The sequence below is a fragment of the Helicobacter sp. CaF467b genome (assembly GCF_022664765.1).
Lineage (GTDB): Bacteria > Campylobacterota > Campylobacteria > Campylobacterales > Helicobacteraceae > Helicobacter_D > Helicobacter_D colisuis.
Map to the genome: position 1 here is coordinate 1,402,367 of NZ_JALAIY010000001.1, position 57,671 is coordinate 1,460,037.

The following is a 57,671-nucleotide window of genomic DNA, read 5'->3' on the forward strand; positions in this document are numbered from 1 at the left end:
TTGAGATTCTTGAGATTCTTGAGATTCTTGAGATTCTTGAGATTCTTGAGATTCTTGAGATTCTTGAGATTCTTGAGATTCTTGAGATTCTTGAGATTCTTGAGATTCTTGAGATTCTAATCCAATATCCACCTGTGGTATTTCATTGTTTTCTAAAGGTTGCGTTTCTAGCTCCCCTTCTACTTCCCAATTTACCTGATTATTCACTGCGTTATCTGCAATTTCCTTACTCTCATCATCACTTTTTTGTAAATTTTCCAATAAAGCATCAAAATCTGCTTCTTGTGGTAATTCTGCAGTCTCAAAAGTCTCTGTATTTTCTATCTTATCGCTTTTCTCTAGTTCTTCTAAATCTTCATTTTGAGCTCTATCAAGCTCCAAATCCTCAAAGCTTTTTCCTAAGTCATCTTGTGGTAGCTCTATCCCATCTTGTTCTTGCTGATTCTCTACTATTTCCAGCTCTTGCCCAATATCTTTATTTAAAACTTCTTCCTTTTGATTTAAGTCAATTATTTCTTCAAAATCTTCATTTTTGCTATCTGCATCAGCAAACAATTGCTTAACTTCTTCAATATCTCTTTCATCTAATACATTTGCATTCAGCTCATCTGATGAATTAGTCTCCAAATCAGCCTCCAAGTCCAAATCTCCCAAATCTAACAATTCTTCATCTTGCTTTACCTCTTTAATTTCTTCTTTTGTGTTTTCTTCTATTTTTGCTTCATCAAGCGTCTCTATTCCACAAACTTCCGACAAAGTCTTCACAAGCTCTGTAGGCAAAAAAGGTTTTTGAATATACGCATCAAACCCTTCTACTCTTTGTGTTGATTTAGCATAAAGCAAGATCGCTTTAGTCTCCGAATTGGCTTGTTTATATTGCTCAAATTCATCTTGTTGGTAGCACTCATCATCTAATAAAAGCACATCTACTTGCATAGTCACATCAATCTCTTGTGTCTCAACCATCTCTAAACCAATTTTTGAAATACTAAGCGAGGCGAGCTTAGTAATCATTGGATTTTTATTTACTAGGTATATTTTCATTTGAAAAAGCGCTCCATTCTTTTTAATTTTTTGCAATGAAAGAATTTGCTAAAATTTCAAAATTTTAACAACTTTTATCTTAAGATTCACAAGGAAATTTTAATGTTTAACAAACTTTTCTGTATTTTTTACTTTTGCTTTATGCTTTCACTCCCTGCTTTTGCACAATCGCTTTATTTTATGCCACAGGAGCAAAATCAAGCAATCAAACAACTAATTAACACAATAAAAAGCGCTCAAAATACCCTTGATATTGCCATTTATAGCTTCACAAATCGCGAAATTAGCAAAGCTATCCGAGATACTGCCAAAAAGGGTGTGCAAGTGCGAATTATTTATGATAAAAAGTCCAATCAAAAAAATAATCACTCCACCATTGGCTACCTTGCTAAACTTAAAAATATACAAACTTGCTTTTTGGAGGGCAAACGCTCACAAAATGGAAAATATAATGGACTAATGCATAGCAAAATGGCTATTATAGATGATAAACATTTAATTCTAGGATCGGCAAATTGGTCTAAGAGTGCCTTTGAAGCTAATTATGAAACATTAGCAATTCTAAAAAACAAAGAATTTATTCAAAAAGCACAAAAGGAATTTGAAGCAATGTTTAAAGAGTGCGAAAAATATTAACTCTCTAAAATCACCCTACTAAGCAAATAATATTTTGGCACCCTTTAGCACTAAAGGTGGATTAAAACTTAAATCCCAAAAAGTGTTTTAGTGTTTTGATTAATTATCCCCACCAAACTCTCTTTGGAGAGATTTAAAATCTCACTCATTTTTTCTAATACAAGAGGAATATAAGAAGGTTCATTTCTCTTGCCCCTATGTGGATGAGGCGTAAGATAAGGCGCATCTGTTTCCAAAAGTAACGATTCTACTGGGATTTTAGGCAAAATTTCCACTAACTTTCTAGCATTTTTAAAAGTCAAAACCCCTCCAATTCCATAATAAAAGCCTTTTTGAGCAAGGCTAAGGAGCTGAAAATCTGCATTAAAGCAATGCAAAACTCCGCCTACTAATTCATTACAATAGGTTCGCAAAATCTCTAAACTATCTGCTGAAGCATCTCTAATATGAACAATTAAAGGCTTTTTATAAGCAATAGCCAATTGAATTTGTGCAATAAAAACCTTCTTTTGAATTTGTTTTAACTCCTCAATACTCCCTAGCTTTGATTGCGCTAGTGCTTCTTCTAAGCAATAATAATCAAGCCCACACTCACCCACTGCAATACATTTCTCATCTTCCAAAAACTGCTTCAAAAAATTCTCATCATACAAATAGGCATATTTTGGATGCAACCCACTTGCAAAATAAACTTCTTCATATTTATGGGCTAACTCACACGCTCTACTCAAATCCTCTGGATGCGCTGCTGGAATAATAAAGCGAGTGATTCCAGCATTTCTAGCACGATCTAAAATAGCTTCAAAATCCTCTTTAAATCTTTTATCATCCAAATGACAATGTGTATCGCAAAGTTGCATAAAATATTCCTTATTTTTTGTTACAATTCTGAAAATTTTAATAGAACTTGGCTTAAATTAAGGAATATAAATGTTTACAGGCTTAGTTAGAGAGTTTGGGGAAGTGCTTGGATTCCAGCAGAATATTCTCACACTCAAAGCAAAACACCGCCCAAAAATCGGAGATAGCATAGCAGTTAATGGCGCTTGTTTAACGGCTATAGAAATTTTTAACAATGGCTTTAGTGTAGAATTAAGTGAAGAGACACAATCACATATTGCTTTAGAATCCTATCAAGGCTTAGTGCATATTGAACCTGCTTTAAGATTACAAGATAGACTTGATGGGCATTTGGTGCAAGGGCATATAGATGGGATAGGAAAAATTATTAAAATCATTCCACATGCCATTGGTATTGATTTTTTTATCACCACCAATCGTGATATTTTAGCGCTTTGTGTCCCTAAAGGCAGTATTGCAATTAATGGAATTAGTCTTACTATTAATGAAGTTTTAGATGATTCACTACGCCTTACGCTCATTCCACATACAATCCAAAACACCCTCTTTGGGCAATATAGTGTCGGAACAAAAGTGAATATTGAAACAGATATGTTTGCAAGAATGGTGCAGCATTTCTTATCCAACAAAAAAGATTCTAATCTTACTTGGGAAAAAGTTGATAGAATCCTGGGGAGCTATTAAAATGCCTTTACCACTTTCTCAAAAAGCCGTTGCTCTAGCTTATGAACAAAACAAACACCGCGCTCCAAAAGTTTTAGCTAAAGGTGAAGGACTAATCGCCCAAAAAATTATTGAAAAGGCTAAGGAATACGATATTCCACTTTTTCAAAGCAAGGCTTTAGTAGATTCGCTTATTCATTTAGAAATTGATGAGGAAATTCCACCTGAACTTTACAAAGCTGTCGTGGAAGTATTTATTTGGCTTTACAAAACTGAACAAAAAACCCAAATGAGTCATTCATAAACCTACTAAAGCCATTAAAAAAAAATTAATAATTCTTCTTAAAACTCCACCAACTCCCTATCGCGTGCTGTGTAAATCGCACATTTTGTATAGCCCACTTCTCTTGCTAAAGTTTCCAGAGCTTCTCTTGCAAACCCAACTTGCTCTATGGCATGCGCATCACTGCTAAAAACAATAGGAATATCAAGCCCATAACACATCTCCAAAATTTCCCTAGAAGGGTATTGCTCCTTGACTTCTTTACGCAGTCCTGCAGCATTAATTTCCACTGCCATATTGGCTTTTTTAATAGCCTTAAGGGTTGATTCTATAGTTTTGCGCAAGTCTTTTGTAGGGCGATAATTAAAAATCTTTAATAAATCCATATGTGCAACAATATCAAATTTACCACTCATAGCCATCTGCTTAGTAGTCTCAAAATATTGCTCCCAACAAGCATTAATATCGCGCTTTGCATATTCGCGAATAAACTCAGGATTATCAAATCCCCAATTCCCTAAAAAATGCACCGCTCCAATACGATAATCTAAAGGCAGACTCAAGATTCTCTCATCTAAAAGATGAGGCAAAAAGTCAATCTCCAAAGCCATTTTAATAGAAATTTGCGGAGCATATTTTGCTCTTAATTCTTCTATTTGTTGCAGATAAAAAGGTAATTCTGCAAAATCCATACGATATTGCTTATCAAATTCCATAGGATTATGACAAGAAAAACCAAAAATATCTATTTTTTCTTTTATGGCTTTTTGAATATACTCTTCCATAGTGCCACTAGCATGCTTACAAAGATTAGTATGATTATGCAAATCCACTCGCATTTATTCCATCCTTTTTTCCATTTCTTTGGTAATATGAAGACTTAAAATATGCTTATCAAACACCGCAACAAAAAACATTGCATCAAAAATTTTAATATCAAGCACAAATCCTTCAACTTTCACTTCTCGCTTTTTAGTGTCTTCTTGCAAACATTGTGCTTTAAAGAGCACTTCATTTCCAAGCTCAATGGGAGCTAAAAACTTCATCTCCACTCCAATAATGATAGCATTGGGATTATTCACTGCCAATAAGGCGCTATAAGCAGCGCTAGAATAAAGATTGCCTGTATGCACCAGCCCACTTTTATCTAAAATCATTTTGCTAGTTGTCTCTAACATAACACTTGCTTGTCTATTTTTTAGCTCTTTAATTACACCATTGTTTGAATCAATATTCTGGCAAACTTTTTGAACAACCGATTCTTGATTGGCTTTATTCAAAAAATCTTCATCCTCATTTATAAATTCATCTTCCACTTATAACACCTTATCCAAAACTTAAACCAAAATTATAACACAACAAAAAACATAAAAAATAAAAATGGTATAATTTCAGCCATATTTCATTATTTCAATAAGGAATTCCTTGAAAATTCTCTTTCTCTCGCACACCGATTCAAATCTCTATCGCTTTAGGCTTCCTGTAATGATTGCCTTGGTGAAAGCAGGGCATGAAGTCTTAGCCCTTACTCCCAAAGGAGAATATTTCTCACAATTTGCCAAGCACCAAATTACTGCTATTGATTATTCTATAGAGCGCAGCAGTCTTAATCCCTTTAAAGCTCTAAAGACTATTCAAAATATTGCAGAAATTCTCAAAAAAGAAAAACCAGATATTCTCCACACTTTTATGCTAAAGCCAAATATTTATGGATCTTTTGCTGCAAAAATCGCCAAGATTCCTTATGTGATTAATTCACTCACGGGATTGGGGAGTTTTTATATCCAAAAAACCCCAAAAACTTTTTTGCTTAAAATCTTAATTGAAAGGCTAAATTTCTTTGCTTTTAAAATTGCTAAAAAGGTGCTTTTTCAAAATCAAGATGATTTGGAACTTTATGTCAAAAAAGGCTTAGTGCCACGCAAAAAAACCATTCTCATAAAAGGCTCTGGAATTGACACGGAATTTTTCTCTCCACTACCCAAAAATCAAGTGTTGCTCCAAAGCCTAAAAATCCCTCAAGATTCACTTGTAGTCTTGATGATAGCAAGGGCAATTTTACACAAAGGCATAAAAGAATATTATGCAGCAGCAAACTTAGCAAAAGAAGCAAACTTAAAGTTACACTTTTTATATGTGGGCGGAATTGACACAGGAAATATCTCGCCTATAGATCAAGAATTTTTAGAAAATCAAAAACAAGTGCATTATTTGGGTGAAAGACAAGATATTAAAGAGCTTATTGGAATTTGCGATATTTTCGTGCTTCCAAGCTATAGAGAAGGGATTCCGCGCACACTTTTAGAAGCAGGCAGTATGGCAAAGCCTATCATCACCACTAATGCCGTTGGTTGCAAGGAAGTTGTTAGTAATGGATACAATGGATTTTTAGTTCCTATTGGAGATAGTCAAATTCTCTTTGAAAAACTTATCCAACTCTCACAAAACAAATCCTTAAGGGAAGAATTTGGAAAAAATAGCCGCAAAAAAATTTGCGAGGAATTTGGCGTGGAATCTATTGTAAAATCCTATCTTCAGCTGTATAAAGAGGTAAAAAATGTATCCACATTTCATTAAGCCAATCTTGGATTTTTTATTAGCTTTATTTTTGATTCTTCTTTTTTCTCCGATAATTTTAATAGTTGCCCTATTAATTAGATTAAAACTTGGTTCGCCTATTTTTTTCATACAAGAGCGACCAGGGCTAAATGGAAAAATCTTTAAAATCTATAAGTTTCGCACAATGAGCAATCAAAGAGATTCCAAGGGACAATTGCTTAGTGATGAATTAAGATTAAAAGGATTTGGTAAATTTATTCGCAAAAGCAGCCTTGATGAACTCCCACAACTTTTTAATGTTTTAAAGGGAGAAATGAGTTTTGTAGGACCACGCCCACTCCTTGTTGAATACTTAAAGCTTTATAACAAAGAACAAGCTAGACGCCACGAAGTCAAACCCGGTATCACAGGTTGGGCTCAAGTCAATGGTCGCAATGCTATCTCCTGGGAAGAAAAATTTAGACTTGATGTGTATTATGTTAAAAACATTAGCTTTGGATTGGATTTAAAGATTCTTTATCTTACCTTTTTTAAGGTATTAAAACGAAAAGATATTAATTCAAGCACCAATATAACAATGGAAAAATTCAAGGGGAATGAGTAATTGGCGACCCTTGGAAGATTTGAACTTCCGTTACTGCCGTGAAAGGGCATTATCCTTGGCCACTAGATGAAAGGGTCGGCGGAATTTTAACATATTTTAGTTATAGAAAAATAAATCTAGACTCTAAAAGCTATCATTTAGGGATAAAAAAGTATAATAATTCAAATTTCCAAAGATTATTTGGATTCTTAAAGGAGGCTTTATGTTTCCATTACAAAGTAAATTAAGACTTATTGGTAGCGTTTTAGGAATCGCTACTGATGAGGATTGTATTATTTGTGCAGATAACTTCTATAATATCGTTACTTTTTTTATTCAAGATAAAGTCATTAACCAAACCCTGCAACTCTCAAAAGATAGGGAACCTTTACATCCTTTTAGTAAATCCGTTGCTATTTCCCACAAAAACGGAAGAGTTGTAACTGGTTTTACTTCAACCTCCAAAGGCATTGTTTTAAAGACTAAGCCAAAAATTACACCTATTACAGCACTTACTTGGCAAAAGCTTGAAATTTCTAAAATTACCTTTTCCTATGATGATAACTATCTTGCCACCGGTGGCGAAGATGGTAGAGTGCTTATTTACACGGGAGAAAATTATCATTTACTTCTCAGTTTGCCACCCTTCCCCGATTATATTTCATCTATTGCATTTAGTGAATGTGGAACACTTATTTTTAGTACTTGTTTTGGCAAAACCGCTATGGTTTTTAACATCTTAAAAAACACAAAAATTATAGATTTTAAAACCGATTTTGTTGTGGAAGATGCCTTTTTTTATGATGACAATACTAAATTATTTTGCGTCACTAGGGGTGGAATTTTTACTTATGATATCTATAAGCAAGAATATCTTTGCCAAAATATTTTACAAGATTCTTGGCTTACAACCTGCCAAAAACTACCTGGGGAAGAATTTGCTGTTGTCGGCGGAAAATATAATCCATTAAGATTGGCTCGTATTAGCGATAACGCAATCATTGACACTATCCCATCGGAATACACTGGTGCAACCTCGCTTTTTTTAGATAAAAATCTGTTATATATAGGTTACTCTAATGGCACAATTGAGATTGCTCAAATTGATCTTGCAAAAGAAGAAATGTTAGAATATCTTGCCAATGATGATTTGCGTTCCTGCCTTAAACTCATCAAAGAAAAAAATATTTTTCTCCAAACTTTGCCCCAATACAAAGAAAAGCTTGATTCACTCTGGCAAGATAAATTACTTGAAGCTATCGATCTACTTGCTAAAGATAGATTACAAGAAGCACAAAGTCTAATAGAGCCCTTTATGCATGATAACAGCAAAAAAGAAGAATTTGATTATTATTTACGCCAAAAGGCTAGTGTTGCACAATTTATGGATTTAATTGAAGAAAAAAACTATACTGAAGCTTATCATCTCGCCAAACAATATCCACACTTGAAAGACACAATGGCTTATGCTCAGCTTGAAAAGTTATGGGAAAAAAGCTTTGAACTAGCCAAAAAACTATTAGCACAAGATGCACAACTCAATATTCAGAAAGTCAAAGAATTACTCAAGCCTTTTGCTAATGTTCAGGCTAAAAAAGAAGTTATTTCCACTCTTTTAAAAAATGTTGATAAATTCCTTCAAGCCGATAAGGAGTTTAAAGCTAAAAATTTTATAGAATATTTCAAAATTTGTGAAAAATTCCCATTTTTACAAGCGACCAGAAGCTACAAAAGCGCCTTACTTGTAGGCAATCAAATCATGCAACGAATTAGTGCTTTAGAAAATCAAAATGAACTTCATAAAGCACTTGAAGTTTGCAAACTACTTAATGCAATGTTTCCATTTAAGAATATTGCTAATGAAAAATCCAAACTCATCCAGCTCAAACAAGAATTTTCTCAATATTGCACTTCCAAACAACTTTCAAAAGCCTTTGAAATGGCAGAGGAACATTTTGAGTTACACTCTATGTTGGAATACAAAATACTCTATGATGATTTTAAAGCCAAAAGCAAAATTGCCTTTGGTTTTGCATCCAATGGAGATGGTAAAGGCGTAATAGACACCTTAAAAGAATACCTCAATATTAAATGTTGGCAAGATAAAATTGCTTCTATTTTAAAAATTGCCTATCTCAACGAATTTATTCAAAACGCCTATCAAGGCTCCCAAAATATCAATTGGAAAGAAAGTTTTGAATACTATATTAAGCGCTATGGAAAAGATGAAGAGCTTAAAAAAATAGCTACTGAAATGGGCTTAGAAAATATCCTAAAGAGCATTCCACAAGAAGGCAATCCACAAGGCTATCTCAGTGTAAGCCTAGCAGAATCTCTCCTTTGCATCAACGAACAATCCTTAAACTAAAAACAATAAAGGCTAAAAATGCAAATACAACGCTATCCTACTAAACAAATTCAAATTGGAGAAGTTAAAATAGGTGGTGACGCACCCATCTCTGTGCAAAGTATGACTTTCTCAAAAACAGCAGACTTACAAGCCACCAAAAATCAAATCGATCAATTGCAACTTGCTGGTTGTGATATTGTGCGCGTAGCTGTAAGCGATGAAGAAGACGCAAAAGCACTCAAAATGCTTAAAAGCATGATTTCTTTGCCCCTAGTTGCCGATATCCACTTTCGCTATAAACTTGCACTCATTGCTGCTCAATCTGTGGATTGCATCCGCATAAACCCTGGAAATATCGGTTCAAAAGAAAAAATTAAAGCAGTCGTTGAAGCTTGTAAAGATAGGAATATTCCTATTAGAATTGGTGTGAATGCTGGTAGCTTAGAGAAACAATTTGAAGATAAATATGGAGCTACCCCAAAAGGAATGGTGGAATCAGCACTCTATAATATTAAACTTTTGGAGGATTTTGGCTTTAGCAATCTCAAGATTTCACTTAAGGCAAGCGATGTTGAACGCACAATGGCAGCCTATCGAATGTTGCGTCCTTTAGTTTCTTATCCCTTTCATCTTGGCGTAACAGAAGCAGGAGATCTAGAGTCATCAATGATAAAAAGCTCAATGGCATTAGGAGGACTTTTAATGGAGGGCATTGGGGATACAATGCGCGTATCTATCACTGGTGAGCTAGAAAAAGAAATAGAAGTCGCGCGCTCTATTTTACGCTATAGCGGAAGACAAAAAGAGGGAATCACTTATATTTCTTGTCCTACTTGTGGCAGATTACAAGCTGATTTAGTGCCTATCTTAAAAGAACTTAAAATAAGAATGCCAAAAATCAAAACTCCTATGCAACTCTCAGTTATGGGTTGCGCTGTCAATGCGCTAGGAGAAGCCAAACACGCAGATGTCGCCATTGCTTTTGGCAATGGAGATGGATTAATCATCAAAAAAGGTCAAATTGTAGGAAAATATAAAGAATCAGAGCTTATTGATGTTTTCATTAAAGAAGTCTTACAAACCGAGCAAGAGATAATACAAAATCAAGGCTTGTAATCCTTTATCTTATTTGCCCATTGCCTCTAATTTTGTATTTGTAGCTTGTAAGACATTCTACACCCATAGGACCTCTAGCGTGGAGTTTAGAAGTAGAAATCCCTACCTCCGCCCCGTAGCCAAACTCACCTCCATCACTAAATCTTGTTGAAGCATTCACATACACACAAGCACTATCCACTTGATTTAAAAAATCCTCTGCTACACTATAATCCTCACACAAAATTGCCTCGCTATGCCCACTGCTAAATTCTCTAATATGCTCCAGCGCACCTTGTAAGCCCTGCACTATTCTTAAGTTTAAAATATTTTCATTGTATTCAATATGGTAAGATTCTAGGGGAATCTCTTCGCACTCTATTCCATTTTCAGCTAAGATTTCACAAGATTCTTTGCAACCCTTAAGGATTGTCTCCTCTTGCTTCAAAGCCTTAGCTACTTTTGGCAAAAACTTTTTAGCAAAACCAGAATCCACAAGTAAAGTCTCACACGCATTGCACACACTAGGGCGCGAAGTTTTAGCATTAACTATCACAGCAATAGATTGCTCTACCCTACAACTTAAATGAGCAAAAATATGACAAACTCCTTTATCTTGCTTAATCACAGGAATCTTAGAATGCTCACTTACAAATTTTATCAATCCTTCCCCACCACGCGGAATCACCAAATCTATATATTCCCTAGCACCTAATAACTCTTTTAATTCCTCCCTCTCACAAGAAAGAAAAATAATCACTTCTTTAGGAATCTTAAATTTCTCCAAAACCCGATGAAAAATCTCAACAATAGCTTTGTTTGAATTTTGTGCTTCCTTCCCCCCCCTTAGCACACACACATTTCCACTTTTAAAACAAAGCGCTGCTGTATCGCTTGTTACATTTGGTCGCGATTCATAAATAATCCCAATCACGCCAATTGGAACGCTCACTTTTTCTATCTCCAAACCCTTTGAATTGCTAAAACCACCTAGAATCTTATTAAGTGGGTCAGGGAAATCTGCAATTTCTTTGAGAGATTTTGCCATTGCTAAAATCCGATCTTGGTTTAGCGTCAATCGCTCCAACATAGATGCAGAAAGCCCAAACTCTTTTGCCTTAGACAAATCCTTTTGGTTAGCCTCCAAAATCATTTTGCATTGTGATTCTAGCTCCTTAGCACACTCCCTTAAAAATTCCTGCCTTATGGAGTGAGGAATCTGCCCCATATAAATTTTTGCTTCTCTTGCTTTTCTTAAAGTCTCAAAAAACTCCATAAAACCCCCTTAGCTTTCCCTAAACATACGCCTTGCTAGTCGCTTTGCCTTAATCTCTTCTTCTTCACGCTTTAAGGAGGTATAGGTGGTGTTTGTATAATCCTCTAAAATCTTTTGACTATTAATGTTTTTGCCATTAGAAACTAGTTTTTTATATTCTCCATCTTCTTGTAATTCGTGAGCATTTGTGTTATCTTCGCTTTGTAAGCGAATGATTCCAAAGAGTTTCTCTGCCAAAGCTTCTTCAAAAACAGGCGTCATCAGCTCTACTCTCCGCTCCAAATTCCTTGGCATTAAGTCTGCACTTGCAAAATAAATTTGCGGTTTTGCGTGTTTGAAATAATAGATTCTAGCGTGTTCTAAATATTTGCCCACAATAGAGATAACACGGATATTTTCACTCACTCCTTTTACCTTTGGCTTCAAACAACAAATCCCTCTCACAATCAAATCAATCTTTACACCTGCATTAGAAGCCTTATAAAGCGCCACAATCACATCGGTATCCACAATAGAGTTTGCTTTTAAGATAATTCTCCCCTCACTTCCTTTTTTGGCTTCATTTTCAATGAGTTCTATAATTTTGGGCTTAATTTGTAAAGGTGCTGCAAGTAGCGTATTAAGTCTTGACTTATGAGAAAAACCAGAAAGATTATGAAAAAATTTCGTCGCATCTTGCGTAAATTCTTTTTTAGAAGTCATATAACTAATATCTGTGTAAATTTTTGCACTACTTGTGTTGTAATTTCCTGTGCTTAAATGCACATATTCACGCAATTCTTTACCTATGCTTTTTATCACTAAAGCAATCTTAGCATGCACTTTTAGCCCAGGGACTCCATAAATCACATGTGCACCTGCCCCTTCTAATGCCTTAGCCCAATGCAAATTATTTTCCTCATCAAAACGCGCCTTTAGCTCCACTAATGCTGTTACTTGTTTGCCATTTTCAGCCGCTTCAATTAGCGCTTTAACTATGGGTGAATTTTTGCCCACACGGTAAAGTGTCATGCGAATCGAAAATACATCAGGATCTTTTGCGGCACTTTGGATAAAATTCACCACAGGATCAAAACTCTCATAAGGCTGAAAAGATAACACATCTTGAGTATCTAAAATCGAAAAAATATTGGCATTAGGATCAAGTGGAGGCAGAATCTTTGGTGTATAATTTGGAAAGGTGAGTTGTGCAAAATTCTTGTTTCCTACAATTTCCCACAGAATATTAGAATTCATCGGTAACTCACATTCATAAATATCTTCACTAGAAACAGGAATATAATTAGTAATAAAACGCTTTAATTCTTCATCTTTGGTTTTAGCAATTTCTAATCGAATAATTTCTCCTTTACGCCTTGATTTCAATCCCTCTGTCATTAGCGCCATGAAGTCATCACCCTCTTCTTCCTCAATTTCCATATCAGCATTTCTTGTAACTCTAAAAGCTGTCCAACTAAGCACCGAAAATCCAGGAAATAACTCACTAGTAAATTCAGCCACAACACTATCTGTTAGCACATAAGTGTCTCCTAGCTTAATAAATCCAGGAAGCATTCTTGAAATGCGCGTCATTCCAAATTTAATTTCATTGGGATTATCAAGGCTTTGGAGTTTGAGTGCTAACACATAACTAAGATTATTCAAATGTGGAAAAGGGTGTGTTGCATCAACCGCGATAGGAACAACAATAGGATAAAGATGATTCATAAAATAATCTTGCAATTGTTTTTGTTGCTCTTTGTTTGTTTCTTTATAAGTTTTAATGCAAAGCCCAAGCTTATTTAAGGATTCTTTGATTTCAAAATAACATGTTTCTAAAAGTTTTTTTTCTTTTTTGAGATAGCCTCGAATCTCCTCTAATTGCTCTTTTGGCGTAAGCCTATCTGCCCCACTTTCTGTGATTCTAGCAGCATAAAGTCGCTTTAATCCAGCCACTCTCACCATATAAAATTCATCTAAATTTGTCCCATAAATTGCGATAAATTTTAAACGCTCCAAAAGCGGATTATTTGGGTTTTGCGCTTCACTCAAAACACGTGTATTAAACCGCAACCAAGATAATTCACGATTAATAAAATTGCTTGATTCTTTTAATTGAATAGACATTATAAGCCCCTTTATTCTTTATTATAATTATACCCTAGCCACTTAAAAAATTTTATCAATTTCCCAATAAATAATACCCTTGATTAGAATTTTCCCATAAATCTACCCAATTAAATATCAAAATTTTGGAATCTTTTTGCAAAATCAACCAATATCTTGCAAATCACAAAATAAATTGGCAAAAAACAATTGTAGAATCGCAACAAAAAATAATGGAGTGTTATTATAAATTTTAACTACGATAATTTAAAAGAGACTTTCTGGGGCGTTTAAATATATTTTCTTACTCTTTATTTAAAAAGAGTGCTTCCAAGTCTCACGCAATTGCTTCCACATTGAATTGCTAATTCAAAATCTCCACTCATTCCCATACTTAAAGTATTAGCGCCAAAACTTTGAAGTTTTTCAAATAAAGCCTGTGTTATCTCAAAGCTTTTTTGGATTAACCGATGGTCTTCTGAATGCGCTCCAATACTCATTAGCCCACAAAGTTTAATATTAGGACATTCTTCTAAAATTTGATGATAAATTTCTATTGCTTCTTCGGGCATAACACCACTTTTGGCAGATTCTTTAGCGCTATTGATTTGCAAGAGTGTCTTTAAATGGATATCTTCTTGCTCTAATTTCTTTTGAAGTTGTTTGGCTAAATCCAAAGAATGCAAACTATGGAACATAAAAGGTTTTAACTTTAAAAGTGCATTAATTTTATTGCTTTGGAGATTGCCAATAAAATGCCACTCTAGCGGTAGTAATTCTAAAGTGCTAGATTTTTGAGTTAAATCTTGCACTTTATTTTCCCCAAAAGCCCTTTGTCCACATTCATACAAAGCTTGTATTTCCTGAGTAGTAGAATATTTGCTCACCGCAACAAGCCTCACAATCCTATGTCTATCAACTGCAATTCTAGCTTTTTCTATTTTTTCAATAGCGTTAATTAAATTTTCTTTAAAATCTTGCATCACTTTCCTTTAAAAAGGCATGGTTCCATTTATAATACGAACAACATCATTGTATAATCCAAGCCCCATAAGCCCAAATAAAATAACCCAACCTGCTAGCGTTAAACGATAGATAGCATTAAGACTTGGAATCTTTTTGGTTATCATCTCATAAAGAGTAAAAACAATATGCCCCCCATCTAATGCGGGAATAGGCAAAAGATTTAAGATTCCCAAATTCACAGATATTAAAGCTGTGAAAGTTAAAAGGGTAACAATTCCTAACTCCGTTGCCTTTTTAGTAATAGAGACAATTGAAACAACCCCTCCTACTTCACTAAAAGGCACAACTCCAAAAATAATTTTCTCTAAACCTTGCAAAATAAGGGTGCTAGCTTGGAGAGTTTGAGAGAAGGCATAAGAAATACTCTCAAGTGGAGAATATGAAATTTTGCGTATTTCATTAGCTGCAATGATGCCAATTAGGGGGCGTGAAATTTCCTCACCAAAAATATTTTTACTCTGCCCAAGCTTAGGAATTAAAGTTGTATTTTGTGTTTGTAAATCACGCACAAAAGTAATCTCCAATGCACCCACAGAAGATTCTACCACCCTATTTAGCTTATCCCAAGTCTTAATACTTTCTCCATTAATGGCAATAATCTCATCACCTGCTTGCAAACCAGCCTTGCTTGCAGGCATATCTTCTTGCACTTTTCCGATAATAGGAGCTAACTCATTTTGCCCTATTAACGCAATAGTTATATAAAGCAAAAAAGCCAAAAAAAGATTAAAAAACGATCCTGCTGCCAAAATAATTAATCTCTTATACGCAGCAATTCCATAAAGACTATCTTTGTCATAATTGCGATTCTTGGGATCAATGTCGCTTTGCCCTTTGAGCTGAACAAAGCCACCAAGCGGAATAGGTCGCAAAGAGTATTCAGTTTCCCCAATTTGCTTTTTCCATAGTTTTTGACTTCCAAAACCAATGCTAAAAGCCTCAACCTTTACTCCAAAAAGCTTTGCAGCTAAAAAATGTCCTAATTCATGAAAAAACACCAAAAAAGCTAGGACAAGAATCGAACCAATAAAACCCATATTTTACCTTGTTTTTGTATAAGATCTAGCGTAGTCATAACCCGAATAAAGCGTGATAATCACAGCAAGCCATAAAGTAGCGTTTGCAAAAGAATAATCCATCAGCAAAAAAGCAATCGCAGTAATCTGTAGCCCTGTTTTATATTTTCCAAGATTAGATGCAGCCACTTTCAAACCCTTTGCAGCAGCAACAACTCTAAGCCCTGTGATAAAAAATTCTCTCCCTAAAATCAAAAAAACAGCCCAAACATTAACCCTATCAATCACCAAAAGCCCAATAAAAGCTGCAAGCATTAAAAGCTTATCAGCTAGGGGATCAAAAATCTCCCCAAAAAGACTTGTAACTTCAAAGTTTCTAGCAATAAAACCATCAAAAAAATCTGTAATACTTGCGACACAAAAAAGCAAACAAGCAAGATAATTCACCCAAGTAGGATGAATTGAGGGCGGTAGCAACTCCCAACCATAGAGCAAAACAGCTAAAAGCAAAACAGCAAAACAAATTCTAAGGGCTGTTAAAAGATTTGGAAGACTTTTAAGATTCATTATTTAAAACTTGTTCCCCCATCAATTACAATTGTTTGTCCTGTGAGCCAAGCGCTAGAAGAATCATCACATAAAAACAAACAAGCCCCTGCAATATCTTCAGGTTTTCCCATACGCCCAAGCGGACTTTGCGATTCTACAGCTGCCTTAATTTCTGCATAATCTGGAAAGGCTTTGAGGGCATCTGTATCAATAGGACCACCACTTACTGCATTTACACGAATATTATATTCACCAAGCTCCATTGCTGCATATTTCACCATAGTCTCCACGGCATTTTTAGAATTTCCATGCCCTGCATAATTTGGCATATACACAAGATTTCCTGTGGAACTAAGAGAAATAATACTTCCACCACCCACTTTTTGCATTCGCTTTGCAGCTTCTTGCGCACCTACAACAAAAGCAAGAACCGTTGCAGTATAAATATTATTTAGTCCCTTTGGTTTAAGACGCATAAAAGGAGCAAAACCACCCACCACACTTTTACCATAAATAATTGCATTGCTGATAAAAAAATCCACTCTCTCAAAATCTTCATCAATCCTTACAAACAAATCCTTATAAGTCTCTGGCTCTAAAACATTCAATGGATAAGCCTTGATTTTAACTTGATATTTAGATTCCACATCAGCAATAATTCTCTGTGCTTCTTCTTCATTTTTATTATAAGTAAAGGCAATATTGACACCATTTTGCGCAAAACGATATAAAATCGCTTTGCCAATGCCACGCGTTGCTCCACTAATCACTAAAGTCTTATTTTTCATATTTTCACTCATTTTACCACCTCATATTGCATTAAAATTTGCTCTAAATACTTAAGATTTTCTGCACTTGGAGAGACAAGAGGCAAACGATATTCTAAGGTTTTTAACAATCCGCTTAAATACATTGCAGCTTTAATAGGAATAGGATTGCTCTCCACAAAAAGCGCTTTATTAATCCTATAAAGCTCATTGCTTAAAACATAGGCTTTTTGATAATCTAAATCACTTAAGATGCTATGTGTTAGGGTAGCAATTTTATCAGGTAAGAGATTAGAAGTTACCGAAATAACTCCTTTAGCTCCACAACAAAGAATAGGATAATTAATCACATCATCACCACTAACCACAATCAAATCTTTTTGATTTACATTTAAATCTATCACTTTTTCAAGATTCCCACCGGCTTCTTTGACACCATAAATATTTTTAACATCCTTAAAAAGTTGTAATATTGTAGTGTTTTCAAGACTTACACCCGTGCGACTTGGAACATTATAAAGCATTAATGGGATAGAAATTGCTCCAGCTACACTCCTATAGTGCTGATAAAGCCCTTCTTGAGTTGGTTTATTGTAATAAGGTGTAACACATAAGATTCCATCAGCACCACTAGCTTGTGCAAATTTTGCCAATTCAATAGCCTCTTGTGTAGAATTACTCCCTGCTCCTGCTAATACCTTAATATTTTTGCCATTTAATCGATTTTTTTTGGCAACACTAAGTGCAACCTCAATACACTCTCTGTGTTCTTGATGGCTTAATGTCGCTGATTCTCCTGTTGTTCCAACAGGCACAATCACATCAATACCATAATTAATTTGCCTTTGAATGAGATTCTCATAAGTCTCTAAATCAAGCTTTCCATTTTTAAAAGGTGTAACAAGCGCGGTCATCGCACCTATGATTGTTTCTTCTACTTGCATATTTCTCTCACTTTTGTAAAGTCATAATGGTGGCATTATTGAGAATAAAATATTCATTTACCACCCTAATAATATCTTCCAAACTCAAAGCTTCAAAGTTTTTCTCAAAATCAAGCAAAGTCTGCAAATCCCCCCTAGCTATGTAAGAACCAAAGAGATTAGCAACACCACTACTTGATTCTAACTCATAAAGAAAATTTGCACGCATATTGATTTTAACTTTATCTAGCTCACTTTGCTTAAGTTTGCCCTGCTTAATAAGTTCTATTTGAGCCAAGACTTCCTTTTGGATTTTATCCAAACTTACTTCAGAGTTTGCTAAAGCCATTATAATAAAAACTCCTTCATCTACCAAATCCATATTATAAGTATAAATTTCAGCTGCAAGTCTCTTTTTATCTACAATAACACTCGACAAAACACTGCTTTTACCACCACTTAAAATCTCACTTAAAGCACTAAGGGCGATTTGATCTTTGTGATTAAAAGGCGGAATCTTATAAGCAATAGAAAGAATTTCAACCTCAGTTTGCTTATGCACACTAGCTTGACGCAAACCATCTTGTTTTGGTTCTATGGTATGGACTTTGGGTATTTCAAATCCTGTGTTTGGAATTTTTTCAAAATGTTTTTTTACTGCTTTTAGAGCCTCATTTATCTCAATATCCCCTGCAATCACAATGCTTGCATTTTTGGGCTGATAATAAGTCTTGTGAAATGCCCTAATGTCTTCAATACTCCAATTTCTAATATCATCCATAAAGCCAATTGGAGTCCAATGATAAGGGTGATAAACATAAGCAGTATTAAAAAGCCTAAAATACAAATAACCCATAGGATTATTATCTGTGCGCCACAATCTCTCTTCAGCTACCACATTACGCTCTGGCTGAAATTCCTCATCGCTTAAATTGAGATTCTGCATCAATTCTGCAAAAAGCTCTAAGCTTTTATCTAAATTTTGAGTGCTCGATTTAATATAGTAATGCGTATAATCAAAGCCTGTAGAAGCATTTGTGCTACCACCAAAGCTTTTAATGATTTTATCAAATTCACCTGTTTTTAGATTCTTAGTTGATTTAAAATTCAAATGCTCTAACATATGGGCAATTCCACTTTTTCCCATTGTTTCATTGCGACTACCTACTTTATAAAAAATATCAGTTGTAATAACATTGCTTTGATTATTAAGTGGGATAATATACACTTCTAAACCATTTTCAAGCACTGATTTATGATATTTTGGAAGAACTGAATTTTGCGCCATTAAAACTCCTATAAAACAAACAAATAAAATTAAAACTCTAAATATTTTCATAGATTAATACCTACTGCATCTTGAATATTTAAAAAGCCTTTTGATTCAAGGATTTGTGTCAATTCTTCATTGATTTTTTTAACAAGCATAGGTCCCTCAAAAATCAAGGCAGAATAAATTTGCACAAGGTTTGCCCCCAAAGCAATCCGTTCAAAAGCTTCTTGCGCACTTGAAATCCCCCCTACACTAATAAGCGTTATTTTTTTGGCATAAACTTTAGCAATTTGCTTTAGAATCTCTTTGCTTTTTTGAGTAAGAACTCTACCGCTTAAACCACCTTTTTCTTTGGGATTTGAAACCAATGAATAATCCAAAGTTGTATTGGTTGCAATGATTCCTTTAGCACCATTTTGGATAGCCACTTCTGTTAGCTTCAAAATAGAATCAATCTCTAAATCAGGCGCAATTTTTAGGTAAATAGGCTTAGAGTAGATTTCACAAAGCTTCAAAAAAAGCTCTTTAATAAAAGTTTCATTTTGCAAATCTCGCAAATTTGGCGTATTGGGCGAACTAATATTCACACTTAAATAATCTGTGCAATTTACAAATCTCTTAGCCAACAAAAGATAATCATCCAGTGCTTTTTCTTGTGGAGTAATTTTGTTTTTGCCAATATTCATTCCAAGTGGAATTGCAAAGGGATAGAGTTTGTCCAAACGAGTAGCAACCATCTCTGCTCCTTCATTATTAAAGCCCATTGCATTTTGAATCGATTCTTCTTGAATATGTCGCCAAAGGCGAGGCTTTTCATTACCCTCTTGAGGATTTGGAGTAACTGCGCCAAGCTCCAAGTGAGAAAATCCAAGCGCACAGAGTGTTGGAATCATAGTAGCATTTTTATCAAAACCTGCAGCCAAGCCCACAGGATTATAAAAGGAAATGCCATCAATTTTTTGTGCCAAAATAGGATTTTGAAGGCAAGTTTTTTGAGAAAATAAAGGTAAAACTCCCGGAATTTTAGGTGCTAATTTAGCTATTTTTTCCACAAAAGAATGCGCCTTTTCTGGATCGCTTTTAAAAATATAGGGGCGAATAGAATGGTAACTAAACATTATTATCTCTTGTAAAATAAAATAATTTTAGAATTGTAGCATTTTTATTTAAATAATTTTTTAAACTTTTTTGGCAGCTTATTTCAAGCAAATCCCATAAATTAAATCTTTTAAATTCTCAACAAAAAACTTAAAAGATTTAAAAATACTAAAACATTACCTCTATTTCTAAGATTCTAAGAAGAAGTTAGAACTTCTTCTTATTAACATCTTCTAAAATATCATTGGCTATTTTATTAACATCTTGAGTAATTACATTAGTATCATTAGCAACCACAACATTATTATGGGTTATTGTCTCTAGTTGAGCCACAGCTTCGTTAATCTGTCCTACACCGGTAGTTTGCTCTCGTATGGATTCACTCATATCATTTACTCCTTGAACTAGAACATTCACATTCGCTTCTATTTCATTGAGCGATTTACTTGTCCTCTCGGCTAACTTTCTTACTTCATCAGCAACAACTGCAAATCCTCTTCCATGCTCTCCTGCTCTTGCTGCTTCAATTGCCGCATTCAAAGCAAGGAGATTGGTTTGATCCGCTATATCTTTGATTACTCCTACGATATTTTTAATATCTTCTGCTTGTCTTGTAACTTCTGAAGTCTTGTCTGAAACATTTTGCATAGATGAGCTTATTTCTTCTATGGCAACCACAGATTGCTGTAAAGAATTAGCCTGCGATTGAGAGCTATCTGTTAATTTTTGCATTGATTCTCTTAACTCTTGAGATTGTTTAGCCAAATCTGATGCAAAATTAGCTGATACCTTAAGCATTGCCTTTATCTCTTCACCCAATATGTTTGTGATAACCTCAACATCACCTTGAGCGTTTTTAACTTCAGTAGTAAAATCTAAATTTTTATAGCTATCAAACACTCGTGTGATTTCATTCATATTAGAACCAATTTTGCCTTGCAAAACATCAAGCATTTTATTTAAAACATTTTTTAATTCAATTAATTGGGGATTAGCAGGATTTTCAATAATTCTTGCTGTTAGATCGCCACTCTCTATTGCTTTAGCGGTTTGCGCACTTTGAGCAATTGCTTTTTCATCTTGTATCAATCCCACTTTAGTTTTTTCTATATTAGTGTTAATGACTTTAGCCATTGAGCCAAACTCATCATTTGAATTAACCTGAACTAATTGTATATCAGTCTTTTCGTGATTAATATAGGAAAAAACATCAATAATAATGGCAAGAATATTAATATTGCTACAATTATGGCTATGAGAATATAACTATTAATTGCATACAAAATATCTTTCATGAGAGAATGCGATATTTCATTGGAGTAATCACCTAAAGTATCGATATACACACCTGTTGAAATCCACATATTGTTAGTATTAGGTATCATCTGTGCATACCCAATCTTTTGTGCTTGAATCAACTCTCCATTGGGCAATGGCTTTGAAAATTCAAAACGAATGAATTCCCCACCCCCATTCTCATCTTGTTTTTTTGTACTCTCAAATAATTCTCTTACATAATAAACGCCATTTGGATCCTTTGCATCATAAAGCGACTTTCCAATCAAATCTTTTCTTGTCGGATGCGCTACTGGAACATGATCTTTATAAACAAAGAAATACCCTGATTTATCATTTTCAAATCTAAATTTTTCAATGGCTTTTGCGATAATAGCTATTTGCGATTTTTCATCCAATCCCCCCACAAGCTCACCAAGAAAATATGCCACACTATCTGTAGCCAACTTGATCTTTTGTTCAACCTCTTGTTCAATGACAGAATTTAAACTCATAGAAGCTTCATTAGTCATCTTATTTTGATTAAAAAAAATAATACCAATCAACACTCCAAAGCTAATAAAAAACCGAATGCCAAAATAGATAATTTAAACTTTAAAGAAAATTTATTAAATATAACCATCCTTTAAAAAGCTAAAAAACATTCGGCATCCTATAGTATAAATACTTAAAAATATTATTTAGTTATAAATTTAAAACATTAAATCAATAAACTTTTGTCCTGATCTCTTCATTTTCTGCATAAAAAGTTACTTTACTGCCTTCTTTAATCTCCCCTTGTAAAATCAAATCTGCTAATCTATCTTCTACTTCCTCATACAAAGCTCTCTTAAGCGGTCTTGCACCAAAAGTTGGATCAAAGCCAACTTTAGCAATAAACTCCTTAGCGCTTTGTTCTAATTCTATTTGAATGTCTCTCTCAGCTACTTTCTTTTGAATATTTTTAAAGAGAATATCTACAATATGTGTAATTTGCTCAATTCCCAAAGGATTAAAAATCACAATATCATCAAGTCTATTGAGAAACTCTGGCTTAAAATAAGCCTTAAGCGCTTCTTTAACTGCTTTTTCTTTAGAATCTTCATCTTTTAATTCCATAATTTGGCTACTTGCAATATTGCTTGTGAGAATAATAATGGTATTTCTAAAATCAATAGTTACACCCTTATTATCTGTCAAACGACCATCATCAAGCACCTGCAAAAGCATATTAAACACATCAGGATGAGCTTTTTCAATCTCATCAAAAAGCACAACACTATAAGGCTTCCTACGCACCGCTTCTGTGAGTTGTCCGCCTTCTTCATAGCCAACATATCCTGGAGGCGCACCTACTAAGCGACTTGCCGCGTGTTTTTCCATATATTCACTCATATCAATGCGAATAAGATTCTTCTCACTATCAAAAAGGAATCTCGCTAAAGTTTTAGCCACTTCAGTCTTTCCAATCCCTGTTGGACCAAGAAACAAAAAGCTTCCAATAGGACGATTAAGCTCACTAAGCCCTGCTTTATTGCGTTTAATAGCTCTTGCAATAGCGTGAAGTGCTTTATCTTGTCCCACCACATCTTTTTTAAGCTCTTCTTCGATTCCTAAAATCTTATCTTTCTCATCTTGCAACATTTTCTTAATAGGAATTTGTGTCCATCGGCTAACAACAGCTGCAATTGATTCAGGCAAAACAGCATTTCTAAGTAGTGTTCCTGCTTCTTGCATCTTTTCCCATTTTTGATTTTGTTCTTCTAATGCCCTTTGAAGTTCAGGAATCTTACCATAATCAATCTCAGCAGCTTTATTAAAATCGCTATTACGCTTTGCCAAAGCACTTTCAGTTCGCAAAGAATCAATTTGCACCTTAATATTTGCAATTTCATTAAACACTTGTTTTTCGTTTTCAAATTGCACTTCTAGGGCTTTTTTCTTTTCATTTTTATCGCTTAATTCTTTTTCAATTTCTTGAATCCTTGCATTATTTTTCTCACTCTTTTCCATTAAAAGCGCTTCTTTCTCCACTTGCAATGATTCAATTTCTCGCTTAATTTTTGCAAGCTCACTAGGTTCAGATTCTATTTGCATTTTAAGCTCTGCTGCAGCTTCATCAATTAAATCAATCGCCTTATCTGGCAAGAATCTATCTGTAATATAACGATTAGAAAGTTTAGCGGCAGCTACTAAAGCACTATCAGTAATGGTTACATTGTGATGTGCTTCAAGCCTTTCTTTAATACCGCGTAAAATTTGCAATGCTTCATTCACACTAGGCTCATTAACTGGAACAGGCTGGAATCTTCTCTGTAATGCCGCATCTTTTTCAAAATATTTACGATATTCCTTAAGTGTTGTTGCGCCAATGGTATGCAATTCACCTCTTGCAAGAGCGGGTTTTAGGATATTAGCTGCATCCATACTCCCCTCACTTGCACCCGCACCAACAATGGTATGAATCTCATCAATAAAAAGAATGATATTTTTTGCCTTAGTAACTTCATCAATAACTTTTTTTAGCCTATCCTCAAACTCCCCACGATATTTTGCTCCTGCAATCAACGCACTCATATCAAGTGCAATTACTTTTTTATTTTGCAAAGAAATAGGCACTTCTTTTTTAATAATTCTTTGTGCTAAACCCTCCACAACTGCAGTTTTTCCAACTCCTGGCTCACCTAGTAAAATGGGATTATTTTTGGTTTTTCTAATCAAAATTTGCATCATATGATTGATTTCTTCATCTCTACCAATTACAGGATCTAATTTTCCTTCTATTGCTTTTTGCGTTAAATCTATTCCAAATTTTTCCAAGGCTTCAAGATTCTCATCGCCACTTTGTGAATTAATTTTTGTCCCGCCTCTTATTACTTCAAAGGTTTTTTTTAACTCATTCAAATCTAAATATTTAGCAAACAAATTTTTAGCTATCTCTGTATTGAGATTTGCCAAAATAAAAGTATCAATAGCAATATAAGAATCTCCATTTTTTGCCGCCAAGCCATCAGCTTGATTAAGCGCATCACTTAAATTTCGTGAGATTTTTAGATTCTCCTTATTTACTGATGAGCTTTTAGGAAGATTATTTGCTAAACTTTTTGCCTCTAACTCAATGGCTGCTTTATCGATGTTTAATCGGTTTAAAGCTTGATTTAAAAGCGAATTAGTATTAGTTAGCATCGCCCAAAAAAGATGAATGGGCTCAATTTCTTGGTTTTGATTATGCAAAGCCAAAGAAGCACCTTGCTCTAATGTTTCTTGCATAGTATTGGTGAGTTTCTCTAAAATATTCATTGAAATCTCCTAAAATTTATTTTGTTGGCATTATATAACTTTAGTCAATTATTGTCAAGTTTTATAATAATAAAATACTAAAAGTTAAAATATTACAAAGAAAGTATTGATTGCGCAATCCTTAAATTTTATCCGCTATAATTCCTTAAAAAATTCATTTTCAAAGGTTTTTTATGCGCATTGTTATTTATCTAGCAGGAGGCTGTTTTTGGGGGATTCAAGGATATTTTGATTTACTAAAAGGTGTGGTTAGCTCTCAAGTAGGCTATGCAAACTCCAAGATAGAAAATCCTAGCTATGAGCTTGTATGCAGTGGAATCACAGGCGCAGTAGAAGTAGTGAAAATAACTTATGAAGATGAAGTTTTATCACTTAATGAGATTTTGCAGAGATTTTTTGACATTATCAATCCTTTTGCACTAAATTATCAAGGCAATGATTTTGGCACACAATACCGCAGTGGAATCTATGCTAAAGATTCTAAAATATTAGAAAAAGTGCGATCATTTATCCAAAATCTACAAAAGAACTTTTCACAGGAGATTGTAACAGAAGTCATGGAATTAGAAAATTTCTATCCTGCTGAATCATATCATCAAAAATACCTTGCAAAAAATCCTAATGGCTATTGCCATATTGATTTAAGCAAGGCATTACAAGATAATTATATCCCTTGAATTTCAAAGAAAATCGCTTTATCAAGAACATTATAATTCAACTAAATTCTCAAGAATAGCTTAACATTTTTAGTGTAGAATCTTCTCGCAAACACAAAAAGGAAATTTAAAATGCGTTTTTTATTGGTTTTTATTTGTTTTTTTGGCGTGAATCTTTTAGGAAAAAATATAGAAGAAGGCTTAAAATATTTAGAGATTCCAAACTCTAAAAGACAAATTTTAAAAGAAGCTATACGAGAGCTCTATAAACAAAGGCAAAATTACCACAGTAATGATGTGATTTTAGAATATAAAATTCTAAAAGAAATCGCAAATAAGGGCTATGGCGAAGTTAATTTTATAGAATATAAACAAATGCTAGAAAAAAATAACCAAAATTACGCAGAAGCAAAAATTAATTTTTATAGAACTATTGGACAGATTCTAGGCAAAGAAGAAATCACTTCCTTAATGGAATTTATAAGGGAATAGCGATGTATCAAATTTTAATCGTTGAAGATGATTTGGATATGCAAAAATTACTAGTTGATTACCTAAAAAAAAGTGGTATGGAAGCAGTGGCAACGCATAGCCCAAATGAAGCTCTAGAAATGCTAAAATCAAAAAGGAATTTTGATTTAGCAGTGCTTGATATTATGTTGCCTGAAATGGATGGATTGGAGCTCTGCAAGAAGATAAGAGAAATTAGCGATTTGCCTATTATTATGTCTTCTGCAAGAGGAGATATTGGCAGTAAAATTTTAGGCTTTGAGAGAGGTGCTGATGATTATCTTGCAAAATCTTATGAGCCCATAGAACTAGTCGCAAGAATCAATGCCTTATTAAAACGATACTCTGCTAATCAAGTGATACATTATGAAGACTTAGAGATTGATAATAATAAGCACAAAGTTACTTTAGATGGATATTCTATTGATCTTACTCCAGCAGAATTTGAAATTTTAAATCTCCTAATTTCCAACAAAGGCAAACCTTATTCAAGAGAATCACTCTCTCAAGCCATCTCAAGTATCGCCCCTGATTCCTCACTAAGAAGCATTGACACACACATTAGAAATCTACGCGCAAAACTCGGAGATGATGCAAAAGAACCCAAATACATACAATCTGTTTGGGGAATAGGATATAAATTCTGTGATTAAAAAATGGCTTTATCCATCCTTATTTGTCCAAATTTATCTGCTTTTTTTTATTTCTATTGTTATTAGTGTTATTATCACTTATTCTCTAAACATTGCTAATTTACGCCAAAATGAAGAAAAAATCATCTCCCAAACAACCTTTTTAGCGCAACAATCTATGTTGGAACTCATTAATGGAAATATTCGCAGAATCCATACTCTTATTAAAAGCTATGATTTTGTGCGCATAGACAAAATCCCCCAAGAATCAACTATTATCTACAAAAGTAGCGACACTCTAGCTAAAATGCAAGTTTTTAAATTTCATCAAAATTACGGCTTTGGATTAGAATATCTAGGAGAATCTTACATAGCACAAAAAGATTTCAAAGAACAGCTTTCTATTAATAATAATCCCATTCTTTGGATTCTTTTAGATTTTCTAGTCCTGCTTCTTACTTTTGCAATTATCTTAGCTATTTTGCACCCTATGAAAGTTTTGAGAAATTCTTTAGAGGAATTCACCAAAGGTAATTACAAAGTCCGTATTAAAATACCAAAAGAACCCGAACAAGCACTGCTTGCACGCAGTTTCAATGAAATGGCAACAAAAATTTCTAAACTCATGGAGATAAGAGAATTTATCTTACGCAATATCGGACACGAGCTAAAAACACCAATCTCTAAAGCAAAACTAGCACTAGAATTTATCCCGCCAAGCCCTAATAAAGAAATTTTAAACAAAGCAATCCAAAATCTAGATACTCTAACAAGCCAAATTCTAACTTTTGAAAAAGTGCAAGAAGGCAGGGATTTATTGGAGTTTAAAGAATTTTTTGTTGAATCGCTAGTCTTAGAGACGCTAAGCCATATGTTTATAAGCGAAGATGAAGTGGAAGTCAAAATCAGCGAAAATTTTAAAATTCATGGAGACTTAAATTTTCTCTCCATTGCCCTAAAAAATCTTATCGAAAATGCCAAAAAATACAAAAGTGGTGGAAAAATAGAGATTTTTACCCAAAAGCAAGACAATTGCTTCTGTCTTGGAGTAAGCAATGAGGGAGAGAAATTACAAAGAGAAATTTGGGAATATTTTGAACCTTTTTATCGCGATAAAAAACACGAACTTATCCAAGGACATGGTTTGGGACTTGGAATCATTAAAGGAATTTTAGAATTGCATCATCTGGAATTAAAATATCAATACAAAAACAATCGTCATTATTTTATGATTTTATTTAAAGGAATATAATGCAAGAATTTATCGGGATTGACTTAGGAAGCAATTCTTTGCGTGGAATTAGAATGAATACTCATTATGAAGTGCTTGGCGAATATGAGGCAGTCGTAAGAAGTGCAGAGGGTTTAAGTGAGAGTGGAAAAATTTGCAATGCGGCATTAGAGCGAATTATTCTTGGATTGCAAAATCTCAAAAAAGCTTTAAAAATTAAGCCACAAGATAAAATCATTGCTCTCACAACACAGGCTATGCGCCAAGCAACAAACTCCCAAGAAGTCCTAGAAATTATCGCGCAAAAAACACAAATCACCTTTCAAATCATCAAAGGAGAAGAAGAAGCCTATATTACTTCTCTAGCGCCACAAAGATCAATCAAAAAACTCGCACAAATCAATCCAAAATATCAAAAAGACTGCTTTGTTATTGTGGATATGGGTGGGGCAAGTAGTGAGTTTATTTTTTGTGCGCAAAATGGAATCACAGCAAAAAGCTTTGAAATAGGAATTGTGCAATCCAAAGACAAATATAAAACTTTAGAAAATTTTATCTCCCATAAAGACAAAATCACAGCGCCTATTATAGAGTTTATTAATAAGCAGCACAATAAACCCAAATTTTTAGTAGCTAATAGCGGAACACCCACGATGGTTTGCGCTCTCAAAATGGGTTTAAAATCCTATGATTCTAAAAAGGTTTTTGGAAAAGTGCTTAAGGTAGAAGATTTCAAAGAAGAATTGCGAAAGTTTGAAACTCTAAGCAATGAAGAAAAAGAAAATTTGATAGGCATCTTAAAGGCTGATGTAGTACCTTTTGGCATTATGCTCTTTTTATTTTTTATGGAGATTCTAGGCTTTGAAGAATGCTTAATCATCGATGAAGGGGTTCGTGAGGGAGCTGCTATTTTAGGAATAGACAAAATTGACTTACGCCAAAAATTTCAATAAATCATAGATTGATTTTTGGTAAAAAATAAGTTAGAATTTTTGAATATACTTACAATTTAGGATAATTAGTGAAATGGGAAAGATTTATTTTTATTTTAAAAAGTTTTATCAAAAATCAGATAAGTTTTTTCATTTATTGGTGGGAATGCCAAGCTACACCAAATACTTAGAGCATATGCAAAAAAATCATCCTGATAAAATACCTAAAACCCAAAGAGAGTTTTTTAAAGAAGCCATGGAAGCCAAATATGGCGCAGGGCGCAATAAGTGCTGATAACCTCAAAGCTATAAGTTTATAGATACAATTTTAGGGTTTAGGCTAACCTAAAACAAACTCCAAAACAACTCACTTAGCTGTTTTGGCAGTGCTCACAAATCCCAAGCAATACGATAGAAGCATCTTTGATTTTATAATGCATTTGGGTTTCACAATCTTTTTTAAGTTGCTGTATGGAGCTATCAAAATGTATATCCGTAATATCCCCACACTTCTCACATACCAAATGAATATGAGGTTTTTTAATCAACTCATAGCGTTGCTTTTGATTAGGCAATTTAACCTCATCAATAATTTTTGCCTCCTGCATAGAAGTGAGATTCTTGTAAATAGTTGCAAGAGAAATAGAGGGGTGAATCTCCCGAATATTTTCATAAATTTCTTCAATGCTAATATGCCCTCTTTTTTCTATCTCTTTAAGAATCGTGATTCTTTGAGGGGTAATTTTAAGATTATTTTGTTTTAAAAGTTGTTCTAACATCACTAAAGCCTCTCTTTAATCTAACAAAATCATTGTTGAATAGAATTATTATCATTTATAAAACTTTATCTTACAATAATTATTCTTAATTTTTCAATTTTATATCATAAATTTTTAACTTTTTTGCCCATTTAAATTTGAAATTCCTAAAATCTTAAATGATTTTATTTGCTTTAAAGTTAATTTTTTATAGGATAACGGCAATTTTTTCTAAAAATTTATGGATACGATAAGGACAAAAATTGTTTGGTGCTATTACAGAAAGTTTTCAAAATGCAATCAATAAAATTCGTTTTCAAGATGATGAAAAAGCCTTAAAACGAGCAATTGATGAATTAAAAAAAACACTTTTAAAATCCGATGTCCATTACAAAGTCTTAAAACACTTACTAGAAGAAGTTGAACAAAAAACAAAATTAGCAGGAATCGGAAAAGAAAGCTTTCTGAATGCACTCAAAGAATCACTCAATCATATCCTAACTGCGCCAGGAAACTATGGTTTTATCTTTGCTTCAAAGCCACCTACCATTGTTTTGATGGCAGGATTACAAGGAAGTGGTAAAACAACAACAACAGCAAAATTAGCTAATTATCTCAAAGCCAAACAAAAAAAGGTTTTATTAGCCGCTTGCGATTTACAAAGACTAGCTGCAGTAGAGCAATTAAGACAATTAAGCAATCAAGTGGAAGTTGATTTTTTCTATGAAGAAAATAAAACTCCCATTGAAATCGCTAAAGCTGCCAAAGAAAGAGCCATAGCGGGTCTTTATGATGTTTTATTGGTTGATAGCGCGGGAAGACTAGCTATTGATGAAGCTTTAATGCAAGAATTACAAGCTATTAAAGAAGCGATTAATCCTAATGAAATTTTCTATGTAGTTGATAGCTTAAGTGGGCAAGATGGGGTAAAAAGCGCTGCAACATTCCACGAAAAAATGGGTTTAAGCGGTGTAATTTTAAGCAAATTTGATGGGGATAGCAAAGGAGGAATTGCGCTCTCAATAGCCCAACAGCTTGGAATCCCGCTTCGCTTTATTGGTGTGGGCGAGAAAATACCTGATTTAGAAGTCTTTATCCCTGAACGCATTGTTAGCAGACTTATGGGAGCTGGGGATATTCACTCTCTTGCAGAAAAAACCGCAGCTATCATTAGCGAAAAAGAAGCAAAAGATATTTCCAAAAAAATCAAAAAGGGGAAATTTACCTTTAATGACTTTTTAGCTCAAATGGACAACATCAAAAAAATCGGCTCTATGCAGTCCATACTTTCAATGATTCCTGGACTTTCAAATATGGCAAGCTCACTTAAGGACATTGATTTAGATAATTCCAAAGAAATCAAGCAAATAAGGGCAATGGTTAATTCTATGACACCCAAAGAAAGAGAAAATCCTGATTTGCTCAATGGTAGCAGAAAAAAACGAATTGCATTGGGAGCTGGAGTGGATGTAAGTGATCTCAATCGCTTTTTAAAGCAGTTTGAAAATGCAGCCAAAATGGCAAAGAAATTCTCCGGAAAAGGTGGAATGAATGACCTTATGGCATTGATGAAAGATGCAAGGATGGGCAATCTTAGACGATGACTAAGCTTGTCTAATAAATCTGTCTAAAAGGGAGTTTCTCCCTTTTAGACAGATTTATATCTGTAAAATAAGATTTATTTTATTTAAGGAGTTTGCTTATGGCAACAGTTATTCGCCTAACTAAAATGGGACGCAAGAAAAAACCATTCTATCGAATTGTAGTAACAGATAGTAGAAAAAAAAGAGATGGGGGTTGGATTGAATCAATTGGATATTATAATCCGCTAACAGAACCTTCCACGGTTAAATTTGATGCAGAACGCTTAAAATACTGGGTTAGCGTTGGAGCTAAAATGAGCGAGAGAGTGCAGGCAATCACAAAATAATGATTGAAGATTTTATAGCACTTTATGTCAAAAAGGTTGTTAGCAAACCTGAAAAAATCCAAGTCACCAAAAAAGAATTAGATACTAATTTTTATGAAATAGAAATTATATCTTCAGAGCAAGACATTGGAAGATTAATTGGTAAAGATGGTAAAATGATTGGTGCTATTAAAACTATCATTTCTGGCTCAAAAGCAAAAGATGGCAATTCTTATCGCGTGATTGTAAAAACAGAATAATGCTTCAAAAAAATAAAATACAAAAAGATTGGGTAAGTGTCGCAAAAATAGGTCGAGCTGTCGGTGTAAAAGGTGAAGTCCTTTTACACTTATTAACGGACTTTCCTGAATCATTAAAAAGCGGGAACACTTATTTTACGCAAAATGGTGCTTTAACTATTCAAAACTACAACAAAGAAAACTCTCGCGTGAAATTCTCACAGATTGATTCACCTCAAAAAGCCAAACAAATTACAAATCTAATTCTTTACACAACGCAAGATTCCACAAAAGAACATTGCACTTTAAAAAAAGATGAGTTTTTTTGGTTTGATATTATAGGGAGTAAAATCATAGAAGAAAATGAGATTCTAGGCGAAGTAAGCGAGATAGAGCGCTTGGGAGAAAAAGATTTTTTAATCATAAAAACCGCAGAAGAATTCTGTAAAAATGGTTTGCCAAAAAGCTTTCTAATCCCCTATGAATCGCGCTATATCTTAGAAGTAGAAACAAATCTTAATCCCAAAATCATTCACACTCAACTTTGCAAAGTTATTTTAGAAAATAGCTAATGTATTTTTCTTTTGTTACCCTATTTCCTCATCTTATAAAATCCTATTTTAGCGATTCTATTCTACATCGCGCCATAGAAACCAAAAAAATTTCTATAGATTTTATTAACCCCAGGGATTTTAGTAAAAATCGTTTTTTGAAAGTTGATGATTATCAAATTGGAGGTGGAGCGGGATTAGTGTTAGAGCCTTTTGCGATAAGCGAAGCTTTAGAAAAGCTAAAAAAGTGTGATTCTAAAGCTCACATTATCTTCCTTACACCTTGTGGCAAAACTTTCAACCAAAGAGATTCTAAACGACTTGCAAAAAAAGAACATATTGTTTTAGTTTGCGGACGCTATGAGGGATTTGATGAAAGACTAATTGAGCTTTATGCCGATGAAGTTTTAAGCGTTGGGGATTTTATTCTAACTGGCGGAGAATTAGCCGCTTTATGCCTTTGTGATAGTATTTCAAGACAGATTGATGGAGTGCTTGGAAATAGCCAATCACTCCAAGGTGAGAGCTATGAAGAGTTTTTATTAGAAGCACCCAATTTTGTAAAACCATATATTTTTAAAAATTTAAGTGTCCCTTCAGAGTATTCAAAGGGAAATCATGCTAAAATTCACGATTTAAAATTAAAGGCATCAGAGGCAAAGACAAGATTCCATAGAATTGACCTCTATTGGCAATACAAACAAAGGTTGAAAAATGAGAAATAAATACATTCAGCATTTCGAAGATGCGCAAATAGCAGGAAAAGAGATTCCACAATTTAAAGCAGGTGATACCTTAAGAGTAGGAATTCGTATTTCAGAAGGCGATAAGACAAGGATTCAAAACTTTGAAGGAATCTGTATTTCGTTGCGTGGAGTTGGCACAGGAAAAACTTTTACAATTCGTAAAATTGGAGCTAATGGGGTTGGAGTTGAGAGAATTTTTCCCCTTTACTCAGAAAGTATTGATAGCATTAAAGTGCTTAAAATCGGTCGCGTTAGAAGAGCAAAACTTTACTATCTCCGCACAAGAAGTGGAAAATCTGCAAGAATTAAAGAGATTAGAAAATAATCTCTTTATCCCCCACTCTTTTAAAATCTCTTTATTTTTTAGACATTACGCTGTTTTTGCTTAGCTCAAAAAATAACTCAAAAGCGGAATAGAAACAAAAGAAAACAAAATTCCAAACGCAATAGAACTTACTGCCAAATTACTATCCAGTTTTGCTTTCATAATCATTGCACCTGCTAGCGTCATAGTAGGCATCGCGGATTCTAAAATAGCCACAACAACTCTAGGCTCTAACTCTACTGCCAAAAACTTCAAAAGCAAAATAAAAATTAAAGGCGCTAGTAATGTCTTACACAAAACAACAATAATAGTAGGTTTATAAGCTGTTTTAATAGCACTAAATCCAAGACCAAGACCGATAGCAAAAAGCGCAACTGCTGTTGCAGAATTCCCAAAAACCACAATGGGTTCAAAAATAAATTCTGGCAACACAAAAATCTTGCAAACAAAGCCCAACATCAAAGCAATAAAAGGAGGAAAAAATAAAATCCTTTTAATATTCTCCATCACATTAATCTTTTGATTGCTCGCATAGGAAAGCACAATGGGACCAATAATTGAAATGGGAATTGCTGTTGCCAAAGCATCATAAAAAATAACTTCACTTAAAAATACTTCCCCATACACTCCAGAAACAATAGGAATGCCAACAAAAAGCGTATTGCCAAAACAAGCTAACAAAAACATACTCACCAAAGTGCTTTTTGAAAATTTAAATACTATTCCAAGAATCACCGAAAAAATCGCTGCAAGCATACAAGAGAACAATCCACCAAGAATTAAAACAACAAGATTTAAATCAAAATTAAGATGATAAGTCTTATCAAAAATCAAGCAAGGCAAGGCAAAAAGAATCGCAAAATCCAAAAACATACGCGATTGTTTTTGTTTTAATGCCCCAACTCTTTTTGCTAAATATCCACCAAGCAATAACACAAAAATCGTAAATAACGGAGTGAAAACAAACATTGTAATATCCCAAAAAAAATGTGCAATTATAATTCCAAAAAATTAAAAGAAGCTAAGAAAACAAGAAAGAAAAACTAAATACTTAGATGATTATAAAGGCAAGGATAGGCTTCCCCTATCCTTTATTTAGCAACAATGCTAAAGATTCTGCCACCTCGATTGATTAGCATTCTCTTTGGTTGCCCTTTATAGCGTTTAAGCGCATCGTTAAAGGATTTTAGATCTGAAATACTAAAGCTTTCAATTTGAACAATAATATCCCCCTCTCTAAATCCTAACTCTTCTGCCTTGCTATTTGGTGCCACTTGAGAAATAAAAATCCCTTGAATATTGCTTGGGATTCCATAATTTTCTTTCATTGTTGGCGTTAGTTCTGAAACCTCAAGCCCTTGTATGCTACCTACTTCTTTAGCAACAGATTGCGCAGTAGAAAGTTTAGCTAAAGTGAGTGTTAAATTTTGCTCCTTTTTATCTCTTATAATAGTAAGATTAATTTTGTCTTTAGGACTAAAAGTGCCAATATAATTTTTAAGCTCAGCAGCAGATCTAATAGGTTTTCCATTTACTTTAGTAATCAAATCCCAAACTTTTAAACCACTCTTTTGTGCTGGAGAATCATTTTCAATAGAAATTACAACCGCGCCATTTTGATTCTTATAAACTTCTTTTAAATCTCCACTAATATCTTGAATACTCACACCAAGATAACCACGCTCAATCACGCCATCTTCTATTAAAGCTTTAGAAATTTTCTTTACCATTTCTGATGGAATCGCAAATCCAATACCATGATTTCCACCTGTGCGCGAAAGAATAGCAGTGTTAATTCCAATCAATCCACCACGGCTATCAACCAATGCTCCACCACTATTTCCCGGATTAATAGAAGCATCTGTTTGGATAAAATTCTCATAATCATTAATTCCAATACCACTTTTATTTAGTGCAGAGATAATCCCTTGCGTTACACTCTCACCCACGCCAAAAGGATTCCCAATAGCAAAAACAACATCACCCACTTGCAAATCATCACTTGAAGCAAATTTCAAAAAAGGAAGATTTTTTGCATTAATCTTTACAATTGCCAAATCACTTTTTTCATCTCTACCAATGATCTTTGCTTCATATTCTTTATTAGAATCTGGCAAAGAAACGATAATTTTATCAGCACCCTCAACCACATGATTATTAGTAACAATATAACCATCACTTGAGATAATCACACCACTTCCAAGACTTCGTTCAATTCTATCTTTAGGCACAATCGCCCCAAAAGCATCGCCAAAAAACTGCCGAAAGAATGGATCATTTAAAAGTGGATGTCCTTGAATATTGGCTGCTTTGACCTTTTTTTGTGTAGAAATATTAACAACACCTTTTTTTGCTTCTTTAATTGAATCATAAAAAGAATAAACTTTGTTTTCTGAAATATCAGGAGTTTCTCTAGAAGCAATATTAGGCAGCGTGCTAACTTCAAAAGCAAAAACATTTCCAGCTAACAATGCCCCAAAAAGAAGTGTTTTAATTTTCATTTGTTCTCCTTTGTTAAAATAAAATGTATAAAGAAATTATTACAAAAAATTGTAAATCAACAAATAATCAAAAAAATATTCCCAATCACTTACCAAAAAATAGCAAGACAAATCCTACAAAACAAGCATTTTAAAAAAGCAATAACTTTATTGCTTTAAAAATTTGTAATTTTTCACAAAAACACTAAAGCTTTTTAAAAAAAATCCGATATAATCACATAACCAAACAAGAAAGCATCCGCAAAAAGCTAAATTAGCTCTTTGCTTTTAAATTGCTTTTTTGCTTAAGGGTTAAAATTAAATCAATGCTAAGCCAAGGAAGGCAAAGCAAGACATAAAAGGAGTTTCAAATGGCATTTCAAGTCAATACAAATGTTAATGCATTAAATGCAACTGCACAAAGCACTTTTACACAAAATAGTCTCTCTAGTTCTTTGCAAAAGTTAAGTTCAGGTTTAAGAATCAACTCTGCTAAAGATGATGCTTCAGGTATGGCAATTGCAGATAGTTTGCGCTCTCAAGCAAACACTTTAGGTCAAGCAATCCGTAACGCAAATGATGGTATGGGAATTATCCAAATTGCTGATAAGGCGATGGATGAGCAAGTAAAAATCCTTGACACTATCAAAACAAAAGCAACTCAAGCAGCGCAAGATGGTCAAACCACAACCACAAGAACTGCTATTCAAGCTGACATTAATCGTCTTATTGAATCACTTGATAATATTGCACAAACTACTTCTTATAATGGTTTGTCATTACTTTCTGGTAGCTTTACTAACAAAGAATTCCAAGTGGGAGCATTCTCTAACCAAAGTATTAGAGCCACTATTGGCGCAACAAGTTCAGATAAAATCGGACATGTTAGAAGCGAGACTGTAACTTTTAGTGCTAATACGACTGGTAGTTTTGCTATGAACTTCAAAGTAGGCAATGAAACTATTAATTTGGAAAGTGTTGTAATCTCAACTTCAGCAGGGACAGGTTTGGGTGCTCTAGCAGAAGTAATTAATAAAAACTCTGATACTCTAGGTGGAATTCGTGCAGATTACACCGTTCAAGCCGGTGGAGCAACGGCAGTTGCTGGAGGAAATATTACTAGTTTGACAATCAATGGAATTAGTATTGGTGATATTAATAATATTGCAGCGGGAGATAGTGATAATAGACTTGTTCAAGCTATTAACGCTTACAAAGAAGAAACCGGCGTCCAAGCTTCAATAGCAAGAGATGGTTCATTAGTTCTTACTTCAACAGATGGACGCGCAATTAATATTGATGGAATAGGAGTCTCTGCAGCCGTTGGAATTGGAGCTGGAACAACAACTGGCTCTTTAACTCTCACAAGAGTAGGTGCAACAGATATTAGCTTTAGTGGAATTGGCTCTACTCCAGCAAGTGGAGCAGCACAAGCCACTACAACCCTAAGAGATATCAAAGGAACATTAAGCGCAGATGTTAAATCTGCGGTGGGTGGAAATGCAGGTATTAACTCTGCAAATGCAAACCTAGGATTTGGTGGAACACTTGGAGCGGGAGTTACAACTCTTAAAGGTGCAATGCTAGTAATGGATATTGCAGAATCGGCAATCAAACAACTTGACTCTATCCGATCTGACCTTGGTTCTGTGCAACAACAAATGCAATCAACAGTTAACAACATCACTATCACACAAGTGAATGTTAAATCTGCTGAATCAGGAATTAGAGAAGTTGATTTCGCTAGCGAATCTGCAAACTACTCTAACCTAAATATCCTTGCACAAGCTGGAAGCTATGCAATGAGCCAAGCTAATGCTACACAACAAAATATCTTAAGACTACTTCAATAGTCTCTTAATCAATCTCAAACCCTTTGGGGTTTGGGAAGTTTTATTATTTTCTTTTTAATCAAAACTTCACAATCCTTGATATTGTTCTAATTTTTAACATTCTATGATTTTTACATTACTTAAACAATAACCAAACTATAAAATCACATTCTAAAATGTAATTCCTAGCAATTCCCTTGTAAATTGATAAAGTCTATCTTGCAAATTCACTTTTTGTTCAGCACTTTGAGCAATCATTCTCACAAACGCACTCCCCACAACCACGATTGGCACAATCCCATGCAAAGCATCAATTTGCTCCCTACTATGAATTCCAAATCCCAATGCAATAGGCTTTGTTGTATGTTTTTTCACTCTCTTTATATATTCTAAAAGAGTAGAATCAATTGATGTCCCATCACCTGTAATACCATTTCTCGCAACAACATAAATTAAACTCCCTGTTGCCCTATCAAGCTTCTCCATTCGCTTTGTATCGGTATAAGGCGCAATAAGTGCAATATTCTCTAACCCGTGCTTTTTGCTTAATTCAAAAAGTCTCTCATCATTCTGTAAAGATAAATCCGGCACAATAAGCCCAAAAACTCCGCATTCTTTAGCTTTTTTAAGAAATTTTTCAATACCATAGACAAACAAAATATTGCCATAAGTCATAATCAAAATTTTTGTTTTAATATCCCTTTGCTTAAAGGCTTCATTAAGCCTTTGCAAAAACTCAAATCCCAAATCTGTATTAAATCCATTTTTTAACGATTCTTCACAAGCACTCGCAATCACAACACCATCAGCATTAGGATCAGAAAAGGGAAACTGCACTTCTAAATACTCCGCTCCACCTCGTGCGATTCCAAGTGCTGCTTCTAAACTCTCACCAAAACTAGGGAATGAAGCAACAATATGCCCCATTAGTTTAATGTTTTCTTCTTTCATATTATTGCCCTCTCATCTCTGCAATCTCATTTGCCAAAAACTCACTCCAACGATCTTTTTGCAAGGCTTTTGCGGTAATAAAAATATCCTTATCCCCTCTCCCTGAAACATTTACTAAAATCTTTTTATTCTTGACTTTTTTAGCAATGCTCAAAGCTCCTGCTAAAGCGTGACTTGATTCTAAAGCCGCTATAATCCCTTCATTTCTAGCAAAAAACTTCAAGGCTTCTAAAGCTTCCTTATCACTACTAGAACTAAATTTAACACGCCCTATTTCTTTTAAATGTGCAAGTTGAGGACCAATTCCTGCGTAATCAAGCCCTGCTGAAATTGAATAAGTCTCTAAAAGATTACCATAATTATCGCTTAAAAAATAGCTTTTATAGCCTTGAACAATTCCAAGATGCGCATTTGCATTCCCCATTCTTATGGCGTTTTTCCCTTTTTCCTTACTCATTCCCCCTGCTTCAATTCCTACCAAAGTAACTTCTCGATCCTCTAAATAATGCCTAAAAAATCCCATTGCATTACTTCCACCTCCAACACAAGCCACCATAATATCGGGATTACCTTTAAAAAACTGCTTCGTTTGAGTTTTTAGCTCCTTGCTAATCACGCTTTGAAACTCTCTAACAATATCTGGATAAGGATAAGGTCCTAATGCACTTCCAAGCACATAAAAGGTATTTTTGCTATCTTTACTCCATTCTCTTAATGCTTCATTAACAGCATCTTTAAGTGTTTGTGATCCACTCTCTACACCAATCACTTTAGCACCCAAAAGTTGCATATTAAACACATTAGGAAATTGTCGTTTCACATCCCTACTTCCCATAAAAACTACACATTCCAAGCCAAGCTTTGCACACGCTGCACTCACTGCAAGTCCGTGCTGACCTGCACCTGTTTCTGCGATGATTCTTGTTTTACCCATTTTTTTAGCCAAAAGCACTTGCCCTATAGCGTTATTAATCTTATGCGCACCTGTATTTGCCAAACCTTCAAACTTTAAATAAATCTGATTTTGCAGAATCTTACTAGCATTTTTTGCATAAATTAGGGGTGTTGGACGACCTACAAATTCTGCTAAAAGTTCCTTAAATTCCTTTTGGAACCCCTTAGAAAACAAAAGTTTTTTATAAGCTTTTTCTAATTCTTCTAACGCTGGATACAAAATTTCTGGCACATACTGCCCACCAAAAGCGTGGAAATCACCCTTATCCTCTCCAAAAAACCCTTTTTTTGATTTTAAAAATATTTTTTCTGCCATTTGTTTTCTTTATAATTTTTTGTGCCATTATATCTAATCCAAACTCAAATTTCTTTTTAAAAAAATAATAGTATAATTAAAAATTTAATTTTTAAAACTAATTTTTAAAGAAATGTTATGTTTAAGTTTTTAAATCTCAATCAAAAAGGCTATGATTCGGCTTTGGAATTCTGCAAGATTCCGGCTTCCAAGCTTACACCTTTAATGCTTTGTGAAACTTTCAGTGCTCCTGTATTACTTGAATCGGCATTTTTAAAAAGTGGAAAAGGACGCTTCTCTATTCTTATTTTAGAAGAAGCCTTTAGAGTTACAAAAGATAATCAAGAAACCTCCTTGCTTTTTTTGGATTCTAAGCACATTCTCCCCAAGCAATCTTTTTTGAAAACCTTAGAATCCCTAAGAAACCTTGCTCCAAACCCCAAAGATTCTAGCTTTGATTCTGCACTACCTAGCGATTTACCTTTACCGCTTGGAGGAGTAGGATATTTGGGATATGAATTTTTTAGTGAAATTGAATCGCTTGAGTTTCACAACCCTGCTCTTTATGATTGCTATGACAATGCCTTTATTTTTGGGCGTGATTTTGCTATTTTTGATCACTTTTATGAATCGCTTTATCTCATTAGTGTCGCCTATGATCAAGAGACACAATCCCATAACCTAAAAAATCGCCTTGATAAACTTATCCAAAAGCTAGAAAATATTCAACAAAAACAAGAATCTCCGCAAAATTATCATTCAAAAGTTATTTCTAGCGATAAGCAATCCTATTACACTCATATGGTTACCTTCCTTAAAGATGAAATCTACAAAGGCAATCTCTTGCAATGTGTCCCAAGCCAAAGTATGCAAATACAAAGCAACTTACCACCACTAAAAGCTTATCAGAATCTACGCACTAATAATCCAAGCCCTTATATGTATTATTACAATTTTGGGCATTTTCAAATTATTGGTAGCTCCCCTGAAGTGTTAGTTAAAGTTGAAAAAATTGATGATAAAAAAGCCAAAATCACTCTTCGCCCTATAGCTGGAACTCGCAAAAGAGGAAACAATCAGATTCAAGATTTGCAATTAGAAGAAGAATTAAAAAATAATCCAAAAGAAAATGCTGAACATTTGATGCTCTTAGACTTAGGGCGTAATGATATTGGAAAGGTTGCAATAGGTGGTAGCATAGAAGTTACTCAAGAAAAAGTGATCGAAAAATACGCTAGGGTAATGCACCTTGTCTCTGAAGTAGAGGGCATAATGGATTTACAAATTCATAATAAAAATGATGCTATTTTAGCAACATTTCCTGCTGGAACTGTGAGTGGGGCGCCCAAGATTCAAGCTATTAAAACCATCGAATCTTTAGAAGAACACAAAAGAGCCATTTATTCTGGAGCCATTGGATATTTTACACAAGATGGCGATATGAATTTTGCAATCGCTATCCGAACTGCAGTTTATCAAAAAGGCATTTATTATCTCCAAGCTGGTGCAGGGATTGTTTATGATTCTATCCCCAAAGAAGAATATTTAGAAACCAAAAATAAAATGCTATCTTTAGTGGAAGCCATTATGGAAGAAAATAATGCAAACTAATCCAACACAAAAAGACTTACTTGCCCCTAAAGACACAAAGGAAGTGCTATGATTTTACTCATTGATAATTATGATTCTTTTACTTATAATATTTATCAAGCCTTTAGTCGCTTTAACTATCCCATTAAAGTTTTAAGAAATGATCAAACTAGCTTAGAAGAAATCCAATCACTTAACCCAAGCTACATCATTATAGGACCTGGTCCAAAATCCCCCAAAGATGCAGGAATTAGTATCCAAATTGTGCAACACTTTAAAGGAATCTATCCAATTTTAGGAATCTGCCTTGGGCACCAAGCTATCTTAAGCGCTTTTGGAGTTGAAATCAAAAATGCCAAAAATATTGTGCATGGGAAAGTTGAACCACTCATTCACAATGCCAAAGGGATCTTCCGCCATATTAGTCAAAAAACTCCCATCGCGCGTTATCATTCTCTTGTGGGCAAAAAAGAAGAGATTCCAGATTGTTTTTTGATTAGCGGAATGAGTGAAGATGGCGAAGTTATGGCAGTTGAGCATAAACAATATCATCTTGTAGGATTGCAATTCCACCCTGAATCCATTGGCACAAAAGAAGGCATTAAAATGCTACTTAACTTTTTGCATTACACAAGAGAGCCAATCCCCACAAAAGACTATCTCAAAAAAGTCCTTCACCAGAAATCTCTCAATTTTCAAGAAAGCTATAATCTAATGGATGAACTCACTGAAGGCAACTTAAGTGATGCGCAAATTGGAAGTATTTTAACTAGCCTGGAAATTAAAGGCATTGATGAGTATGAATTAGCAGGTTTTGCATCTGTGCTTAAAAAGAAAGCTGTTAAACTCAACTTAAAAGATAATTTTGACATTCGTTTTGATATGGTCGGCACAGGGGGAAGTGAGGCAAAAACTTTTAATGTCTCCACAACAGCTGCTTTGCTTCTTGCCACACAAGCCCAAAAATCAAACTTTGGAATCATTAAACACGGCAATAGAGCGGTTACTTCTAAAAGTGGTTCGGCTGATTTATTAAATGCACTTGGCATTAATGTCAATATGGATTTTAGCAATGTTAAAACCATTTATGAAAATCTCCACATTACCTTTTTATTTGCCCAAAAATTCCATTCTGCAATGCGTTTTGCAGCCAATGCTCGCTCCTCACTTGGATTTAAAACTGCTTTTAATCTCATAGGTCCCCTAAGCAATCCAAGTCCAATAACCCACCAACTTATCGGAGTTTTTGATAAATCTTACACTGAAATTATGGCAAAAGCCTTAGCAATTTTAGGTGTAAAACGAGCAATGGTTGTGAGCGGACTTGATGGTTATGATGAAATCTCACTTTGTGCGCCAACACAAATTACAGAGTTACAAAACGGAAGCATTAAAACCTATATTTTTAATCCCATTGAAGTGGGATTAGACTTTGTCAATCATTCACTCTTGCAAGGCGGAGATAGTCAAGAAAATTTACAAATCACACTGGATATTTTTAATGCCAAACCCTCTCCCAAGCTTGATTTAGTTGCTTTAAATATGGGCGCTGCATTATACCTTTGCAATCAAGCTCAAAATATCAAAGAAGGTTTTTTTAAAGCCAAAGAAATCATTCAAAGCAAGGAAGTTTTCTCTCTTTTAGAATCTTTTAAAATCCTAAGCAATCAATGCCCCACAAAGGATTAATGATGATTCCAACCATCCTTAAAAAAATTCTCCAAACAAAAGCCAAATATCCCATTTTAAAAACTACAAGAACAGCTAAACTCACTCCCCCAAAGTTTAGCTTTCCTTTTTTGATTACCGAGATTAAAAGAGCTAGTCCTTCAGCAGGGGATATTGGAGCGATAAACAGCCCAAAAGATCTAGCTCAAAGCTATCTTGATGGTGGGGCTGGTGCGATTTCTGTCTTATGCGAAAAAGATTTCTTTAAAGGCAATTTAGAGGATTTAAAAGAGACAAAACTAAGCCACGAAAATGCTACCATACTACGCAAAGACTTCATTACTAAGCTTGAGCAAATTCAAGAATCTTATGATTTTGGTGCGGATATGGTGCTTTTAATCGCCGCTATTTTTATTGGCAACAATAATGAAAATGGGGGTTTTGCAAGACTTAAGCAACTTTATGAAGAATCTTTAAGGCTTGGCTTAACCCCATTAATAGAAGTCCATAATGCCAAAGAAGTTGATTTTATCACTCCACTTCAAGCAACTCTTATTGGCATCAATTCACGCGATTTACACACTTTTACCATTAATAAAATCCAAGCTTACAATCTCTTAAACTACATTCAAAAAACAAATCCACAAAGTAAAATCATCTTTGAATCTTCCATTGAATGTAGTTTTGATGGCTTTGTAGTAGGAAATATTGGCTTTGATGGAATCTTGTGTGGCAGTTATCTTGTGCGCGATTCTACACCCGCACAGACCCTAAAACACCTAAAGAGTGCAATTATTAGCGGAAAACAATCGCCCAATGGTTTTTATCGCAATGTTTTTAAACTCCTTGATTCCAAGCAAGGCTTTTTGAAAATCTGTGGAATCACTTCTAGCAAAGATGCGCTAATGTGCGCTAAAGCTTTAGAATCAAACCTAAACTCACCCCTAGAAAAAATTGCAGCACTAGGATTTATTTTAGTTAAAGATTCTCCCCGATTTACCAACCCAGAAACTATCAAAGAAATCGCCAAAAGTTTGCAAGCTCATCCAAAAATTCTTAAAATTGCTGTGGTTAAAGATGACCAAGAAATGATGCAAATAGCTATTAATCTCTACAAAGAGGGCATTATTGATGCTTTGCAACTCCATGGAGTAAGCCAAAAAAGCTTTGGTGGCATAAATTTAAAAGAAGCAAATTTTGCATTTTATGAAGCTTGGAATGTGGAGAAAGCAGAGGATTTGGGCGATTTTATAAGCCCTTTTGTATTGCTAGATTCCAAAAGCACTCTAGGGGGTGGAAGTGGCAAAAATATTGCGCTTAACACATTAAAATCACTCCAAGAAAAAACTAGTTGCTATCTCTGTGTAGCTGGTGGAGTGGGAATCTCAAATATTCAAGATTTAAGAAAAATCGGAGTTAAAATGTTTGATGTTAATTCTAGTCTAGAATCAACTACAGGTAAAAAGGATCAGCAAAAAATCTCTGAATTCTTAAAAGCCTTTGTGCTATAAAAAACAATCTTGATTTTATTTTAAAGATTTTAAACTTATAAAATTTATGTTAAAATGATAGTTTGGAATTCAATTTTTGAGGCTATATAATGAAAACACTCACGCTTGCAAGCATCTATGAAACCCAAGGTCATCGTTATGAAGCCGCTCAAATTTATAAAACTATCTTGCAAGAAAACCCCAATAACACTGAAGCAAAAGTGGCGCTAAAGCGCCTAACAAGTAATCGCAAAAGCTATGGCAAAGCTGATGAGAATATGCTTAATCTTTTTATCCAAATGGATTCTAAAATTGAATTTAATGAATTTGAAAGGTGGTTATTGCAATTATGGAATTAAAAGAGGCAATTTTAAAAACTCTAGCAGAGATTGACTTAGATGCAGAATCTACAATTTCACTTGAAGAAAAGCCAGAAAGAGATGCTCTTTTAGATATTATAGCAGCCGAAGAAGCAAAAAAAGAATCACCCACAACTCCTGCTTCTTATGAAAGAAAAATCCAAAAGCTTGATTTAAAAAACCACAAAGAACTTAAGGAACTTCTTATTAAGTGTTATTCTGAAGAAGAAAAATTTTTAAATAATCTACAAGATAGGATTCTTGTCTTATTTGAAGGGTTGCAATCACCCAATAATCGAAATATTGAAGAAAAAGTTGATATGATTCTTAACTTTTTAGAATTTACTTTAGCCATCATCGATGAAAAAAAGAATCAAAAATGAAAAAAATTTTTTCATTTACTTTTGATTTACTCTATTATTTTATAATTTCATTGTCTCAAGCGGGATGGCTTGAGATACAAATGTTCCGCACAACATTAGTTAGAGTTTTTCATCCGTTTCTCCTTTGTGAAGAGAATTTATTTTTAATTAGAGATATTTATTCTAGTGGGTGTTTTCCTGAATTTTTATTCAACCCCCTAAAATACCCAATCCTCCTTTTTGTAAGGAAAACACCATGCTAGAAATTTTAATGATTGAGGATGACTTAGAATTAGCAACTATTCTTAGCGAATACCTCAAAGCCCATGATATTAATGTAACAAACTATGATGAACCCTATACGGGTATGAGTGCAATTAACACTCGACATTTTGACCTCCTTCTTTTAGATTTAACACTCCCTAACCTAGATGGGCTTGAGGTTTGCAAGAAAGTTGCTAAAGAAAAGCACATCCCCATTATCATCTCTTCTGCTAGACACGATATAGATGATCGAGTCTTAGGATTAGAATATGGTGCGGATGACTACATACCAAAACCCTATGATCCAAAAGAACTTGTAGCGCGAATCCATAGTGTTTTACGCCGATATAAAACAACTAAAGAACCTAATTCTACCGAAATCATTTGCCCTCCTTTCTTGCTTAACAAAAGTAGTCGAGAAATTTTTCTTAACAATACTCCACTAGATTTAACCAAAGCAGAATACGAGATTTTAAGCTTTATGATAGAAAACAAAAATCAAGCATTAACGCGCGATTCTATTGCAGCACATTCTGATTCAATTAGTCCAGATAGCACCAACAAAAGCATTGATGTGATTATGGGCAGATTACGCGCTAAGATTGAAAAGAAAGGCAAAAAGTATATTTTTTCTATTCGCGGAATCGGTTACAAATTCCAAACTAAAGACAATGAATAAAAACTCAATCATCGTAAAGATTACTATTCTTTTTTTAATTGCCATTATCGGCTTAAGTGCTTTTTCTTATTATTTTATTCGTGAAGAAATCGACAAAAAAACCTATGAAAATCAACTCAAATACACTCAATTCCTAGCTACCATCAATCAACTTGTGCGCTTTGGGGGCAACATTGCCTTGATTGAAAAATACCTTGATGAATTGGCTTTAGTCCAAATTGACAACACAGAATTTCTCAAGCGCTTTGAGAATCATATTTCACCAAATTTTAACCAAGGAGTGATTGTAAAAATTATCAAAGAAAAAAAAGGGATTTATTTGTTTTTACAAACCCCAAATGGTTGGCGAGTTTATGGAGATATTCATTTTAATAGGCTTTTTAACTACTATATCATTACTTTTATTGCTTTTATTATCGTTGTTTTTCTTTTTGTGCTTGTTATTCGCAGTCTCTTACCTCTCAAAACACTCCAAAAGGAAATAAGAAAATTTGCCAATGGACAAACAGACATTCATTGCAAAATCAATCAAAATGATGAAATTGGAGAATTAGCGCAAGAATTTGATAATGCCGTTAAAAAAATCAATGCCCTAAACCAATCTAGACATCTCTTTTTGCGCTCCATTATGCACGAGCTAAAAACCCCTATCACCAAAGGAAGAATTACTGCTGAAATGATTGATAACACACTTTATAAAGAGCGTTTGTGTTCAGTGTTTGAGCGACTTAATTCGCTAATTAATGAGTTTGCAAAAATTGAAGAATTAAGCTCTCGCAATTACTGCCTCAATAAATGCAATATCTCACTTAAGGAAGTTTTGGATAAAGTTTTTGAAATGCTACTTTTAGACAAAGAACAAATTTCCACACTTTTTATCTTTCCCAAAGAAGAATGTTTTTTATATGCCGATTTTGAAATGATTGCCCTAGTAATTAAAAATCTCATTGATAATGCTATTAAATATAAAACACAAGGACAAATTGAAATCTATATTCAAGACAAAAATTTAGGAATCAAAAACTATGGAATGCCACTACCTTATAGTTTGCAAGATCACTCTAAGCCTTTTTTTAAAGATTCTAAATCCAATACAAGTGGCTTAGGGCTTGGGATTTATATCATCAAAAGCACCCTAGAATCACAAGGATTAGAATTAGAATATTTTTACAAAGAAAATCAGAATAATTTTATAGTAAAAGGGGTAATATCCCATAAAACTTTAAAAGGATAATTATGTTCAAGCGATTAAGACGTATGCGACTAAACCCAAACATTCGAGAAATGCTAACACAAACAACCTTGCATAAAAAAGATTTTATCTATCCGCTTTTTATCACGCATGGTAAAAATATCAGAAATCCAATAGAATCTATGCCAGATGTTTTTCAGCTTAGCATTGATGAAGCCCTAAAAGAGTGTGAGGCTCTACAAAATCTTGGGATTTTTTCAATCATTCTTTTTGGGATTCCAAAAATCAAAGATAGCATCGGTAGCGAAGCCCTAAGCCCAGAAGGAATTATCGCACAAGCCACAAGAGCCATTAAAGAAAAATTTCCTAATATGCTAGTTTGTGTTGATTTATGTTTTTGTGAATACACCGATCACGGACATTGCGGAATCTTAAACCCAAAACTTAATTCTGTTGATAATGATTTAACCCTAGAAATCCTTAATCAACAAGCCTTGATACTAGCCCAAAGTGGTGCTGATCTAATCGCGCCTAGTGCTATGATGGATGGAATGATAGTAAGTTTGCGAACTATGCTTGATACTAATGGTTTTAATCACATTCCTTTAATGAGTTATTCTACGAAATTTGCAAGTGGCTATTATGGACCTTTTAGAGATGTGGCACAAAGCACTCCAAGTTTTGGCGATCGAAAAAGTTATCAACAAAACCCTGCAAATCGTCGTGAAGCGATTCTAGAAAGCCTAGAAGATGAGGCGCAAGGCGCGGATATTTTAATGGTTAAACCTGCCCTAGCCTATTTGGATATTGTAAGAGATATCCGAGAGCAAACCTTGTTACCACTAGCTGTTTATAATGTAAGTGGCGAATACGCTATGTTAAAGTTTGCACAAAAAGCAGGAATTATAGATTATGAGCGCGTTTTACTAGAAACAATGATTAGCTTTAAACGCGCTGGAGCAGATATTATCATCACCTATCACGCCAAAGAAATTGCTAATCTAATCTAAACAAAACTAGGGCTTTAGCGCCCTTTTACCCTTGCAATCCCCTATTCAACCCTAAAAAGAAATCTCTTTTATACAATTTAGATTCTACAAATAAAATCTCTCACAACTCCTAAAATAATATTCCCTCCCCTTATAAGAAAATTCCAAACTATAAGCATGCAACATCAATCGCTCTGCCCCAAAATATTCTTTTCTTTTCTGTGCACAAAGTCCAAAATCTCGATTTTCTTCTATAAATTCACTATCCAAATATTCTCTACTCTGCCAATCCTCACAACCATAAAGCGGATCGCCCAAAATCGGAAAACCAATAGAAAAAAGATGAACTCTAATCTGATGCGTTCTGCCTGTTATAGGATAAACTTTTAGCAAAGTATTCTCCCCAAACTCCCCCAAAATTTCAAACTCACTTTTTGCATCTCTAAACCCCAAAAGCCTAGAATCTTTTCTTAGATTCTGCCCTAAAAACACAGAGCGCACACTTAAATCTCCGCCCTTTTCTTGCAAACTAAGTGGCATCAAAAGGCAAAAATCTCCAAAAATCTTGCTAGTTTTACGCATTTTCCCTTTAATAAGCGCTAGATATTTCTTTTTTATGCGATTATTGGCAAACAATTCCCCTAGCTCAACAATACTCTTTTTATGTTTTCCTACCAAAACTAAACCACTTGTTTCTTTGTCGATTCGGTGTATCAAAGAAGCTTCAACCCCAAAATATTCACGCACCTCATCAATCAAGCTATGATGAAAAAACCTTCCTTTTGGGTGAATTAACATTTGAGCAGGTTTGTTAAAAAGAGCAAAATCTTCATTTTCATAAATAGGTTTAAGCCCAATAGAATTGGGCTTAAAAATCCAAACTTCGACTTCCCTTTCTAAGATTTTATTTTTCTCATTATTACCCAGAATCTTGCCTTCATAAACAACTCTGCCCTTATTAATATAGCTTTGAGCTTGTGCCATATTTAAATTAAATTGTTGCATTAAAAACAAATAAGCTTTAATGGGAGTTTGAAAATAAAATTTTTGCTTTATAAAGGGCATTTTGCAACTTTTAAGTGGTCTTATGTTAGGATATTGTAGCATATTTTTAAAGGATTTATAATGGTAGAGCGATACGCAAGAGAAGAGATGAAAAAACTTTGGGATATGAATGCGAAATATTCCGCGTGGCTAGAGGTAGAAAAGGCATTGGTTAAGGGGTGGAATACATTAGGACTTATTCCTGATTGCGATTGTAAAAAAATTTGTGAGAATGCGAAGTTTGATATTGCAAGAATTGATGAGATAGAAGCGGTTACTAAGCACGATCTTATTGCTTTTACTACAAGCGTTGCAGAATCTCTAGGCGAAGAATCGCGATGGTTTCATTATGGAATCACCTCTAGTGATACGATTGATACCGCTGTGGCTTTGCAAATGCGCGATTCGCTAAAGATCATCATTGAAGATGTGAAGGCATTGCGTGAAGTGATAAAAAAACGCGCTTATGAACACAAAGATACGCTTATGGTGGGGCGAAGTCACGGAATTCACGGCGAACCTATCACTTTTGGCTTAGTGTGTGCGATATGGTATGATGAGATAGGGCGACACTTGCAGAGTTTAGAATCTACCTTGGAGGTGATTAGCGTAGGCAAGATAAGCGGTGCAATGGGGAATCTCGCCCACACTCCTATAGAGCTCGAAGAGCTTGTATGTGCTAATCTAGGGCTAAAGGCTGCTCCAGCAAGTAATCAAGTTATCCAAAGAGATCGATACGCACGGCTTATGACTGATTTGGCGCTTTTAGCAAGTAGTTGTGAAAAAATTGCTGTTGAAATTAGACATTTGCAACGCACCGAAGTGTATGAGGCAGAGGAGTATTTTAGCCAAGGACAAAAAGGAAGTAGTGCAATGCCACACAAACGCAATCCTGTTTTGTCTGAAAACATCACAGGGCTTTGTCGCGTGATACGCAGTTTTGCACTACCGGCTATGGAAAATGTCGCATTGTGGCACGAGCGAGATATTAGCCACTCAAGTGTGGAGCGATTTATTTTACCTGATGGTTTTATTACGACGGATTTTATGCTTGCGCGCCTTACAAGCTTGATTGATAAGCTTGTCGTGTATCCTAAAAATATGCTAAAAAATCTTAATCTTACAGGTGGCTTAGTTTTTTCTCAAAGAATCTTGCTAGAGCTTCCAAAATGCGGTGTAAGTCGCGAAGATGCTTATAAGATTGTGCAAAGAAATGCGATGAAAGTATGGCAGAGCTTACAAGAGGGGCAACCTGCGCTTAATGCAAAGGGTGAATCGCTTTATTTGCAATATCTTTTGGCAGATTCTGAACTTGTGGGACTTCTTAGCAAGAATGGTGGCAATGGAGAGCAGATTATCCGCGATTGCTTTGAGTTTGCCTACTATACAAAAAATGTGGATTCTATCTTTAAAAGGGTGTTTGGGTAAATCATCGCAGGAGGATTTTATGATAGCAAATGGCATTGGTGGTTCAAATACAAAAACGGGATTAATTTTTGAAGGAAAGGTAGATTTGGCTACCTTTTTATCCAGGCAGAATGGATACAGGATTGATTCTGATAGACAAGTATATTATTGCGATGAATTAGTAGCACAAATTTTTAAAAAAAATGAATTTTATAAGTTTTTAGAAAAACGTCAAGTAGATTGGAAAAAGATTGTTTCTAAAAGGCTTTTGCCAGATGATAGCATCTATGTTATTATCAATAACACATTTTTTGTTATTGAATGTAAATTTCAGCAGGTCGCAGGTTCTGTTGATGAAAAATTACAAACTTGCGATTTTAAGAAAAAGCAGTATCAAAAACTTTTATCTAGCCTTAATATGGAAGTGGAATATATATATTTATTAAGTAATTGGTTCCAAAAACCAGAATATAGAGATGTGTTGGATTATATTATTAGTGTGAATTGTAGGTATTACTTTGAATATATTCCCTTACAAGTTTTTGGCTTGCCAATTCCTATGGATTCTTAAGGGCATAAAATGACCGCTGAATTTCGCACATCAAAACCAATTTTTGCAAGCATAGATTCTAGCTTTAGTCTTTATCAAGGTGATTGTAACGAGCTTTTACCCCAGATGAGAGAAAAATTTGATTTAATCTTTGCCGATCCTCCATACTTCTTGTCAAATGATGGTTTGAGTATCCAAAATGGTAAAATTGCAAGCGTGAATAAGGGGGAATGGGATAGAGGTAATGAAATTGAAGACATTGATAATTTTAATATGAAATGGATTGCTAATGCAAAAACTGCCTTAAAATCTACGGGCAGTATTATGATAAGTGGAACCTATCATAATATTTTTTCACTTGGGAGAGCACTACAAAAGCTTGATTTCAAGATTTTAAATATTATCACTTGGCAAAAAACTAATCCTCCACCAAACTTTAGCTGTCGTTATCTAACGCATTCTACTGAGCAAATTATATGGGCAAGAAAAAGCCATAAACATAAGCATACCTTTAATTATGAGTTTCTAAAAGCCTTAAATGGTGGTAAGCAAATGCGTGATGTATGGAGCTTTCCAGCCATTGCTCCTTGGGAAAAAAGTTGTGGAAAACATCCTACTCAAAAACCCTTAGCGTTGTTGGTTCGATTACTGCTTATGTCAAGCAATGAAAATTCTCTCATTTGCGATCCTTTTTCAGGATCTAGCACTACAGGAATTGCAGCAAATCTTTTAAATAGAAAATTTGTTGGCATAGAACAAGAAAGCGAGTTTATAGAAATTTCTGTTAAAAGAAAAAAAGAACTAGAACATTATACAGAAAGCATAGAATCTAAAATCAAGGATTTGGCATTCTACAAAAAAACTTTGCTTTAAGTATTTGATAATGTTGGATCTGATAAACACCAAACTCACCATTGATGGCTTAGAATTACTCCAAAGTTTGGGGGATTGTAGCATTGATTTATGTTTTTTTGATCCACAATATCGTGGTGTGCTAGATAAAATGCGCTATGGCAATGAGGGTGAGCGACAAAAGGGGCGTAGTGTCTTGGTGCAAATGTCTGAATCAACGATTATACATTTTATCCAAGAAATTAGCCGAGTTTTAAAGCCTAGTCGCTATCTTATGCTATGGATTGATAAATTTCATCTGTGTGAGGGCGTGAGACCTTGGCTAGATTCTACATCTTTAGAGATTGTGGATCTTATCACTTGGGATAAAATGAAAATGGGTATGGGCTACCGCACAAGAAAACAAAGCGAATATCTACTTATCGTGCAAAAAAAGCCTATTAAAGCAAGGGGGACTTGGAAACTCCATAATATCCGCGATGTGTGTAGCGAAAAAATTCCACAAAACGAGCTAAAAGCACACCCTCATAGCAAACCAAAAACCTTACAAAAAACCCTTATAGAATCTTGCACCAATATCGGAGATTTAGTGTGCGATCCAGCAGCAGGAAGCTTTAGTGTGCTAGAGTGCTGCAAGGAATTAGGGAGAAATTTTATAGGGACAAATCTCACTACAAAATAAGCTTAAATATTAAAATTTAAGCCTTAATTTTTTCTTCTTTTTTAAAAAACGCATATTTTCCTCCACCCATAAAAAACAAGGCAAGGCAAGGCAAAATATACAAGAGTTGATGTTCAATAACCCAACCACCATAAGAATCAAGCGCAAAAATCTCAAATCCATAGACCAAATAAATAGCCATAACCATCGTAAAAGCAACAAGCAAAGCTGCAATTCGCACTTGGTAGCCTACAAGTATCAAAAGGGGCGCCAAAACTTCTCCAACATAAACTCCATATGCCATAATCCCAGGTAATCCTTTTGATTCCAGCATACCCACATAAATATCTGCACCACTAAATATTTTAAACACACCATGAAACAGCATAAGCCCACCCACACAAAGTCTTAAAAGCAATTTTGCTAAATCAGGATTCAACATCATAAAATTCTCCTTACGACAATATTCATTAAACTTAAAATTATAGCATTTATCCCTACAAAAACTACCCTATCTTGCAAATTATAATTATTCTAATATTAATAGAACCAAGTATCTTGACTTAGAGTAACTCTCATCTTTTATAATACAATTATCAAAATCAATTAACACGACAAAAAGCTAATTCAACCAAAGCAATAATCTCTTTGAGATTTAATTGATTCACATTAATTAATAGACAAGGAAAATAACTATGCAATCAACAATAATGCAATATGTAACCCTAAACAACGGAATAAAAATGCCAATTTTAGGATTTGGCACATACTCTATCAATGACAGCCATACAATTTTGAAAGCCATTAGCTATGGATATCGCCTCTTTGATACGGCGCAAATGTATGGAAATGAGCACAAAGTCGGCACAGCAATAAGAGAAGCTATTGATAAAATGGGAATCAAACGAGAAGATTTCTTTATTACAACTAAGCTATCTAACAATATGAATTTTCAAGAAGCAAAAAAGGGGATAGAGACTAGCCTTAAATCTCTAAATTCTAGCTATATTGATTTAATCTTAATCCATGAGCCCTATCCAAAAGCCAAAGAAATGTATAAAGCCATGGAAACTTATTATAAAGAAGGAAAACTCAAAGCTATTGGAATCTCTAACTTTACACTCCACGCTTTTAAAGAGTTTATCAAAACCTGCGAGATACCTCCTGCAATCAATCAATGTGAGACACATATCTATTATCAACAAGCAGCATTGCTTCAAACAATGAAACCCTATGGAACAATTTTAGAATCTTGGAGTCCTTTTATAGCAGGTAAAGTCTCAAAAAATAAAAATGGTTTTTTTAATGATTCTGCCTTAGAAAAAATCGCCCACAAATACAACAAGAGCATAGCACAAATTGTCTTTCGTTTTTTTACACAACAAGGCATTGTGACTATTCCAAAGGCATCCAAAAAGGAACATATGCAAGAAAATATAGATATTTTCAATTTTAATTTAACTAAAGAGGAAATAAAAACTATCAAAACATTCGATAAAAACGCGACACAATTTAGCTGGGGATATCAATAAAGCCAAAAAGTAATTTTATAATATTTTTAAAATTTTAGTGCTTTTCTCTTGACTTAGAGTAACTCTCATCTTTTATAATACTTTTTTAGAATCAAAAAATATTGAAAATGCATTTTTTAGCACAAACTTTGTTGTATAGATTCTGTCATTTTATTTTGCAAGTTTATTTTGGAGGTTTATATGAATCACCTATTCTTTAAAATATTTCTTTTAGGAATACTTTCAATCTTAGGAGATGCAGCTATGGCACAAGCAAACACACAAACACAATGGGATAAAACCTTTCCCAAAAGCAATAATGTAGAAATACAAAAGGTTACTTTCAAAAATCGCTATGGTATTACTTTAGTTGGAGATCTCTATATACCCAAAAATATATCAAAAGATGCAAAACTTCCTGCCATTGCAGTTAGTGGTCCATTTGGAGCAGTCAAAGAACAAGCTTCTGGATTATATGCACAAACCTTAAGCGAACAAGGCTTTATTACTTTGGCATTTGATCCATCTTTTACAGGTGAAAGTGCTCTAGAAAACAAAAACTTACCTCAAAATGTCGCTTCACCTGATATTAATACAGAAGATTTTAGTGCTGCTGTGGATTTTCTATCTAACTATTTAAAAGTGGATTCTAACAAAATAGGTATTTTAGGAATCTGTGGCTTTGGTGGATTTGCCCTTAATGCCGCAGCTATAGATACACGAATCAAAGCAACAGTAACTTCTACAATGTATGATATGACAAGAGTCAATGCAAAAGGCTATAATGACTCAATAGATTCAAAAGCAAGACTAGAACTCAAAAGAACGCTTAATGAACAACGCACAAAAGATTTCAAAAACAACACTTATGCAAAAGCAATAGGTTTGCCTGAAAAATTAAATGGAGATGAACCGCAATTCATTCAAGATTATTATAACTATTACAAAAATAAAGAGAGAGGTTTCCACCCTCGTTCCATTAATTCAAATGGCAATTGGAATCTCACTTCCTCACTTTCCCTTATTAATATGCCCATTTTAGCATATAGCGATGAGATTAATACCCCTGTATTAATGATTCACGGCGATAGAGCACATAGCAGATATTTCACTGAAGATGCATTCAAAAAACTCAAAGGAGACAATAAGGAACTAATGATTATTAAAGATGCCAATCATGTTGATTTATATGACAATCTAGACAAAATCCCTTTTGCTAAAATCACAGAATTTTTTAAAGAGAATTTGCAGTGAGATTAGTGAGATTTGGGTATCTTTTTGGAATATTATGTCTTTGTTTTGTCTATGCTGATTCTACCTATATTCAAGGAAACAAAATGATCATTACAATGGAAATTATCAATGAGACTAAACAAAAAGAGAAAACTTTATACATTGAATTAGAAGAAAATGTCGCTTCAAAGGAATTCATTAAACAACTTCCTTTGGAGTTAGAATTTAGTGATTACGCAAACAAAGAAAAGGTAGCTCATTTACCATACAACCTAAGTGTTAAAAATACGCCAAATTATAATCCACAAATTGGAGATTTTTTCTACTTTTCTCCATGGGGAAACATTGGGATTTTTTATGGCAAACAACCACCCTTTAATGGTTTAGTCTATCTTGGCAAGATTTTACAATCTAACTTGGGAGAAAATGAAATAGAAACTTTAAGAGAAATAAAGCAAGATTTCAAAGCAATCATCAAAGCAAAATAATGCTTATTGATTGCTTTGTTGATTCTTAAAATGCTTCAATGATAACTCTCTAATTTTTTGAAAAATTTCGTCAAAATCCACACCATAAGCCCTACAATCACCAATAGTTGTAAAAAAGTTTGTATCCCCAACATAACGCGGCAACAAATGTAAATGAATATGCTCTGGAATCCCTGCTCCACCTGCTTGCTCTAAATTCATACCCAAATTAATCCCTTGAGCACCAAATTCTTTAAGCAGACCAATCCCTTTTCTTGCACATTTTTGCAAATTTAACCACAAATATTCTTCTAAAAATTCCGGAGAATGCGTATGAAAATGTGGAACAATCAAAAAATGTCCTGGAGTATAGGGGAATTTATTCATCACGCAAAACAAACTCTCATCACGATAAAAAACACGATTCTGCAAATCCAAATGAGGAGTTTGAGAAATGTTACAAAAGATGCAACCTTCCTTTTGCTTTTCCCTAAAATATCCACTCCTCCAAGGCGCGTATAAATGCTCCATTATTTCCCCTAAATATAACTTGGTGCATCATTGGCAAAAAGAATTAAATCTCCAGCCATTGTTGCGGATTTTAAAATATTTTCCATATTTATCTTATCTTTTAAAATAATTTTTTGTGGTCTATGAATATGCTCTTTTAATACCTTAGAATTAAGTTCTCCTGTAATAATTACTATATCAAACACTCTATCAATAGCCTCTGCCAAAGCAATATTGTTCTCCTTAGAACTCTCCACTAACCCAGGAGTAACAATAACCCTTCTACCATCATACAAAGAAGAAAGTCTAATGGCTTCTAACATTCCATCTAAATTTCCGTTATAGCTATCATCTAAAATCATTTTATCATTAACTATAACTTTACTTAGGCGATGGCTAACCCCTTCCATTCGACAAACTTGTCTAATGATTTTTTCACTTGAGATTCCAAAATCCCTTGCAACTTGAATCGCCGCGCTAATATTTGCAACATTAAAAGCACCTAGAATCTTAGTTTCAAAATCCATTTTTTCACCATTATAAATCAAAGAAAAACTAGTCCCCTCCAAAGTTGCATCAACATTGGAAATATTTTGAGGATACCAAGTTATATCACCATAAAAATTTTGTGGCGGTGTATTGTCTTTATAATTATAAACTTTTTGTAAATTTGGGCTTTGAAGAATTTCATATTTTGCTTTATAAATATTATCCAAACTTTTAAAATACTCAATATGAGCTGGACCAATTTTGCCTATCACTGCAATTTGTGGATTGATTAAATCCACAATTTCCTTAATATCTCCAATTCTCCTTGCTCCTGCCTCTACAATATAAATATCTGTTAAAGAGGAAAGGTTTTGATTAATGTCTGCTATAATTCCTGTTAAAGTATTGACACTTCTTGGAGTGGCATAGACTTTAAACTCATCTTGCAAAACCTGCACCAAGAAATTCTTTAAGCTTGTTTTGCCATAACTTCCTGTAACAGCGATAATAGTAAGATTTGGCATACTTTTTAAAGTTTCTATGGCAATCTTTTTATAACGACTAAGTAAAATCCCCTCTACCAAAGAAGACAAAAATACAGAAATAATCAAAGGCAAAAGATACACAACACGCATCAAAGGAGAAGATTCGCTTCCAAAAAGCAAAAGCTCATTAAAAAGAACAAAAATCA

Annotated in this window: 58 protein-coding genes, 1 tRNA gene and 2 pseudogenes (1 of these 61 cut by a window edge); 35 read left to right on the forward strand and 26 right to left on the reverse strand. The window is 34.2% G+C overall.

What is annotated here, in order from left to right:
* A pseudogene (locus MKD52_RS07185) lies at nt 1-1,044 on the reverse strand (hypothetical protein); the annotation flags it as partial.
* Between the two features lie 102 nt (nt 1,045-1,146).
* On the opposite strand from MKD52_RS07185, the gene MKD52_RS07190 reads away from it, so the two are divergent.
* Nucleotides 1,147-1,680, forward strand: coding sequence for a phospholipase D-like domain-containing protein (locus tag MKD52_RS07190; protein WP_242099769.1), 534 nt, complete (start codon nt 1,147-1,149; stop codon nt 1,678-1,680).
* Between the two features lie 68 nt (nt 1,681-1,748).
* Here MKD52_RS07190 and MKD52_RS07195 read toward each other — a convergent pair whose 3' ends face one another.
* Nucleotides 1,749-2,540, reverse strand: coding sequence for a TatD family hydrolase (locus tag MKD52_RS07195; protein WP_242099770.1), 792 nt, complete (start codon nt 2,538-2,540; stop codon nt 1,749-1,751).
* Nucleotides 2,541-2,610: 70 nt separating this feature from the next.
* On the opposite strand from MKD52_RS07195, the gene ribE reads away from it, so the two are divergent.
* Both ribE and MKD52_RS07205 read left to right on the forward strand, forming a co-directional pair.
* Entirely contained in the window at nt 2,611-3,225 is a 615-nt protein-coding gene (ribE, locus tag MKD52_RS07200) for a riboflavin synthase (RefSeq protein ID WP_112057356.1), read from the forward strand.
* Between the two features lies 1 nt (nt 3,226).
* On the forward strand, nt 3,227-3,508 hold the full coding sequence (locus MKD52_RS07205; protein WP_112057357.1) for an EscU/YscU/HrcU family type III secretion system export apparatus switch protein: 282 nt from the start codon (nt 3,227-3,229) through the stop codon (nt 3,506-3,508).
* Nucleotides 3,509-3,546: 38 nt separating this feature from the next.
* Here the strand turns inward: MKD52_RS07205 and MKD52_RS07210 are convergent, their stop codons facing one another.
* Both MKD52_RS07210 and MKD52_RS07215 read right to left on the reverse strand, forming a co-directional pair.
* Complete coding sequence (locus MKD52_RS07210; RefSeq protein ID WP_242099771.1) at nt 3,547-4,326, reverse strand: histidinol-phosphatase; 780 nt, start codon at nt 4,324-4,326, stop codon at nt 3,547-3,549.
* Nucleotides 4,327-4,803 carry a hypothetical protein gene (locus MKD52_RS07215; RefSeq protein WP_242099772.1) on the reverse strand — a complete coding sequence of 159 codons (477 nt, stop codon included), beginning with the start codon at nt 4,801-4,803 and terminating at the stop codon, nt 4,327-4,329.
* A 109-nt stretch (nt 4,804-4,912) separates the two neighbouring features.
* Between MKD52_RS07215 and MKD52_RS07220 the strand changes: the two genes are divergently transcribed.
* Nucleotides 4,913-6,064, forward strand: coding sequence for a glycosyltransferase family 4 protein (locus MKD52_RS07220; RefSeq protein WP_242099773.1), 1,152 nt, complete (start codon nt 4,913-4,915; stop codon nt 6,062-6,064).
* Nucleotides 6,045-6,650: an undecaprenyl phosphate N,N'-diacetylbacillosamine 1-phosphate transferase gene (pglC, locus tag MKD52_RS07225; protein WP_242099774.1), complete on the forward strand. Its 606-nt coding sequence runs from the start codon at nt 6,045-6,047 to the stop codon at nt 6,648-6,650. The genes MKD52_RS07220 and pglC overlap by 20 nt, the downstream gene beginning before the upstream one ends.
* 1 nt (nt 6,651) lies before the next feature.
* Here the strand turns inward: pglC and MKD52_RS07230 are convergent.
* Nucleotides 6,652-6,727: transfer RNA gene (locus MKD52_RS07230), tRNA-Glu, on the reverse strand.
* 125 nt (nt 6,728-6,852) lie between these two features.
* On the opposite strand from MKD52_RS07230, the gene MKD52_RS07235 reads away from it, so the two are divergent.
* Nucleotides 6,853-8,997 carry a WD40 repeat domain-containing protein gene (locus tag MKD52_RS07235; protein ID WP_242099775.1) on the forward strand — a complete coding sequence of 715 codons (2,145 nt, stop codon included), beginning with the start codon at nt 6,853-6,855 and terminating at the stop codon, nt 8,995-8,997.
* A gap of 18 nt (nt 8,998-9,015) precedes the next feature.
* A complete protein-coding gene (gene ispG, locus MKD52_RS07240) occupies nt 9,016-10,095 on the forward strand; it encodes a flavodoxin-dependent (E)-4-hydroxy-3-methylbut-2-enyl-diphosphate synthase (RefSeq protein WP_242099776.1) in 1,080 nt (359 codons plus the stop codon).
* Between the two features lie 4 nt (nt 10,096-10,099).
* Here ispG and MKD52_RS07245 read toward each other — a convergent pair whose 3' ends face one another.
* The 12 genes and pseudogenes from MKD52_RS07245 to MKD52_RS07300 form a co-directional block, all read right to left on the reverse strand.
* A complete protein-coding gene (locus MKD52_RS07245; RefSeq protein ID WP_112057364.1) occupies nt 10,100-11,350 on the reverse strand; it encodes a glutamate-5-semialdehyde dehydrogenase in 1,251 nt (416 codons plus the stop codon).
* Between the two features lie 9 nt (nt 11,351-11,359).
* On the reverse strand, nt 11,360-13,456 hold the full coding sequence (locus MKD52_RS07250) for an RNA degradosome polyphosphate kinase (protein WP_112057365.1): 2,097 nt from the start codon (nt 13,454-13,456) through the stop codon (nt 11,360-11,362).
* A gap of 290 nt (nt 13,457-13,746) precedes the next feature.
* Nucleotides 13,747-14,418, reverse strand: a complete 672-nt coding sequence (locus MKD52_RS07255) for a YggS family pyridoxal phosphate-dependent enzyme (RefSeq protein ID WP_242099777.1) — start codon at nt 14,416-14,418, stop codon at nt 13,747-13,749.
* A gap of 9 nt (nt 14,419-14,427) precedes the next feature.
* Complete coding sequence (gene rseP, locus MKD52_RS07260) at nt 14,428-15,498, reverse strand: RIP metalloprotease RseP (protein ID WP_242099778.1); 1,071 nt, start codon at nt 15,496-15,498, stop codon at nt 14,428-14,430.
* A gap of 3 nt (nt 15,499-15,501) precedes the next feature.
* Nucleotides 15,502-16,044, reverse strand: coding sequence for a CDP-diacylglycerol--glycerol-3-phosphate 3-phosphatidyltransferase (gene pgsA / locus MKD52_RS07265; protein WP_112057368.1), 543 nt, complete (start codon nt 16,042-16,044; stop codon nt 15,502-15,504).
* On the reverse strand, nt 16,044-16,826 hold the full coding sequence (locus MKD52_RS07270; RefSeq protein ID WP_112057369.1) for an enoyl-ACP reductase: 783 nt from the start codon (nt 16,824-16,826) through the stop codon (nt 16,044-16,046). Before MKD52_RS07270 ends, pgsA begins: the two co-directional genes overlap by 1 nt.
* Nucleotides 16,823-17,737 carry a 4-hydroxy-tetrahydrodipicolinate synthase gene (gene dapA / locus MKD52_RS07275; RefSeq protein WP_242099779.1) on the reverse strand — a complete coding sequence of 305 codons (915 nt, stop codon included), beginning with the start codon at nt 17,735-17,737 and terminating at the stop codon, nt 16,823-16,825. Before dapA ends, MKD52_RS07270 begins: the two co-directional genes overlap by 4 nt.
* A 7-nt stretch (nt 17,738-17,744) precedes the next feature.
* On the reverse strand, nt 17,745-19,004 hold the full coding sequence (locus tag MKD52_RS07280) for a pitrilysin family protein (RefSeq protein WP_242099780.1): 1,260 nt from the start codon (nt 19,002-19,004) through the stop codon (nt 17,745-17,747).
* A gap of 47 nt (nt 19,005-19,051) precedes the next feature.
* The gene (locus MKD52_RS07285; protein WP_242099781.1) at nt 19,052-20,107 is read right to left on the reverse strand and encodes a quinone-dependent dihydroorotate dehydrogenase; all 1,056 of its coding nucleotides are present in this window, start codon (nt 20,105-20,107) and stop codon (nt 19,052-19,054) included.
* Between the two features lie 187 nt (nt 20,108-20,294).
* Nucleotides 20,295-21,293: pseudogene (locus MKD52_RS08630) on the reverse strand (methyl-accepting chemotaxis protein); the annotation flags it as partial.
* Nucleotides 21,254-21,895: a cache domain-containing protein gene (locus MKD52_RS07295; RefSeq protein ID WP_347340933.1), complete on the reverse strand. Its 642-nt coding sequence runs from the start codon at nt 21,893-21,895 to the stop codon at nt 21,254-21,256. The pseudogene MKD52_RS08630 and the gene MKD52_RS07295, both read right to left, overlap by 40 nt.
* 193 nt (nt 21,896-22,088) lie before the next feature.
* The gene (locus tag MKD52_RS07300; RefSeq protein ID WP_242099783.1) at nt 22,089-24,662 is read right to left on the reverse strand and encodes an AAA family ATPase; all 2,574 of its coding nucleotides are present in this window, start codon (nt 24,660-24,662) and stop codon (nt 22,089-22,091) included.
* Nucleotides 24,663-24,835: 173 nt separating this feature from the next.
* On the opposite strand from MKD52_RS07300, the gene msrA reads away from it, so the two are divergent.
* The 6 genes from msrA to kcuS all read left to right on the forward strand — a co-directional run bounded on the left by msrA (nt 24,836) and on the right by kcuS (nt 28,918).
* Nucleotides 24,836-25,339, forward strand: coding sequence for a peptide-methionine (S)-S-oxide reductase MsrA (gene msrA / locus MKD52_RS07305; protein WP_242099784.1), 504 nt, complete (start codon nt 24,836-24,838; stop codon nt 25,337-25,339).
* A 111-nt stretch (nt 25,340-25,450) separates the two neighbouring features.
* Entirely contained in the window at nt 25,451-25,810 is a 360-nt protein-coding gene (locus MKD52_RS07310; RefSeq protein ID WP_112057376.1) for a hypothetical protein, read from the forward strand.
* 2 nt (nt 25,811-25,812) lie between these two features.
* The gene (locus MKD52_RS07315) at nt 25,813-26,481 is read left to right on the forward strand and encodes a response regulator transcription factor (RefSeq protein WP_112057377.1); all 669 of its coding nucleotides are present in this window, start codon (nt 25,813-25,815) and stop codon (nt 26,479-26,481) included.
* Nucleotides 26,474-27,712: an ATP-binding protein gene (locus MKD52_RS07320; RefSeq protein WP_242099785.1), complete on the forward strand. Its 1,239-nt coding sequence runs from the start codon at nt 26,474-26,476 to the stop codon at nt 27,710-27,712. The genes MKD52_RS07315 and MKD52_RS07320 overlap by 8 nt, the downstream gene beginning before the upstream one ends.
* On the forward strand, nt 27,712-28,644 hold the full coding sequence (locus tag MKD52_RS07325) for a phosphatase (protein ID WP_242099786.1): 933 nt from the start codon (nt 27,712-27,714) through the stop codon (nt 28,642-28,644). The genes MKD52_RS07320 and MKD52_RS07325 overlap by 1 nt, the downstream gene beginning before the upstream one ends.
* Nucleotides 28,645-28,717: 73 nt before the next feature.
* Nucleotides 28,718-28,918: a KCU-star family selenoprotein gene (gene kcuS / locus MKD52_RS07330; protein ID WP_112057380.1), complete on the forward strand. Its 201-nt coding sequence runs from the start codon at nt 28,718-28,720 to the stop codon at nt 28,916-28,918.
* Between the two features lie 76 nt (nt 28,919-28,994).
* On the opposite strand, the gene MKD52_RS07335 is transcribed toward kcuS, so the two are convergent.
* Nucleotides 28,995-29,402: a Fur family transcriptional regulator gene (locus tag MKD52_RS07335; RefSeq protein ID WP_242099787.1), complete on the reverse strand. Its 408-nt coding sequence runs from the start codon at nt 29,400-29,402 to the stop codon at nt 28,995-28,997.
* A gap of 242 nt (nt 29,403-29,644) precedes the next feature.
* Here MKD52_RS07335 and ffh point away from each other — a divergent pair, with 242 nt between their 5' ends.
* From ffh to rplS, 6 genes are all read left to right on the forward strand, one after another.
* Nucleotides 29,645-30,985 carry a signal recognition particle protein gene (gene ffh, locus MKD52_RS07340; protein WP_242099788.1) on the forward strand — a complete coding sequence of 447 codons (1,341 nt, stop codon included), beginning with the start codon at nt 29,645-29,647 and terminating at the stop codon, nt 30,983-30,985.
* A 98-nt stretch (nt 30,986-31,083) separates the two neighbouring features.
* On the forward strand, nt 31,084-31,311 hold the full coding sequence (gene rpsP, locus MKD52_RS07345; RefSeq protein ID WP_006656972.1) for a 30S ribosomal protein S16: 228 nt from the start codon (nt 31,084-31,086) through the stop codon (nt 31,309-31,311).
* Nucleotides 31,311-31,550 carry a KH domain-containing protein gene (locus tag MKD52_RS07350; protein WP_112057383.1) on the forward strand — a complete coding sequence of 80 codons (240 nt, stop codon included), beginning with the start codon at nt 31,311-31,313 and terminating at the stop codon, nt 31,548-31,550. The genes rpsP and MKD52_RS07350 overlap by 1 nt, the downstream gene beginning before the upstream one ends.
* On the forward strand, nt 31,550-32,101 hold the full coding sequence (gene rimM, locus MKD52_RS07355; RefSeq protein ID WP_242099789.1) for a ribosome maturation factor RimM: 552 nt from the start codon (nt 31,550-31,552) through the stop codon (nt 32,099-32,101). The genes MKD52_RS07350 and rimM overlap by 1 nt, the downstream gene beginning before the upstream one ends.
* Nucleotides 32,101-32,805, forward strand: a complete 705-nt coding sequence (gene trmD, locus MKD52_RS07360; RefSeq protein WP_242099790.1) for a tRNA (guanosine(37)-N1)-methyltransferase TrmD — start codon at nt 32,101-32,103, stop codon at nt 32,803-32,805. Before rimM ends, trmD begins: the two co-directional genes overlap by 1 nt.
* Nucleotides 32,795-33,151, forward strand: a complete 357-nt coding sequence (gene rplS, locus MKD52_RS07365; RefSeq protein WP_006656494.1) for a 50S ribosomal protein L19 — start codon at nt 32,795-32,797, stop codon at nt 33,149-33,151. The genes trmD and rplS overlap by 11 nt, the downstream gene beginning before the upstream one ends.
* 60 nt (nt 33,152-33,211) lie before the next feature.
* On the opposite strand, the gene MKD52_RS07370 is transcribed toward rplS, so the two are convergent.
* On the reverse strand, nt 33,212-34,120 hold the full coding sequence (locus MKD52_RS07370; RefSeq protein ID WP_242099791.1) for an AEC family transporter: 909 nt from the start codon (nt 34,118-34,120) through the stop codon (nt 33,212-33,214).
* Between the two features lie 122 nt (nt 34,121-34,242).
* The gene (locus tag MKD52_RS07375) at nt 34,243-35,652 is read right to left on the reverse strand and encodes a DegQ family serine endoprotease (RefSeq protein ID WP_242099792.1); all 1,410 of its coding nucleotides are present in this window, start codon (nt 35,650-35,652) and stop codon (nt 34,243-34,245) included.
* Nucleotides 35,653-36,002: 350 nt separating this feature from the next.
* Here MKD52_RS07375 and MKD52_RS07380 point away from each other — a divergent pair, with 350 nt between their 5' ends.
* Complete coding sequence (locus tag MKD52_RS07380; RefSeq protein WP_242099793.1) at nt 36,003-37,484, forward strand: flagellin B; 1,482 nt, start codon at nt 36,003-36,005, stop codon at nt 37,482-37,484.
* Between the two features lie 150 nt (nt 37,485-37,634).
* Here the strand turns inward: MKD52_RS07380 and trpA are convergent, their stop codons facing one another.
* Nucleotides 37,635-38,414, reverse strand: coding sequence for a tryptophan synthase subunit alpha (gene trpA, locus MKD52_RS07385; RefSeq protein ID WP_242099794.1), 780 nt, complete (start codon nt 38,412-38,414; stop codon nt 37,635-37,637).
* Between the two features lies 1 nt (nt 38,415).
* The gene (trpB, locus tag MKD52_RS07390; protein WP_242099795.1) at nt 38,416-39,684 is read right to left on the reverse strand and encodes a tryptophan synthase subunit beta; all 1,269 of its coding nucleotides are present in this window, start codon (nt 39,682-39,684) and stop codon (nt 38,416-38,418) included.
* A 117-nt stretch (nt 39,685-39,801) separates the two neighbouring features.
* Here trpB and MKD52_RS07395 point away from each other — a divergent pair, with 117 nt between their 5' ends.
* The 8 genes from MKD52_RS07395 to hemB all read left to right on the forward strand — a co-directional run bounded on the left by MKD52_RS07395 (nt 39,802) and on the right by hemB (nt 48,277).
* Nucleotides 39,802-41,274, forward strand: coding sequence for an anthranilate synthase component I family protein (locus tag MKD52_RS07395; protein WP_242099796.1), 1,473 nt, complete (start codon nt 39,802-39,804; stop codon nt 41,272-41,274).
* A gap of 48 nt (nt 41,275-41,322) precedes the next feature.
* Entirely contained in the window at nt 41,323-42,942 is a 1,620-nt protein-coding gene (locus MKD52_RS07400; protein WP_242099797.1) for a bifunctional anthranilate synthase component II/anthranilate phosphoribosyltransferase, read from the forward strand.
* Nucleotides 42,943-42,944: 2 nt separating this feature from the next.
* A complete protein-coding gene (locus MKD52_RS07405; protein WP_242099798.1) occupies nt 42,945-44,432 on the forward strand; it encodes a bifunctional indole-3-glycerol phosphate synthase/phosphoribosylanthranilate isomerase in 1,488 nt (495 codons plus the stop codon).
* A gap of 89 nt (nt 44,433-44,521) precedes the next feature.
* Nucleotides 44,522-44,770, forward strand: a complete 249-nt coding sequence (locus tag MKD52_RS07410; RefSeq protein ID WP_181566543.1) for a hypothetical protein — start codon at nt 44,522-44,524, stop codon at nt 44,768-44,770.
* Nucleotides 44,761-45,153 (forward strand): hypothetical protein, encoded by a 393-nt coding sequence (locus MKD52_RS07415; RefSeq protein ID WP_242099799.1) that lies wholly within the window; start codon nt 44,761-44,763, stop codon nt 45,151-45,153. The genes MKD52_RS07410 and MKD52_RS07415 overlap by 10 nt, the downstream gene beginning before the upstream one ends.
* Before the next feature lie 235 nt (nt 45,154-45,388).
* Nucleotides 45,389-46,075: a response regulator transcription factor gene (locus MKD52_RS07420; protein WP_242099800.1), complete on the forward strand. Its 687-nt coding sequence runs from the start codon at nt 45,389-45,391 to the stop codon at nt 46,073-46,075.
* Nucleotides 46,068-47,309, forward strand: a complete 1,242-nt coding sequence (locus tag MKD52_RS07425) for an ArsS family sensor histidine kinase (protein ID WP_112057398.1) — start codon at nt 46,068-46,070, stop codon at nt 47,307-47,309. The genes MKD52_RS07420 and MKD52_RS07425 overlap by 8 nt, the downstream gene beginning before the upstream one ends.
* A gap of 2 nt (nt 47,310-47,311) precedes the next feature.
* Nucleotides 47,312-48,277 carry a porphobilinogen synthase gene (hemB, locus tag MKD52_RS07430; RefSeq protein ID WP_242099801.1) on the forward strand — a complete coding sequence of 322 codons (966 nt, stop codon included), beginning with the start codon at nt 47,312-47,314 and terminating at the stop codon, nt 48,275-48,277.
* Nucleotides 48,278-48,361: 84 nt separating this feature from the next.
* Here the strand turns inward: hemB and MKD52_RS07435 are convergent, their stop codons facing one another.
* Nucleotides 48,362-49,321, reverse strand: a complete 960-nt coding sequence (locus tag MKD52_RS07435; RefSeq protein WP_242099802.1) for an RluA family pseudouridine synthase — start codon at nt 49,319-49,321, stop codon at nt 48,362-48,364.
* Nucleotides 49,322-49,381: 60 nt separating this feature from the next.
* Here MKD52_RS07435 and purB point away from each other — a divergent pair, with 60 nt between their 5' ends.
* The 4 genes from purB to MKD52_RS07455 are packed head-to-tail and all read left to right on the forward strand — an operon-like array spanning nt 49,382 to nt 52,791.
* The gene (purB, locus tag MKD52_RS07440; protein WP_112057401.1) at nt 49,382-50,728 is read left to right on the forward strand and encodes an adenylosuccinate lyase; all 1,347 of its coding nucleotides are present in this window, start codon (nt 49,382-49,384) and stop codon (nt 50,726-50,728) included.
* 19 nt (nt 50,729-50,747) lie between these two features.
* On the forward strand, nt 50,748-51,278 hold the full coding sequence (locus MKD52_RS07445) for a PD-(D/E)XK nuclease superfamily protein (RefSeq protein WP_242099803.1): 531 nt from the start codon (nt 50,748-50,750) through the stop codon (nt 51,276-51,278).
* A 9-nt stretch (nt 51,279-51,287) separates the two neighbouring features.
* On the forward strand, nt 51,288-52,130 hold the full coding sequence (locus MKD52_RS07450; RefSeq protein WP_242099804.1) for a DNA methyltransferase: 843 nt from the start codon (nt 51,288-51,290) through the stop codon (nt 52,128-52,130).
* Between the two features lie 10 nt (nt 52,131-52,140).
* Nucleotides 52,141-52,791 carry a DNA methyltransferase gene (locus tag MKD52_RS07455; protein WP_242099805.1) on the forward strand — a complete coding sequence of 217 codons (651 nt, stop codon included), beginning with the start codon at nt 52,141-52,143 and terminating at the stop codon, nt 52,789-52,791.
* 16 nt (nt 52,792-52,807) lie between these two features.
* Here MKD52_RS07455 and MKD52_RS07460 read toward each other — a convergent pair whose 3' ends face one another.
* Entirely contained in the window at nt 52,808-53,215 is a 408-nt protein-coding gene (locus tag MKD52_RS07460; protein ID WP_112057405.1) for a DoxX family protein, read from the reverse strand.
* Nucleotides 53,216-53,465: 250 nt separating this feature from the next.
* Here MKD52_RS07460 and MKD52_RS07465 point away from each other — a divergent pair, with 250 nt between their 5' ends.
* From MKD52_RS07465 to MKD52_RS07475, 3 genes are all read left to right on the forward strand, one after another.
* The gene (locus MKD52_RS07465; RefSeq protein WP_242099806.1) at nt 53,466-54,302 is read left to right on the forward strand and encodes an aldo/keto reductase; all 837 of its coding nucleotides are present in this window, start codon (nt 53,466-53,468) and stop codon (nt 54,300-54,302) included.
* Between the two features lie 180 nt (nt 54,303-54,482).
* Nucleotides 54,483-55,535 (forward strand): alpha/beta hydrolase, encoded by a 1,053-nt coding sequence (locus MKD52_RS07470; RefSeq protein WP_242099807.1) that lies wholly within the window; start codon nt 54,483-54,485, stop codon nt 55,533-55,535.
* A gap of 83 nt (nt 55,536-55,618) precedes the next feature.
* On the forward strand, nt 55,619-56,002 hold the full coding sequence (locus MKD52_RS07475; protein ID WP_242099808.1) for a cyclophilin-like fold protein: 384 nt from the start codon (nt 55,619-55,621) through the stop codon (nt 56,000-56,002).
* A 3-nt stretch (nt 56,003-56,005) separates the two neighbouring features.
* Here MKD52_RS07475 and MKD52_RS07480 read toward each other — a convergent pair whose 3' ends face one another.
* Together MKD52_RS07480 and murF are read right to left on the reverse strand one after the other, a co-directional pair.
* A complete protein-coding gene (locus MKD52_RS07480; protein WP_242099809.1) occupies nt 56,006-56,512 on the reverse strand; it encodes an HIT domain-containing protein in 507 nt (168 codons plus the stop codon).
* Nucleotides 56,513-56,520: 8 nt separating this feature from the next.
* Nucleotides 56,521-57,671, reverse strand: partial view of a UDP-N-acetylmuramoyl-tripeptide--D-alanyl-D-alanine ligase gene (murF, locus tag MKD52_RS07485; RefSeq protein ID WP_242099810.1) — the 3' portion only. The gene runs 307 nt beyond the window's last position; 1,151 of the gene's 1,458 nt are visible here — the last part of the coding sequence; the start codon falls outside the window, past its right edge; it ends in the stop codon at nt 56,521-56,523.

Coding starts and splice junctions, on each gene's coding strand:
- MKD52_RS07190 (WP_242099769.1), top strand. CDS start 1,147: ATGTTTAACAAACTTTTCTGTATTTTTTACTTTTGCTTTATGCTTTCA.
- MKD52_RS07195 (WP_242099770.1), bottom strand. CDS start 2,540: ATGCAACTTTGCGATACACATTGTCATTTGGATGATAAAAGATTTAAA.
- ribE (WP_112057356.1), top strand. CDS start 2,611: ATGTTTACAGGCTTAGTTAGAGAGTTTGGGGAAGTGCTTGGATTCCAG.
- MKD52_RS07205 (WP_112057357.1), top strand. CDS start 3,227: ATGCCTTTACCACTTTCTCAAAAAGCCGTTGCTCTAGCTTATGAACAA.
- MKD52_RS07210 (WP_242099771.1), bottom strand. CDS start 4,326: ATGCGAGTGGATTTGCATAATCATACTAATCTTTGTAAGCATGCTAGT.
- pglC (WP_242099774.1), top strand. CDS start 6,045: ATGTATCCACATTTCATTAAGCCAATCTTGGATTTTTTATTAGCTTTA.
- MKD52_RS07235 (WP_242099775.1), top strand. CDS start 6,853: ATGTTTCCATTACAAAGTAAATTAAGACTTATTGGTAGCGTTTTAGGA.
- ispG (WP_242099776.1), top strand. CDS start 9,016: ATGCAAATACAACGCTATCCTACTAAACAAATTCAAATTGGAGAAGTT.
- MKD52_RS07245 (WP_112057364.1), bottom strand. CDS start 11,350: ATGGAGTTTTTTGAGACTTTAAGAAAAGCAAGAGAAGCAAAAATTTAT.
- MKD52_RS07250 (WP_112057365.1), bottom strand. CDS start 13,456: ATGTCTATTCAATTAAAAGAATCAAGCAATTTTATTAATCGTGAATTA.
- MKD52_RS07255 (WP_242099777.1), bottom strand. CDS start 14,418: ATGCAAGATTTTAAAGAAAATTTAATTAACGCTATTGAAAAAATAGAA.
- rseP (WP_242099778.1), bottom strand. CDS start 15,498: ATGGGTTTTATTGGTTCGATTCTTGTCCTAGCTTTTTTGGTGTTTTTT.
- pgsA (WP_112057368.1), bottom strand. CDS start 16,044: ATGAATCTTAAAAGTCTTCCAAATCTTTTAACAGCCCTTAGAATTTGT.
- MKD52_RS07270 (WP_112057369.1), bottom strand. CDS start 16,826: ATGAGTGAAAATATGAAAAATAAGACTTTAGTGATTAGTGGAGCAACG.
- dapA (WP_242099779.1), bottom strand. CDS start 17,737: ATGCAAGTAGAAGAAACAATCATAGGTGCGATGACCGCGCTTGTTACA.
- MKD52_RS07280 (WP_242099780.1), bottom strand. CDS start 19,004: ATGGCGCAAAATTCAGTTCTTCCAAAATATCATAAATCAGTGCTTGAA.
- MKD52_RS07285 (WP_242099781.1), bottom strand. CDS start 20,107: ATGTTTAGTTACCATTCTATTCGCCCCTATATTTTTAAAAGCGATCCA.
- MKD52_RS07295 (WP_347340933.1), bottom strand. CDS start 21,895: ATGACTAATGAAGCTTCTATGAGTTTAAATTCTGTCATTGAACAAGAG.
- MKD52_RS07300 (WP_242099783.1), bottom strand. CDS start 24,662: ATGAATATTTTAGAGAAACTCACCAATACTATGCAAGAAACATTAGAG.
- msrA (WP_242099784.1), top strand. CDS start 24,836: ATGCGCATTGTTATTTATCTAGCAGGAGGCTGTTTTTGGGGGATTCAA.
- MKD52_RS07310 (WP_112057376.1), top strand. CDS start 25,451: ATGCGTTTTTTATTGGTTTTTATTTGTTTTTTTGGCGTGAATCTTTTA.
- MKD52_RS07315 (WP_112057377.1), top strand. CDS start 25,813: ATGTATCAAATTTTAATCGTTGAAGATGATTTGGATATGCAAAAATTA.
- MKD52_RS07325 (WP_242099786.1), top strand. CDS start 27,712: ATGCAAGAATTTATCGGGATTGACTTAGGAAGCAATTCTTTGCGTGGA.
- kcuS (WP_112057380.1), top strand. CDS start 28,718: ATGGGAAAGATTTATTTTTATTTTAAAAAGTTTTATCAAAAATCAGAT.
- MKD52_RS07335 (WP_242099787.1), bottom strand. CDS start 29,402: ATGTTAGAACAACTTTTAAAACAAAATAATCTTAAAATTACCCCTCAA.
- rpsP (WP_006656972.1), top strand. CDS start 31,084: ATGGCAACAGTTATTCGCCTAACTAAAATGGGACGCAAGAAAAAACCA.
- MKD52_RS07350 (WP_112057383.1), top strand. CDS start 31,311: ATGATTGAAGATTTTATAGCACTTTATGTCAAAAAGGTTGTTAGCAAA.
- rimM (WP_242099789.1), top strand. CDS start 31,550: ATGCTTCAAAAAAATAAAATACAAAAAGATTGGGTAAGTGTCGCAAAA.
- trmD (WP_242099790.1), top strand. CDS start 32,101: ATGTATTTTTCTTTTGTTACCCTATTTCCTCATCTTATAAAATCCTAT.
- rplS (WP_006656494.1), top strand. CDS start 32,795: ATGAGAAATAAATACATTCAGCATTTCGAAGATGCGCAAATAGCAGGA.
- MKD52_RS07370 (WP_242099791.1), bottom strand. CDS start 34,120: ATGTTTGTTTTCACTCCGTTATTTACGATTTTTGTGTTATTGCTTGGT.
- MKD52_RS07375 (WP_242099792.1), bottom strand. CDS start 35,652: ATGAAAATTAAAACACTTCTTTTTGGGGCATTGTTAGCTGGAAATGTT.
- MKD52_RS07380 (WP_242099793.1), top strand. CDS start 36,003: ATGGCATTTCAAGTCAATACAAATGTTAATGCATTAAATGCAACTGCA.
- trpA (WP_242099794.1), bottom strand. CDS start 38,414: ATGAAAGAAGAAAACATTAAACTAATGGGGCATATTGTTGCTTCATTC.
- trpB (WP_242099795.1), bottom strand. CDS start 39,684: ATGGCAGAAAAAATATTTTTAAAATCAAAAAAAGGGTTTTTTGGAGAG.
- MKD52_RS07395 (WP_242099796.1), top strand. CDS start 39,802: ATGTTTAAGTTTTTAAATCTCAATCAAAAAGGCTATGATTCGGCTTTG.
- MKD52_RS07400 (WP_242099797.1), top strand. CDS start 41,323: ATGATTTTACTCATTGATAATTATGATTCTTTTACTTATAATATTTAT.
- MKD52_RS07405 (WP_242099798.1), top strand. CDS start 42,945: ATGATTCCAACCATCCTTAAAAAAATTCTCCAAACAAAAGCCAAATAT.
- MKD52_RS07410 (WP_181566543.1), top strand. CDS start 44,522: ATGAAAACACTCACGCTTGCAAGCATCTATGAAACCCAAGGTCATCGT.
- MKD52_RS07415 (WP_242099799.1), top strand. CDS start 44,761: ATGGAATTAAAAGAGGCAATTTTAAAAACTCTAGCAGAGATTGACTTA.
- MKD52_RS07420 (WP_242099800.1), top strand. CDS start 45,389: ATGCTAGAAATTTTAATGATTGAGGATGACTTAGAATTAGCAACTATT.
- MKD52_RS07425 (WP_112057398.1), top strand. CDS start 46,068: ATGAATAAAAACTCAATCATCGTAAAGATTACTATTCTTTTTTTAATT.
- hemB (WP_242099801.1), top strand. CDS start 47,312: ATGTTCAAGCGATTAAGACGTATGCGACTAAACCCAAACATTCGAGAA.
- MKD52_RS07435 (WP_242099802.1), bottom strand. CDS start 49,321: ATGCCCTTTATAAAGCAAAAATTTTATTTTCAAACTCCCATTAAAGCT.
- purB (WP_112057401.1), top strand. CDS start 49,382: ATGGTAGAGCGATACGCAAGAGAAGAGATGAAAAAACTTTGGGATATG.
- MKD52_RS07445 (WP_242099803.1), top strand. CDS start 50,748: ATGATAGCAAATGGCATTGGTGGTTCAAATACAAAAACGGGATTAATT.
- MKD52_RS07450 (WP_242099804.1), top strand. CDS start 51,288: ATGACCGCTGAATTTCGCACATCAAAACCAATTTTTGCAAGCATAGAT.
- MKD52_RS07455 (WP_242099805.1), top strand. CDS start 52,141: ATGTTGGATCTGATAAACACCAAACTCACCATTGATGGCTTAGAATTA.
- MKD52_RS07460 (WP_112057405.1), bottom strand. CDS start 53,215: ATGATGTTGAATCCTGATTTAGCAAAATTGCTTTTAAGACTTTGTGTG.
- MKD52_RS07465 (WP_242099806.1), top strand. CDS start 53,466: ATGCAATCAACAATAATGCAATATGTAACCCTAAACAACGGAATAAAA.
- MKD52_RS07470 (WP_242099807.1), top strand. CDS start 54,483: ATGAATCACCTATTCTTTAAAATATTTCTTTTAGGAATACTTTCAATC.
- MKD52_RS07475 (WP_242099808.1), top strand. CDS start 55,619: ATGATCATTACAATGGAAATTATCAATGAGACTAAACAAAAAGAGAAA.
- MKD52_RS07480 (WP_242099809.1), bottom strand. CDS start 56,512: ATGGAGCATTTATACGCGCCTTGGAGGAGTGGATATTTTAGGGAAAAG.